A 57671-nucleotide genomic window follows, 5' to 3' on the forward strand; every position below is an offset into this window, starting at 1 on the left:
GCAAAAGAACCCGGCGGGCCGGGAGCCCTCCCATATAGCATCCCTGTCCTTTGTCCTTAAGCAGCGGGCATACCCAACCCCGAGGAAGATCCAAGAAATCAATTATTTTAACAGAGCCCTTTTGTGTACGAACTGCTCTTTTGAGTGGACTATTTTGAGAATTGCACCTGCCGGGTGCTTTTTTGTTCCGTGGGAAAGTGTCCGTACGGAATGAAAGGCTATGAGGGGAACGGATGGCAGCGGATAAGGGGGCGCTGCTTGTGCGGACTGACGCGGGTGGAGAGTTTGGTGAGGAAAAATTTTTATGCGCATTCGTGCAGTAACGGTGTTTCTTTTGCCGGAGTTTTGAGTTGAACGAAATAGAATGCGTAATAGAATTCATGTCCTGCTGTCTGTAATAATAAAATGAAGTAGACAAGGTATGGGGGATGGATCATTTTCCCCTACTATTGATATTTTATTGGTACTTTTCGAAAATAAAGGTTAAGTATAAAGTGTTTCACAATACGGAATGGGAAAATAAGAGGGGAGATATGGGGGAGATACTAGTATGCGTAAATTCTAAAATAAGAAATATATATAAAATTGATTAAAATCGGGCAAAAAAACCATTAGATATGAGGGAGCGTGTGGAAAAAGAATGTGATTATGGTGGTTTGGAAATAGTACATTTCATAATGCGAAATGGAATGGTGGAATGGACGGCGAAAACTATTGTATATATTTTACAAAAAATCAAGATAGGATAAACGAAAACAATATAAAAATATGTATAAAATGCCGTTTATTTTAAAAATTCTGAATATTATTGACAAAAGATGAAAAAAGGATAATAATTTAAACGTAATATCATTACGCATTATGAAATAGAAAAGGAGGAGACAAAGGAAATGATGCGGGAAAGTGAGTTAAAGAAGAAACTACGAAACGGAGAAGTTGTGAGTCTGGTATTTTTGGAATCCACGCATCCGGGTACGGCGGAAACGCTGGCGTTGGCGGGGTGTGACATCATTTGTATCGATAATGAACATGGATGCTTCAGCTCAGAACAGATCTCCAATACCGCCAGAGCGATTACGGCTCTTGGCAAAGCGGCTATTTTAAGAACTACCTGCTGTGATCCTAATGTGATTGCTCATTATATGGATTGCGGACTCAGCGGAATATTTGCCACTATGGTAAAAGACGCGAAGGCTTGTCAGGATGTGATTAACGGGGTAAAATTCGCGCCGGTCGGGAAACGGGGAGTTTGCTTTAACAGCCGGGCGGCCCATTTCGGAATGCATGGCATGAGCGTGGAGGATTATTTGAACTGGTGCAATGATAATACGGTGATCATGGTAGATGTGGAATGCGTATCGGCCATTGACGATCTGGATAATATTATTGCGTTGAAAGACATTGATGTGGTACATACCGGAATGTGGGATCTGGCCAGCGCTTATGGACACTACGGACACCCGGAACATCCGGAAGCGAAGAAAATCAATGATGATGCGGTTGCCAAAATTATTGAAAAAACAGGGATCTGCTGCGCCTACGCGCCGGACGCGGATGCGGTGCCGGATGTGATCGCCAGGGGATTCCGAATGATAAATCTGGGCGGGGAATATGACTTTATCGCAAATCACGTGAAAGCCTGCCAGGCCAAGATCGATGAGTACAATGCTGCCTTGAAACAAGCATAAACTTAAATGAGAAAGGGAGAATAGTATGGAATTTGTTATTGGGGTTCTTCTGCTTTTAACATTTGTGTGTCTCGTAGTATACGCCGTCAAGGGCGGCAATATGGCATTGGGCGTTCTGGTTATGGCGACCCTGTGGGCGATCTTTGCCACGGTGGGCCATTATTTTGCCAGCGACTCGTTTTTAAGCGCCAATGAAGGAATCGCGTCACTGTCCGTCATGTCGGTCATAGAAGAGGTGTTCCAGAATGCGTTTACGAATAACGGCGCGAATACAATCCTGTTCTTCTTCGGCGCGTTCTTCGGCCGGGTTCTGCTGGATACCGGTATCGCGGCGGCGCTGATCCGAAAAACCGTGGAACTGGGCGGTGACAAACCGGTCATCACCTCCGTACTTCTTTCCGTAGTCGTTGCCGGTATTTTCAGCAGCATGTTCGGAACCGGCGCGGTAATCGCCATCGGAGTCATCGTGCTGCCGATCCTTCTATCTCTTGGAATTAACAAGAGAGTGGCACTGACCTCCTTTATGCTGGCGATCGGCGCGGGCCTGTATATCAACGTCCTGCCCTTTAACCAATACCAGATCTACTACGGGGATGACAGCTATGTCTACAACGGACCGTTCCTGAAATTCGGGATTGCAGCGCTGATTGTTCAGCTGGTAGTCTGCATTGTTTACACCATTATCGCATCTAAGAAAAAGAAGGCCGTATCCCATGCGTGGGCGGCGCAGACAGTGGCTCCTCAGGAGAAGAAGGTGCCCGGAATCGCTCTTTTGATTCCATTCCTTCCGGTAGCTATGGTTATCATTTTAAAGATTCCGATCTGTTTCGCATTCCTGGTTTCGGCGTTTTTGGCGCTGTTAGCCTGCGGCCGGCTGACCAGCTTTTCGGAGACCGCGCGGGTGATTACCAAGAACTTTAACGACGGCGTTATTGATACCGCGCCTCTGCTCTGCTTTATGATGTTTATCCAGGCGTTCAACAAAGCGGCCAGCATCTGCGCTCCGTATTTCCACGCGGTACTGGGCGGCGTGATCCCGAAATCAGTCATCGGAATCTGTATCCTGTTTGCCGTATTCGCACCCCTTGGGCTGTTCCGGGGACCTCTGACTCTGGCGGGTTCCGGAGCTGCTATGCTGGGCATCTTAAAAGGGCTTGGTTTCAGCACGATCATTCTGTACCCGCTGTTCTACGCGCCGACCATGACCATGAACATTTCCTGCTGTATTACACAGTCCTGGATCGTGTGGGGGTTGAATTACACGAAAAATGAGAGTAAGGATTACTTAAAACACAGTATACCGTGCGGCTGGATCATCTGTATCATACTGGCCATCATTACTTATTTCATGTTTGGATCTATGGCATTCTGACGGATTCCATGATATCGCACCGGGGCATTCCGCTTTCCGGTTGAAAAAACGGCAAGCGGAAATGCCCGGTAACTGTGATCAAAAATTATGTGGCCGCGGTACATGCGGCACTGGAGGAACGCGTATAACGCATACCTGAATAAATTGCCGCAGTAAATGCGGCACTGGAGGAAACATGAGCGACAGACAAGTAAGAATAGGGATTGACGTGGGGGGGACGCATACGAAGGCGGTGGCGATCGACAATACCACCCACGAGATCATTGGAAAATCCTCGGTCAAGACGACCCATGACGATAAAGCCGGCGTGGCGGCCGGAGTTGTTCAGGCATTTCAAAATTGTCTGGCGGATAATGATATCAGGCCGGAGGAAGTTATCTTTGTAGCCCATTCTACCACACAGGCCACCAATGCACTGGTAGAAGGCGACGTAGCCAAAGTGGGAATCGTCGGTGTGGCCGGAGGCGGTCTGGAAGGCCTGCTGGCGAAAAAACAGCTGAAAATCGCCGACATCGATATTGCCGCCGGGAAAGTGATTCAGATATTTAATACATTTATTAAAAAGAAAGAACTGACCGATGAGAAGATCAAAGAAGAGCTGAACAGTCTGAAAGGACAGGGTGCCCAGGTAATGGTGGCTTCCATGGCCTTTGGGGTAGACGACAGTGAGCAGGAGAAGCGGATCAAGCATATAGCGAAAGAAATGGAACTGCCTTCCACGGCGGCGGCGGATATCACGAAGCTGTACGGGCTGACCAGAAGGACCAGGACGGCGGCTATCAATGCCAGCATTCTGCCGAAAATGCTCAACACGGCCACCAGTACCGAACAGAGCGTACGGCAGGCGGGGGTCCAGGTTCCGCTTATGATCATGCGCGGAGACGGCGGCGTAATGGAAATCAATGAGGTCAAAAAACGCCCCATCCTGACCATGCTGTCCGGTCCGGCGGCCTCCGTCATGGGTTCCCTGATTTATCTGAGAGCGTCCAACGGGATCTATTTTGAAGTGGGCGGCACCACGACCAATATCGGGGTGATCAAGAACGGGCGGCCCGCTATCGATTATTCTATCGTGGGCGGCCATAAGACCTATATCAGTTCCCTGGATGTGCGCGTGTTAGGGTGCGCGGGCGGCAGCATGGTGCGGCTGAACAAATCTGGTGTGATCGATGTGGGACCCAGAAGCGCCCATATCGCCGGACTGGACTATGCGGTTTATACCGACAGTAAGGAAATCGTAGAGCCGGAGCTTGAACTGTTTTCACCAAAACCCGGGGACCCGGCAGACTATGTGGCTGTCCGGTTAAAAAACGGGAAACGGATAACCATCACCAATTCCTGTGCGGCCAACGTGCTGGGCCTGGTAGATCCGGAATATTTTTCTTATGGAGACGCAGAAGCCGCCAGAAAAGCCATGGCGCCTGTGGCGGCATATCTTGGAGTCTCGGTGGAAGAACTGGCGGCCCAGATCATGGAACGTTCATACCGAAAGATCGAACCGATCATTTTGGAACTGGCGGAAAAATATAAAGTGGAAACCGAACAGATCTCCCTTGTGGGAGTGGGCGGAGGTGCCGCGGCGCTGATTGTCTATTTTGCGAAAAAGATGGGAGTCCAGTACAGTATACCGGAGAATGCGGAAGTAATCTCCTCGATCGGCGTGGCATTGGCCATGGTCAGAGACGTGGTGGAACGGATTATTCCGAACCCGTCTGCAAATGATATCCGCAACATTAAGCTGGAAGCTATTAACAAGGCCATCGAAAGCGGCGCTACCCCGGATAGCGTGGACGTCCATATCGAGATTGATTCCCAGACCTCCAAGGTGACCGCCATCGCCCTGGGCTCCACGGAAGTGAAAACCGGAGATCTGATGTCGGAGTGCTCGGAAAAGGAGGCCCGTGAGATCGCCGCAAAGGATTTTGGGGAACAGGTCAAAGATATAAAACTGCTGACCGCCAACGAGCATTTTTACGTTTACAGCGGAGTGAAGGAAAATAAGAATCCGATCAGGATACTGGACAAAAAAGGATTTATCAAAGTTCAGCGGACCGACGGGGATGCCGTGACGGTCAAGGTAAAGGAATACCAGGATGCGGTCAGGAATTACTACGAAAATATCGCCACTTATAATGCGGACAGCATACTAAGGCCGGACTATTATATATGCGTCGGGGGAAAAGTAGTGGATTTCAATGGAACCAACGATTTGGATCAAATTCTCATGCTGATGGATATCGAGGTTTCCATTTTGGATGAAGAGGATGAGATTCTGCTGGTGGGAGCGAGAAATCAATTATAATAGACAAAACCGCGCAAAAAGATTCATCCATACCTATATGTGCAGAAAATGCACGCATGGAGGGAAAGAATGGGAGAAGGATTATTTAAACAAATCGGGAATTTTTATATGAAAAGGTATCAGGAGATGGCAGTGCCGGAGCTGGCTATGGAGAGGCTTTCGCTGGAAGAAATGTGCCGGTATCTGCTGGCGGTTCCCGACAAGACCTGGGGAGCCTACGCTTTTGCCAGGGAGAAAATGCGGGGCCGCCTAAGCGGGGAACAAAGAGAAGCGCTGGCAGAACAGGCGGCTGCCTGCGGGGCCGGATATGCCAAACGTTTCTGCGAACAGTATCAGACGGCAGACCCGAAGACCCTGGCCAAAACCCTGGGCCTGCAGGTTACCTGCCCGGAAACGCCGGCGAAGGGAACGCAGGTGCTCTTTGCCCAATTTACGGAACCGGATCAGATCGAGGTTTATCAGGACTGCCTGACCAGGGCGGATAAAGTATTCCGGCAGGAAAAAATCGATGAGCTCATCGATATCGAAAAAATTCCCGATATTCTTCTGGCCCATGAGATATTTCACTGGATTGAGATGACGAATCAACAGGACATCATGACAAGAAATACTACCGTGGTGCTTTGGAAAATAAAAGCGCTGGAAAATAAAGCCCACGTCCGGTGCCTGAGTGAAATAGCCGCAATGAGTTTTGCAAAGGAGCTGCTGGGGCTTGAATTCTGGCCCTATGTTCTGGATGTGCTTTTGTCCTATCCGTATAATCCGGACGCGGCTCATGCACTGTTCTGGGAAATCAGAAAGAGAAACGAAGAGAAGGAATGAAAAACAGGCGCTTAATTCGGGGGAGCTCTCGTTGACAAGATATTACAGAAAAGTGTATAATCTGTATATTATAAGGGTTTATGCACTTATTGAAGGGAAATGCTATGTCATCGAATCCACCTATCCAATCGTTAAACAGAGCCATTGATATTATAGAGTTTTTATACCATTGCGGGCATGAAGCCAGCATCAGCGAGATCAGCGAGGGAACTGATCTGTTTGGCAGTACGGTTTACCGCATGCTATCCACATTGAGAGCCAGAGGATATGTATACCAGAATGAGAAAAATGCTAAGTACGGTCTTGGCCTGCGTTTGTATACCATCGGCAAGAGCGTCAAGGAAAATATCCCATTGGTAAATGTATTTCAGAATATGGCTGTCAAAATCGCGGAAAAGTATCAGGAGACGGTCTACGTGGCGATCCCGTCGTACCAGTCTCCGGCGATTCCCCAGCATGTAATCGCGCTGAAAGTATGCCGGAGTGAATATGTGCCGCGCAATGCGATCGAAGAAGGCGCGATTGTGCTCAGCCATACCAGTGCCCTTGGCAAATGCCTGATGGCTTACAGCGGGGAAACGGTTCTGCAGGAATACCGGAAACATCCGCTGGTCAAACTCAAACCGAATACGCTCACCGATTGGGAAGCCCTGGACGGGGAATTTAATACCATACAAAATAATGGATATGCGATCGAACTTGAGCAGGAAAGCGACGGACAGACTTGTATCGCAGTTCCCGCCCTGGATCATAACCGGCAGATATTGGCGTCCATCGGTCTGGCCGGGCCTATGAAAAATATATTCCAGTATACGATCAACAGTATCGTGGAGGATCTGTATCATATTGTGGGTCAGGCGAAAGAATTGATCTGACAGCAGAACCGGCGGCATGAGAATCGATCCGGCAAAACAGACGTCAGAACGTAAGAGATATCCGGCGGACCCTGCGGCAGTACACCGCAGGCGGTCCGGCAGCCTGACGGCAGACATCTGTTTCACAATAATTCCTTCCCGCAGCAGCGGCTGCGGATCTTCTTTTCGTTTATATCACTATTCTGAGATTCTGAGTTTTAATGGATAGCAATCCAATCTTTTTATTTTCCAGACGTTTAAAATGATCCGGTTTCCAATGCCAGATAGATTTTGGCTTGCCGGATGGAGAATGTTTAGCATTTTCCCAATACACTACAATTAAAACTTTTGTGAAAGGAAGAATTAGTTATGAAATGTTATGCGTCGGAGGGCGGAGGACGGGTTTTTGTAATCCGTCTGAACAAAGGCGATCTGTTAAGAGAGTCTATTGAACAGGTTATTCAGGAGCAGGGAATAAAAGATGGCACGCTTGTCTGCGGGTATGGTACGCTGGACAGATGTACCTTACATATGATCAATACGATCGACCGTTTCCCGGCCGAGGAAGATTTCCCGAGCTGGCAGGAGTATCCGCTTGAATTGGTATCCATGACCGGTATCATTGCTGACGGAGAAGCGCATATTCATGCCGTAGTCTCCGATAAAGAAAAAGCGGTGGGCGGACATTTGGAACCGGGGTGCCGTGTGATCTATCTGGCTGAGATCGTCATATATGAACATAGAGAAATGCATCTGATACGGCGGCCGACGGAATGGGGGCCGCTGGCGCTGGAGCCTAAGGAAGCAGAATAAGCACGCAAACCTGAATTAAGCCGCAGTAAATGCGATATTGGAGGAAATTATGATAACGGGAAGTGTTTTGCAGGAGAATGATTATGGATATCTGACCGATCGGCTGAATCAGGCGGTGCGATATCTAGAGGAACACGATTTGAGCGCCTTGGAAGACGGAACTTATGTAATAGACGGGGAAGATATCTATATGATGCTACAGAGCTTCCGTGTGGAAGCGCCGATCGATGCGGTATATGAAACGCACAGGAAATACATCGATATTCAATATGTGCTGGAAGGGGAATTGGAACTGCTGATTGGAAACCGTTCCCGGTTCATTCCGGCGGGAAAATATAATACAGAACAGGATGTACAGTTCTACGAGCCCCGGGAAAACGATGCCCATGTGATATTACAGGAGGGGGAGATGGCGATCCTGTTCCCGGAGGACGCCCATAAGATGATCTGCTTTCCAAAAACCGGCGAGACTGTCCGAATCAGGAAAGCGGTCGTGAAAGTCAGAGTCTAAATAAATGAATCAGGTGAGAATATGATAATTGAAAAACTGGAATCTGCCGGGACATACGGCTGGATAGCTCAGGAGCTTGCCAAAGCGTTGGACTATCTGAAAAATACGGATTTAAAAACACTGCCCTCGGGGAGAGCAGAAATAGACGGCGACCGAATGTTTGCGGTCGTTCAGGACTATATAACTTCCGGTGAGGAAGAATTAAAATTCGAAGCACACCGCGCATATCTGGACGTTCAGTACATAGTTGCGGGAAAGGAGAAAATTCTTGTCAGCAGTCTGCAGAATTTTCATCAGGAGGCTGTTCCGTACCGGCCGGATGAGGACATCGTGTTCTATGAGGAAACGCCAAAGTCTGTCGCTTTGATTTTGCAGGAGGGAGATTATGCGGTGTTTACTCCTGAAGACTGCCATAAGACCAGATGCGATGCGGATGGAAAACAGAAACAGAAAGTAAAAAAAGTGATCGTCAAAATTAAAATCCAAAAAGATCAGGAGGAAGAGAGAGTGGGACAAAAAATGGGAATCCATCATCTGGCTGTCCGGGTGAAGGACTTTGAAGCGGCAAAAGCGTTTTATACAGAAGGGCTGGGCGGAGAGTGTTACGCACAGTGGACCCATCAGAAAGGATTTCCGGCCTGTATGATCCGGCTGAACGGAGGCGGAATTCTGGAAGTTCTGGGAGACGGCGGGGAAGCACTGGCTGATAATTTCGAGGAGCGAAGCGGATGCTTCATTCACCTGGCGCTGATCGTGGAAGACGTGGAGGCTGCGGTGGAGCGTGCCCTGGAATATGGGGCCAGATTAAAGGGAGAAATCAAAGACGTGGATGTTCCTGAGCCTATGCATCTGGGAGCTGTTTATGGACCATCTGGAGAAATTGTGGAATTTTTGAAATACCGGGAGTGAACCTATGACTGAGAAGGCGCGTTAACCCAGAAAGGCGGGCAAAAGAGAAAACGTTACAGGAAACGTCCATGCTGTGCACAGCGGTATGGGCGTTTAATATTATACGTCTATATGAGGCAGAAGAAAGGAAATACAACAGCATTGAGTATTTCTATATTCCATTCTGAACAGGATATGTGGTCACTGTGTATACGGTGACCTGGATTTACAGCCGGTTTTCCGTGAATATGGATAGCGGGAGAGAAACACAGGTGATAAAAATATAAAAAAATTACAAAAAGCTCTTGACATCCGTAAATAACCATTTTATAATGTGATCATGAAAACCATTTCATAATAAAAAATAAATCAAACGGAAAATTTTATATTTTTTAATAATAAAATCCATTTCATAAATATACGTGAAAATAAAATGATAAATAATAAATTATAAAGCATATTTGGCTGTATAATTGAAAATATTTTATGAAATAGATTTCATAAAAGAAAGAATAATCCAGACATTTTTCGGGAAAAACATTTATTTTTTATTAATAAAAAGGATTTCATGAAATATGAAGGAGAGACACGATGAAAGCATTTGATTTGACTTGTAATGGACAAATGAATTCCATACAGATCGAAGACAGGGCGCCGGTATTCGGCTGGAAAATTCCAGCAAAGGATGCGGTTGCACAGTCTGCATACCAGATCCGGTTATATCAGGAAGACGCGGAAACGGATCAGTGGAGACTGATCTGGGATTCCGGCAAGATTAAGAGCAGCGATAGCATTCAGAATCCCTATCAGGGAGAAGAGGAATTTAAATGTCTCACTACATATCGATTTGAAGTGAAATTCTGGAATGAACAGGACGAGGAATCCGAATGGAGCGATGCTGCCCAGTTCGAAACCGGATTGATGGGGACAGGATGGAAAGCGGACTGGATCGGCTACGACGAAGAGAGCGGGAAACCCTATGATCCCAGCCAGTCATTTTACTGCGCGGATGATTTTGAAAAAGGCAGCAACCAATATTATCTTCCTCCGCTCCCATACATGCGGCGTGAATTCCGGGCCGGAAAAAAGATAAAGAAAGCCAGAATCTACATGGCTGCCCTGGGACTTCTGGAAGTGCAGGTGAACGGCCGGAAAGCGGGAGACGACCTTTTCGTACCGGGTTTGTCAGATTACAAACATACGGTATACTACAGGGCCTATGATGTTACCGGCCTGATCCGTGAAGGGGCAAACGCAGTCGGGGTGATCCTGGCGGATGGCTGGTACGCCGGCTATATGGGCTTAACTTCCAGAGAATGGTATGGAAGCAAGCCCCGGGCAATGGTACAATTGGAGTTGTATTTTGAAGACGGCACCAGGAAAACCATTGTAACCGACGGAAGCTGGAAAGCCTCCTACGGGCCGCTGCTGGAAAGCGACATTTTCCAGGGGGAAACCTACGACGCGAACCGGGAACTGGCCGGATTCTCAGAGGCGGGATTCGATGACCGCGGCTGGAAGGCTGTGGTTGCGGGAGACGAACGCCCGGTTGAAGAGGGAGCGGGAACGGACCGGCTGCCGGGATATGGCCGGACGCCGGAAGGATATCCGGTGGCGCATCCGGGTCCTCCGGTGGTGGAGCAGGAGAGAATCTCTCCGGCAGAAACGGCCGCTTTGTCGGAGCATAGCTTGATCCTGGATTTCGGCAAGATTTTAACCGGAGTGGCTGCGCTTAGAGTAAAAGGGCCGAAGGGCGGAAAAGTCACGGTCCGGTATGCCGAGATGCTGGATGAGAACCGGAAGCTCTATCTTAGGGGCAACCGTTCCGCCAGATGCCTGGACACCTATATTTTAAAAGGCGCCGGGGAAGAGCGTTATCAGCCCCGGTTCACATATCACGGGTTCCGGTATGCCGAGATTGATTTTACACCGGGGATCGAGATTACGGAAGTCCGGGCGGTCAGGATCAGCACGAAACTATTGCAGGACACACAGTTTCACTGCTCCAACGAGACGGTAAACCAGGTCTTTCAGGTTATAAAAAATACCCAGCTGTGCAATGAGTTCGAGGTGCCCACGGACTGCTGCGCCAGGGATGAGAGACTGGGCTGGGGGACCGAGGGGAATCATTTCACCTATGCCATGTGCTATTATAGCCATCAGGAAGCCTTTATCCGGAAGTGGACCACGGACATCTGGGATGGACAGCATGAGGACGGCGGCCTGGAAGCCATCGCTCCTTCGATGATGATGAAGGATATCGAGCAGTTTGTGGGAGACCTTCAGTCCAATCACGGCGTCCATATGCTGTACACGCTTTGGCGGATGTACGGGGACATCCGTACCTTCCGCAGATATCAGAAGCAGGCGGAAAAATATTTTGAGTTTCTGGAGAGAAACGCGGACCGGCACATCCGGTTTGCCACCGGCTGTGACTGGCTGGGAATACTGGAACAGACCGATCACTCGGATACCCTGCACGGATATGGGGACGGATCGCCCGGCATGATTGGAACCGCTCACTACGCGGTGGCGGCCTGTATGATGCAGAGGCTTTTAGCGGCCGCAGGCGAACCGGAACGGGCAAAGTATTATGGCAGGCTCTATGAGAAGATTCGAAAAGCGTTCTGTCTGAATTTTATCGCCCGGGACGGTTCTTTAAGAAGAGGCGGGCAGGGAGATTATGTGATGGCCCTGGCGGCCGGGCTGATCCCGCCGGAGTATGAAAATCAGGCGGTTGACCATCTGGTCGGGGAACTTACGAAAGACGGCTATGTCCGCTGGAAAGGCGGTACCTCTACCACTCCCTACTTCCTGTATGTGATGAGGAAGTATGGAAAAACAGGAATTGCCAATCAGTTTCTAAGCTCTACCCGCTACCCAAGCATTGGCTATATGATCGCCATGGGAGCCACCGCCGTGTGGGAGCGCTGGGATGCCCTGTTTGAGGACGGGACGATGCACCCGCAGCCTATGAATGCCTGGAGCCACATCGGTTTTACCACGGTGGGCGAGTACCTGATCAGCGGTTTGGCCGGTATCGACGCGGCAGAACCCGGATTCCGGAGAATCCGCATCCAGCCGGGACCATCCCGGGAAGTCACGCAGGCCAGGGCGGTTCTTTGGAGCAATTACGGCGAGATCGCCGTAGATTGGATATGGGATCAGGGACGGTTAAAGCTTACCTGTAAGATACCGGGTAATGCAAAGGCACAGATTCATCTGCCCTCTGATCAGGGAATCCGGACCTTTGAGGCGAAACCGGGTATACATGAATACAACACGGTGCTGACGGAAGTTATTTAAAACTTGTTTATTTATTTACAAATAAAAGACAATTGGTATTAATGCAGCGATGCATTCAATATAAAACAGAAAAACAAACAAAAAGTCCAAGGGAGGCAAAACAGATGAAGAAAAAACTATTAAGTGTATTGTTGTGCGCAGCTATGGCAGCTACCATGATGACGGGGTGCGGAACGAAAGAAGAACCGGCGGCGGCTCCGGCTGAAGAAACCAGCGCGCCGGAAGCGGATACCTCCGCGGCTCCGGCAGATACGACCGGAAGCGACGAAGGCTCCGCCGAAGGAAAAGCCTATAACATCGGCTACAGCAATATGCAGTTAAAAGAAGACTTCTTCATTACGGTAGAAGGCGGAATTCACAAAGCGGCGGAAGATGCCGGATATGTATACAATACAACGATTTCCGACCGTGACGCTACCAAGATGAAACAGAACATTGAAGCGCTGGTTACCAAAGGCGCGGACATCATCATCGACTTTAACGTAATGGCAGAAGCGGGTTCCGCTATCGCTTCCGACCTGGCCAAAGAAAACATCCCGATGCTGAGCGTGGACTGTATCTATGATGGAGCGTATTTCTTCGGCGTGAACAACCTGGAAGCCGGGGAGATCTTAGGACAGACGGCTGCGGAATACGTAGACTCCAAGTTTGGCGGAGAGCTGGAATATATCGTAAATGTATACGATGCGGCTTCCGGTGATGAGATCAAAAAGAGAAACGACGGTGTTGTAAATGTACTTCAGGAGAAATACGGCGTACCGGATGACAATGTGGTATGGCTGGATTCCAAACAGGATGATGTAAAATCCCAGACCATGACTAAAGACTGGCTGAACTCTCATCCCGACGCTACGAAGATCGTAATCGTGGGACAGAATGACGACAGAGGTTACGCGGCTAACGCGGCGGTAGAAGGCGAGAGCAGAAAAGATGACTGTATCGTGGTTTCCCACAACGCGGACCCGGCCCCCATTGAAAACCTTCAGAAACATGTAGAGGACAAAGATACCGCATGGGTAGCGACCGCGTCCTATAACTCCCATCTGTACGGCGAGCAGATCATGGACATGGCGACCAAGATCCTGAACGGAGAAGAAGTAGAACAGAACGGATACACCAAGGTGACAATCGTAACACTGGACAATGTAAATGAATACGTAAAAGACAGAGACGCTGCGATTGCCGCAATGCAATAAGCAAGAAGGACTGGAAAGGAGAGTCTCCGGAGGAAACTCTCCTTTCCCTATTCGGTGGAAGGTTCGGAATTAAAATGGAACGTTCTGTATTTCCAATGGTTCGAAGCAAAGAAGACAAGGCAGGTGAACGAGTGGTGGAAAAAGTACTGGAAATGAAGGGCATCTACAAAGCATTTCCCGGTGTCGTGGCGGTTGATAAGGTGGATCTGGATCTGTACGGCGGCGAGGTTCTGGCCCTGATGGGTGAAAACGGCGCGGGAAAATCGACACTGATCAAGATTTTGTCCGGTATGTATAAGGCTGATGAGGGAGAAATCATCGTCGGCGGAAAGTCTTACAAAGAATTTACCACGAAGGAAGCAATTGATTTAGGAATCGGGATTATTTATCAGGAATTGAATTATCTGAACGACCTGACGATCGCAGAGAATATTTTGCTGGGTCAGGTACCGACCTCCGGGCCCTTGAAGAAGATTGATTACAAGAATATGTTTGAAACGGCAAAAGGGATCATGGAGCGGGTCGGGTTAGGGTATCGGAAACCCACGGATATGGTATCGGAATTATCCGTTGCGGAAAAACAGCTCATTGAGATCGCGAGGGCATTTTCCAGAAACGTCAAAATATTGGTGATGGACGAACCGACCTCCGCCCTTAACGAGGTGGAGACCAAGAAGCTGTTCGAACTGATCCGGGATATCAAAAAGGACGGTGTGGGCGTCATCTATATCTCCCACCGCATGGAGGAGCTGTTCCAGATCGCGGACCGTGTGGAGATTATGCGGGACGGCAAATATATAACAACTCTGAATGTAAAAGAGACCAATACGGATGAAATCGTAGCCTACATGGTTGGACGGGAAGTAAACGACATGTACCCGTCCCGGGATTGTAAGATCGGCGAGGTGGCTTTTGAAGTAAAAGGGCTTTCTACTTCCTATTTAAAAGATATCAATTTACAGGTCCGGGCAGGAGAGGTAGTGGGCTTGTTCGGTCTGATGGGAGCAGGGAGATCCGAGGTGTGCCGCTGCGTGGTAGGTTCACAGAAAGCGGATAAGGGAACTTTGGTGATGAATGGGCAGGAGTTCATGAACGCGACACCGCTGGAAGCGCTGAAGCGCGGAATATCCTATGTGCCCGCGGAGCGGAAGACGGAAGGCGTCAACCTGGTGGCCCCGGTCCGGGATAACATTACCCTGTCCAATCTGGATAAGATTAAAAGAAAAGGAAAACTGGATCTTAAATACGAAACACAGCTGGCGGAAGAATGGGTGAAAAAATTATCCGTGAAAACCCCGTCGGTGATGACGGAAGCCGGGACACTGAGCGGCGGCAACCAGCAGAAGCTGGTCATAGCCAAAAGCCTGAATACGGATCCAAGCGTCATGATCCTGAACGAGCCAACCAGAGGGATCGACGTAGGCGCCAAGGTGGAGATCTATAATCTGATCAATGAGCTGTGTTCCCAGAATAAAGCCGTAATCATGATATCCTCCGAGCTTCCTGAGATTATGGCGCTGAGCGACCGCATTTACGTACTGTGTGAAGGAAAAATTACCGGAGAGGTCAGCAAGGGCGACTACTCGCAGGAAGGCCTCTTAAAATATGCGATAGGAGAGTGTTAATCATGTCGAAAGTAAAAAGTTTATTGAAAAACTCAAAGAGCGAACTCAGCACCGTTATTATGCTCGTTGTGTTGTGTATCATATTTGGAGTTCAGTCGGAGTATTTCTTTACTTTCCGAAATATCATGAACATCGGGACCTATGCTTCCATTATGGGTACCATGGCCGCCGGACTTACCGTAGCCATGCTGCTTGGAGGCCTGGATGTATCCCAGTATTCCCTGGCGGCTATGGCCGGTATGATTATGGGTATGATGATTGAGGCCGGATTTTCCGTGCCGGTGACCCTGGCCGTAACCATTCTGGTCGGTATCCTGGGCGGCTGCATCAACGCGTTTATTATCACGATCATGAGGGTCAATCCCATTATCGCCACCATGGGAACCCAGTTTATCTTCCGCGGCGCGGCGTTCCTGCTGACCGATGGCCGTTATATCCGCATCGACGATCCCGTTTATTATTTTATCGGCAACGGAAAGATCTTCGGAATCCCGTTCTGCCTGATGGTGATGTTAATCACTTACATTATCGTGTGGTATCTGCTTAAATATACAAAATACGGACGGCAGGTATTCGCAGTAGGCGGAAATATCCAGGTGGCGAAGCTGGCCGGTATCAACGCGAACCGGGTAAAATTTATTTCTCACATCATCGCCGGCGTGACTGCGGTCATGGGCGGGATCATCACCGTATGCCAGACATCCTCCGCTATGCCCAACCATGGCTACGGAAATGATATGGACGGCATCGCCGCTGTTATCTTAGGCGGTATCGGCCTGGCCGGCGGCAAAGGGAAAGTCGGCGGTACCCTGATCGGTATTCTGGTGCTGGCGGTTCTTGTAAACGGTATGACGCTGCTGAATGTGCAGGCATACTGGCAGCAGGTGGTAAAGGGCCTGGTTTTAATCTTCGCCGTATTTATCGATGCTCTGCGTTCATCCAAATCCAAAGCGTAAAATGAATTGATAAGGGAACGCAAACATGGAGGTAATTATGAATGAAAACAGTGTTGTTTTGAAGGTTAAGAAGGCAATGTTATGTATGACGAGGCAATGCTGGGAACAGGGAATCACGGGGCAGGCGCTGTTGGAGACCGGGGATTATGAGCGGTTAAGCCTTCTCGTTCGGGATATGGTACTAAGGCAGAGTGAGGACGGAAGAATCTGCAATGTGGAAAATACCCCCGCGGTTACAGACTCCACCTTCTGTGTGCTGCCGGTACTGGAGATCGGCAGCCGTGAAAAGCAGGACAGGTACATAGAAGCGGTGGAAAAAAATATGGAATATCTGCTGCATCACGCGCCCCGGACACCGGACGGTGTGATCTGCCATATGCTGGGGACACAGGAGATATGGGCGGATTCCGCGGCGTTTACACCGGCCGCGTTAGCGCGTACCGGACATTACCGGGAAGCCTATGATCAGATGAAGGGCTATCTGAAAAAATTATATAATAAGGAAAAAAAGCTCTATTATCACATCTGGTGCGAGGACACCGGCGAATACCGCAGGAAGGTGTTGTGGGGAATCGGCAACGGCTGGATACTCACCGGCCTGTACCGGCTTTATCGGGAGCTTCCCGACAGCTGCCGGGAGGAAAAACAGGAGATTTACCGGGATTTTAAGGAACTGTTGGATGAAATGCTGCGGTATGAAAATCAAAATCATCTGTTCCACGATATTCTGGACCGGCCTGACTCGTTTGAGGAAACCGAAGTTTCCGAAATGGTGGCTTATACGATCTACCGTGCGGTGCGGGAGGAGAATCTTCCTATAGAATACCTGGACCGGGCGGAGCAGATCCGGCAGGCGGTTCTTGATAAAGTATCTGAACAGGGGCTCTTGATGGACTGCGCCAGTTCCCCGGACTTTCTGCACCCGGGGACCTCGGTGGAAGGCCAGGCGCATTTCCTGATGATGGAACAGGCGCGCTCCCTGATTCTGGAGCAGACGCGTATTCTGGTAACGGAAAAGATCTGCCAGACTTAACCCGTATGGCGTGAACCCGGTAGGATATTTCTTCAGGCATTTGTCCGGTAAACTTTGAAAATTCGAAGAAATATGTTAGTATTAGGATAAATGAAAATGAGGAAATATGGAGTTGATATTGTGAGTGTAAATATGGATAAAACCGGGATAAAGAAGAAAAAAGCAACCATTCAGGATGTGGCGAATCTGGCGCAGGTAGTGCCGTCGACGGTATCCCATGTGATCAATGGGACGGCCCCCATATCAGCGGAGACGCAGGAGCGGGTGTGGGAGGCTATTGAGCGGCTGAACTATTCGCCCAATGCGCTGGCCAGGGCTTTGCGGCAGAAGAGGACCCGTCTGATCGGAGTGGTTCTGCAGGATATCTCCAGTGAATTTTACGCCCGGTGTGCGGCCAGTATACTGGAAGCGGCCAGGGAGGATAATTATGTGGTGCTCTTATGCGACGCATCCTTTAACAACGATAACGTAAGAGAAGGAGTCCATGCGCTGATCGAGAGGCGGGTGGATGGCCTGATCTTCATCGGGGGCGGCAATGACGACGATATCATCAAAGACTGTCTGGACGCCAATGTGCCGGTGGTCTTAGGAGACCGGCATCACGGGGAGCTTCCGTCGGTGGAATTTGACAACGAGCAGTCGGTGAAAAACCTGGTATGCGCGCTTTACGATGCCGGATACCGGCGTTTCGCATATGCCGGAGAGCCGGTTACGGTGCAGGATAACCTGGAAGCCAGATACCGGGGGTATCTGGAAGGCTTGAAGCTTTGCCAGGTCAATGAAAAGGATTCTACGGCGATTTTGGATAACACGCTGCATCATTTAAAGGTTCAGACTTCTTATACATTGCTGGAAAAATTCTTGCACTCCATACCCCGGGAGGAATGGCCCCAGGTGGTGCTTACATCCAACGATATGATCGCTCACGGCTTTATGAGCGCGGCCCGCAGAATGGGGATCAGCGTGCCGGAGGACATCGCGGTGGTGGGCTTCGATGATATCACCGTGTCGGAATATTTTAATCCGTCACTGACAACGGTATCCCAGGATGAGAAGCTTTTAGGGCGCAGCTGCTACCAGCTGTTCAAGAGTGTGATCAAGGGCAAAAAGCGGACGGCCCATGAGGTGCTGCCGCAAAAGATTGTAATCCGGGAATCGGCCTATATTCCAGAGGAAGTGATCCGGAATTATACGGAATAAGAAGAAAAAGAGTCAGACAGAAAGGGCTCAAAGAGCGTATGTGTCAGGCCGGAATGCGGTATTGGAGGTAATGGTTATGAAAGCATTAGCGGTAGAAGAAAACGGTGCGCTTCGCATCGTGGAGATAGAAAAACAGAAAATTAACGATTATCAGGTGTTAGTGCGGATGCTGGCCGGCGGAATCTGCAACGGGACCGATGCCAAAATCATTCATGGTAAATTCAAAGGATTCCATACATATCCGGCCATTTTGGGTCATGAGGGCGTTGGCGAAGTGGTAGAGATGGGGCGTTTCGTGGAGAACTTTAAGCTGGGGGACCATGTGCTCTGCCCGTTCCAGGAGGGAATGAACGGGCCCTACCATTCCGGTTGGGGCGCGTTTGCGGAATATGCGGTCTGCTGGGACTGGAAAGCCCTGGTAAAGAGCGGGGTATCTCAGGATTCCCCGGATTTTCCCGTATCCGCATACACCCAGAAGGTGATTCCAAAAGAAATGGACCCGGTACACGGTTCTATGATGATTACGTTCCGGGAAGTTTTGAGCGCTATGAAAACCTTTGCATTACAGGCGAATAAAAGCATCGTGATCTATGGATGCGGGCCGGTGGGGGCTTCCTTTACCAAGTTTGCCAAGATCCTGGGCCTGGGTCCGGTCATCGTCTGTGATCTGACCGAAGAACGGATGCAGAAAGCCAGAGATCTGGGTGCGGATGAGACATTTTGCAGCACGGACCCGGATTTGACAGGGAAGATCCGGGCAGTCTGTCCGCAGGGTGTGGATTATGTGGTGGATGCGGTAGGACGCAGCCAGATCATCAATCAGGCCATGAACCTGGTAACCTTCAACGGTAAGATCTGCGTCTACGGTATATCACCCAACAATTCGATGGAGCTGGACTGGACGAATTCCGAGTATAACTGGCAACTGCAGTTTATTCAATGGCCGACCAAGTGGGAAGAGGCGCAGGCGCATCAGCAGGTGATGAACTGGATCCGGTCCGGGATTCTGAAGCCGGAGGAATTTTATTCTCACGTGGTTCCCTTTGAAAAGATACTGGAGGGATTCGAGATGACGGCGAAACAAGAGGCGTTTAAAGTAATGGTTACTTTTTAAAAGGGCTGTACGGGGAAGAAATCGTTGCAGAAGGAGTGGTGAGGGATGCAAGAGTACATATTGGCCCATGATCTGGGAACCAGCGGAAATAAAGCTACGCTGTATAACCTTAAGGGGAAGCTGGCGGCCAGTTTAACGGTTCCTTATGAAACACAGACGCCCGCAAATGGGTTCGTGGAACAGGATCCCGAGGAATGGTGGACGGCGGTCTGCAGGTCAGCCAGGGAACTGATGGAGCGCGCGGGCATCCGGAAAGAACAGGTAGCCTGTGTGACATTTAGCGGGCAGATGATGGGATGTGTGCTGGTAGATGAGAAGGGCAGGCATCTGCATCCGGCTTTGATCTGGGCGGATACCCGGGCGGACGGCCTTATGGAAAAAGTGGAGGAACAGGTGGACGGCCGGGAGGCCTACCGGATTACGGGGCACCGGCTGAGCGCGTCTTATTCTGCGGCTAAGTGCCGTTGGATTAAGGATCATAGACCGGAAGTCTATGAGAAGGCGTTTAAGCTGCTCAATGCGAAAGATTACATGATCTGCAGGCTGACCGGGGAATTTGCCACGGATTATTCGGACGCGTCGGGAACGAACCTGCTGGATCTGGAGAAAAAAGAGTGGTCCCGGCGGATGGCGGATGCATATGGTTTGCGGATGGATCTGCTGCCGGAGCTTTATACATCCACGCACAGGATCGGCGGGATCACGAAGGAAGCAGCGGCGCAGACCGGGCTTCTGAGAGGCACTCCGGTGATCATGGGCGGCGGGGACGGCAGCTGCGCGGCGGCGGGAGCCGGCGCGGTGGAAGAGGGCCGGATGTATAATGTGCTGGGGTCTTCGTCCTGGATTTCCAATGCTTCGAAGGTTCCGGTCTTCGACCGGGAGATGCGGACTTTTAACTGGGTGGCGCTGGATGAGAAGCTGTATACGCCATGCGGGACGATGCAGGCGGCAGGATATTCGTTTCAGTGGACGATGCGGACCCTATGTGACTATGAAAAGGATTTCGCTGAGAAAAAAGGGCTAAAACTTCCGGAATATCTGAACGAGCGGGCGGCCGTCCGGCCGGCCGGGGCGAACCGGCTGCTGTTTCTTCCATATTTATTAGGGGAGAGAAGTCCCAGATGGAATCTGGACGCGAGAGGGACGTTTATCGGATTGGGTGCGATTCACACGAAAGATGATATGATCCGTTCCGTTATGGAAGGGGTGGGTTATAACCTGAAGGTGATTCTGGATATTCTGGAGAGAAAACTTCCGGCGGAAGAACTGACGCTGATCGGAGGCGGGGCTTCCAGCGCCGTGTGGGTGCAGATGCTGGCGGATATCTGGAGGAAGCGGATTCTGATTCCCAGGTATGTGGAGGAGGCTACTTCCATGGGAGCGGCCGTATGCGCGGGAGTAGGGATCGGCGCGTTTTCGGATTTTGGAGTGATCCATACATTGAATCCGGTGGAGCGTATCATAGAGCCGCAGCCGGAGAATTTCGGGATTTATGGGAAAATGTACCGTCTGTTCAATGAATCCTACGACGCACTGGAACAGGTTTATCATAAATTGAACAGGGTCTGATCCGGGGGGCGCAATTAAGAGCGGAGTAGAATCAAAGAAGACAACAGTATTTGAATAGGAGAAAATAGGATGAGTGACAAAAAATTAACCTGGCAGCAGCTGGCCAACATGATCGATCATACAAATCTGAAACAATATGTACCGAATGAGGCATTTGAAAAGCTGTGTGATGAGGCGAAGCAATATGGTTTCAAAACCGTAGCGATCAATTGTGCAACGACAGAGTTCTGTTACGGACAGTTAAAAGATACGCCGGTGCTGGTGGACAGCGCCGTAGGCTTCCCGCTGGGACAGTCTACCCTGGAAACGAAAGTGTTCGAGACGGAGGATGCGATCCGTAAAGGGGCCGGAGAGATTGACTACGTGGCCAATCTGGTGGAACTGAAGAATAAGAATTATGACTATATCCGAAAGGAAATGGACGGAATCGTCAAGATGTGCCGGAAATATCAGGTGACGTCGAAGGTGATCTTTGAAAATTGTTATCTGACCGAGGATGAGATCGTTAAGATGGCCGAGATCGCGCTGGAAATCGGGATCGATTTCATTAAAACTTCCACAGGCTTCGGTGAGTACGGGGCAAAAGCAGAGCATGTACGTCTGATGAAGTCCGTGGTGGGAGACAAGTTAAAGGTAAAAGCAGCCGGCGGTATCCGCGATGTACAGACAGCCCTGGCCATGATCGACGCGGGGGCTTCCAGAATTGGAACCAGTTCCGGCATCCGGATTGTGGAAGATTACAAGAAAATGACGGAGGAGTGAGGATAGATGATCGCCAATAACCGTTATGAGAATATGTCCTATGTAAAATGCGGTGACAGCGGCCTGTATCTGCCGAAACTCTGTCTGGGTATCTGGAATAATTTCGGGAAAGCCTACCCATACGAGAACAGCAGGGAAATGATTCTGACCGCTTTTAATCTGGGAATCAATCACATCGATGCGGCGAATAACTACGGGCCGCCTCCGGGAAGTGCGGAGGAGGTGCTGGGCGAGGTGCTGAAACGGGACCTCAAAGGCTACCGGGATGAACTGGTCATCACCACAAAGGCCGGATATGAGATGTGGGATGGCCCTTATGGAAACTGGGGCTCCAGAAAATCCCTGATGACCAGCCTGGATCAAAGCCTGAAGCGGATGCAGTTGGACTATGTGGATATTTTCTATCATCACAGGCGGGATGAGAATACGCCGTTAGAAGAGACGATGGGAGCGCTGGCCGATATGGTCCGGCAGGGGAAAGCGCTGTATGTGGGCGTCAGCAACTATAACGCGGAGGATACCAGGAAGGCTTCCCGTATGCTCAAAGATCTGGGAGTCAAACTGCTGATCCATCAGCCCAGGTACAATATGTTCTGCCGTATCCCGGAGCAGGGTCTCTTCGATGTGCTGAAGCAGGAAGGGATCGGTTCCGTGGCATTCTGCCCGTTAGAGCAGGGGCTGCTGACCACCAAGTACATCGCCGGGATTCCCAAAGGGTCCCGGGCCGACAATCAGAACTGCCCGTTCTTAAATGGAGAGGATATCACCGCGGAAGTCCTGGATAAGGTCATACAGCTAAACGAATTGGCGAAGGAGCGCGGACAGTCCCTACCGCAGATGGCTCTGGCCTGGGATGTCAGGGAGGGCGGAGTTACATCCGTATTATTGGGCGCCAGCCGCAAGGAACAGATTATCGAGAATGTGAAAATGCTGGAGAACCAGAAGTTTACCGCAGATGAGCTGGCCAGAATCGATGAGATACTGGGGTAAGGCACAGCAGGATTATTCTATAAAATAAAACTGGGGAAATAGAAGTTTCCTTACCTGGCCGGCGGAATATAGAACGCGGACCTGATTGGATAAAAGGAACTGCAGATAGAAAGAAGGGGCTTTATGAAATCAGTTAAAGTGAAACCATTGACATTAGACAGCTTCTATAAATTCGGGAGCTATGCAAAAGTACTGAATCCTGACACGCCGCACTTGGGAACCGGCGAAGATCCGGTTTGCTTTTACCGGGATATCATGCAGATAGAGGCCGGGGGACAGGTGTCGATCTCTGCGGGTGTGGCGCTTCCGGGAGAGAAAAAAGTTAAGATCATGGAGTACCATACCCATACCGGAGAGGCGTTTATGATGCTGGACGGCGATGTGGTCATGGCGTTCGCGCCGGCTTCCGCCGACGAACAGATCCCGCTGGAGGAACTGGAAGCGTTCTATATTCCTTGCGGCGTGATGATCTGGATCAGGGCAGGGGTCTGGCATTATGCACAGATGCCGGCAGGAGATAAACCGGTGACATCGATCGTGCTGCTGCCGGAACGGACGTATTTTAACGACTGTCATAAGGTGGAGATTCCGGAAGAAGAACATCGGATTCTCGAATTGTAAAAATAGTATGCAGGGATATATTTTTGACATCAAAGAATTTGCCGTATTTGACGGACCCGGGATACGCACCACGGTTTTCTTCAAAGGCTGCCCGCTCCACTGCATGTGGTGCCATAATCCGGAGGGCATGAGCTTCGCTCCGGAGCTGATGACCAGCCCCAACGGCTGTCTGCATTGCGGGCGCTGTGCACAGGTATGTCCTTCGCCTTCGAACTGCCGGGTCTGCGGCAAATGCATCGGAGTCTGTCCCATGCACCTGCGGAAAATCTGCGGGACGGCCGTCACTCCCCGGGAATTGGCCGGACGGATTTTAAAAGACCGGGATTTCCTTCTGAAAAATGAAGGCGGCGTGACCTTCTCAGGCGGGGAACCATTTGCGCAGCCGGAATTCCTGGAAGCGTGTATCCGGGAACTGAACGGCCTGCATGCATGTGTGGAAACCAGCGGATATTGCGACGGGGAATGGTTCAGAAGGATAGTCGGGCTGCTGCAGTTTGTAATCATGGATATCAAGCTGGCGGATGATGATAAGCACCGCTATTATACCGGTGCCGGCAACCGGAAGATCCTGGCTAACCTTAAGCAGCTAAAATCCGGAAATACACCGTATATGATACGGATTCCTTTGATCCCCGGAGTGAATGATACTAAGGAGAATATGGAACAGACAGCCGGGCTTCTTACAAACGCCGGTCCGCTGGTCCGAGTGGAACTGCTTCCCTATCATAAGACGGCAGGGGCCAAATACGGCATGGTGGGAAGAAGCTATCATCCTGAGTTTCGGACGGATCAGAAACCGCAATACCATTTGGACGCCTTTGAAAAAAGAGAAATACCCTATAAGATCATGTAACGGCCTATCGCAATGCATTTGCGTATACGGCGCCAGACAGTCAGAAGAGAGGAGGCACTTAATGACAGAAAATATCAGGAATCAGCTGGATTATTTTATACGGAACAAAGCGCATCACGCATTCCGCCAGGAGAAGGAAGACCCGTTCCGGCTGGCAGAAACATTCGAAAAGGCGGGATACTCCGATCTGGAGCGGGTCGTACGGCGTTTTTGCTATGTACTGGAGAAGGAACAGCCGGTGGTCTATCCCTGGGAACGCATAGCGATGATCCGTACGGCAGTGACACTTCCGGAAATACACACCCCCAAAGAGAAGGAAGCGCTTAGCGAAGCGCACTATATCCACGAGCAGGGGAAGGTGTGCAATATCAACCCTTGTTACGCGGAGGTGATCGGAACCGGACTATTAGGGAAACAGGAAGAAATCCGGGCACAGATGGAAAAAAGGAAGTCCGCAGACGATCCAAAGGCGCGGGAAGAGTATACCTATCTGGAGGCAATGCTTCGCATGACGGATGAGATGCTCGCCTTCGCCGGCCGTTATGGGGATGCGGCGGAAAAAGCGGGAAACCTAAGAGTTGCCGAAACCTTCCGCAGAATTCCGGCCCAAGCAGCCCAAACCTTTGAGGAAGCGCTGCAGTTCTTCCGGTTCCTTCACTACTGCCTGTGGTGTACCTTTAATTACCACAATACGGTCGGACGGTTTGACCAGTATATGTATCCGTATTTAAAGCGGGATTTGGAGAACGGGACGCTCACCAAAGAGGAGGCGTTTGAACTGCTGGAGGAATTTTTTATCAGCTTCAACAGGGACAGCGACCTGTACACCGGAATGCAGCAGGGGGACAATGGACAGAGTATGGTGCTGGGCGGCTGCGCCCAGGACGGGAGCGACTGCTATAACCTCCTGTCGGATCTGTGTATGGATGCCAGCCTGGAATTAAAGCTGATCGATCCGAAGATTAATCTGCGGGTACATAAGAATACGCCGCTGGCCTTATATGAAAAAGGAACCCGGATGACCAAGCAGGGGCTTGGATTTCCCCAGTATTCCAATGATGACGTGGTCATACCCGCCCTTCTGCGCTGGGGGTATGAACCGGAGGACGCTTACCAATATGTGGTAGCGGCCTGCTGGGAATTCATTATACCCGGCAAAGGCATGGACATTCCCAATATCGATGGCCTCTCTTTTGCGGATGTGGTGGTAAAATGCCTGCCCAAACTGACGGAATGTATGGAATTTGAAGACTTCATGAAGGTGGTTCACGAGAAAATACGCACACAGTGCGCGCAGATGGTCACAAAATATAAAAACCTGTATTTGGAGCCGTCTCCGGTGATGTCTCTCATGATGGATGGGTGTATATCCCGGGCGAAAGATATTTCCCTGGGAAATAAATATAACAACTTTGGGATCCATGGCAGCGGCTTGTCAACCGCGGTGGATTCCCTGGCGGCGGTCAAACGGTTCGTCTACGATGAGCAAAGCGTGGAAAAACAGGAGCTGCTGGACGCGTTGGCACAGGATTATAAGGGACACGAGCTGCTGTTGAACCGGCTTCGCTATGAGGGACCTAAGATGGGGAACGACGAGGAAGATCCCGATCAAATCGCGTCCCGCCTGCTGGCCTGGTTTGCCGGGGCCCTGGAGGGCTATACCAATGAGAGGGGCGGCATCTATCGGGCCGGAACCGGTTCCGCCATGTACTATATCTGGCAGTCGGAAGATCTTCCGGCCACACCGGACGGACGCCGGGCGGGAGAGGCCTTCGCCTGCAACTATTCTCCGAGCCTGTTCTGCAGGCTGAAGGGGCCTGTATCCCTAGTCAAATCCTTCAGCAAACCCGATCTGAAATTGACGGCCAACGGCGGCCCTCTGACCATCGAACTGCACGATACGGTATTCAAAAACGAGGAAAGCATCCGAAAGGTAGCCATGCTGGTCAAATCCTTCCTGGATATGGGCGGCCATCAGATGCAGATCAACGCGGTGAACAAGGATACCCTGCTGGATGCCAAAAAACACCCGAAGGATCACCAGAACCTGATCGTGCGGGTCTGGGGCTGGAGCGGATATTTTGTGGAGCTGGATGAAGTGTATCAGGATCACATTATAGAACGGATGGAATTGACATTATGAGACTGGGCGGAGCTATATTTAAACCATATACCAACGGATATGAGTGGGCGGAGAGGGTCCGGGAAAAAGGGTACCGGGCCGCGATCTGCCCGTTGGATGCAACCGCACCGGATGCTGTGATCGAAGAATATAAAAAAGCAGCGGCGGAGGCAGATATCGTGATCGGTGAAGTCGGCGTCTGGAACAATCCGATGCATCCGGACCCGCGCACCAGAAAAGAAGCGGTTGAATTTGCCAAACGGCAGTTATTACTGGCGGAGAAAATCGAAGCCAGATGCTGTGTAAATATTACGGGCACCTACAACCCGGACGTATGGTACGGGCCTCATCCCGAAAATTTTACCAGGAAGGCCTTTGACGAAATCGTGCAAACCACACGGGAAATTATAGACGCGGTAGGGCCGGTTAAGACATTCTATACCTTTGAACCCTCTGCCTGGCTGTATCCGGACAGCATCGAAACTTACCTGGAACTGCTGGATGCGGTGAACCGCCCGGCGCTGGCTGTGCACTGGGATCCGGTAAATATGATGTACAGCCCCAGAACTTACTATCAAAACGCTGTGTTCCTCACAGAATGCATACAGAGGCTGGGCCCTTATATGAAGAGCTGCCATCTAAAAGATCTGTATATGGATGAGAGGTTCACGCTCTATGTGCAGGAGCGGATGTCGGGGGACGGAATCCTGGACTATCCGGCGTTAATCCGGGAACTGGACCGTCTGGACCCGGATATGCCGGCTTTTGTGGAGCATATGGAGACAGAGGAAGAATATGACCGGGCCGGCGCGTATGTGAAATCCGTGATGGCGCAGGTGGCGGAGGAATCACAAATCGAAAAAATATGAATAGCCAAAGGGAGGTAATTTTAATATGAAGCAACCCAGATTATTTACAATCCTGCCGGACTACGTATGTACGCCCGACGGTATGGAGATCGATCAGGAGGGAAACTTAATCCTGTCCTGCCCCAATTACGCGGATGACAGCTTCAAAGGCTGTGTGGTAAAGATTGACAAAGACAAAAACATTACCAAATGGTTTGACGTGCCGGTTCATCCGGAGACCGGCATTGCCAGAAATATGGGAATCGCCTTTGACGCGGACTATAACCTGTATGTCTGTGATAACCAGGGATGGTCGGGAAAAGAGGAACTGGCCTTTAAAGGACGGGTATTAAAGCTGATTGTCGATCAGGACGGGATAAAAAGCTGGAAAGTGGTGGCGGACGGGATGGAGCATCCCAACGGCATCCGGATCCGCGGCGATTATATGTATGTCACCCAGAGCCTGTTAAGTAAGGTAGAAGATCCCAGCGGACATCTGGTCAGCTGCGTGTACCGCTTTGGCCTGGATGAAGAAAATATCCACATCACCAATACCCTGGAAGATGCGCATATATTCACTACCTTTGTGACGGACAATGAAGCCTGCCAGTACGGCGCGGACGGTATCGTATTCGGAAAAGACGGGAACCTGTATGTGGGTAACTTCGGCGACGGCGCCGTACACCGGATTACATTTGCCCCGGATGGATCCGCCGCTTCCAATGAAGTATTCGCAAAAGATCCGGAAAACCTGACCTCCACCGACGGAATGATCTGTGACGGGGAAGGAAACATATACATCGCCGATTTCTCCGCCAACGCCATCGCAAAAGTATATCCCGACGGCCGTGTGGAGCGCATCGCCCAGAGCCCGGACTGCGACGGGCTGGACGGCGGCCTGGATCAGCCGGGAGAACCGATTATCTGGGAAGGCCGCATCGTGGCATCCTGTTTTGATCTGGTAACCGATGAAGGAAAGGTAAACACCCGGCATGAAATGCCCGCGACCATGTCCGAGCTGGATTTGGACTGACGACAATATCAGAACTGACATCAGTCTCCGGACTTGTTCTTAACGAAACTGACTTGTGATAGGATGGATGACATGGACATAAAACAATCAGAGAAGATCAGTTATGGCCTGGGGGATTTTGCCAGCAATGGACTGTTTCTATTTGTTTCTTCCTATTTAATGTACTATCTTTCCGACGTCGCCTGCCTGGATCTGGCTGTGATCAGCCGGATCCTCATAGCGGGCCGTATCGTAGATGCACTGGCAAGTCTGCTGATGGGGTTCGTCGTAGACCGGACCCGGTCGCCGATGGGACGCTGCCGGCCATATCTCCTGTGTGGGATCTGGCCCGTCAGTGTTCTTTTCGTACTTCTATTCGGAATGCCGGAACTGTCCGCCAGCCTGAAAGGGTTCTACGGAGGAACGCTGTATGTGGCATTCTGCCTTGTATACGCGGTGATGAACGTCCCATTTTCAACCCTCATGTCCCTGATGACAGCGGATGCCAAAGAACGTGTGCAGTTCAACAAATACAAATGCCTGGGTTCCAACCTAGGCGGTGTATTTGTCACGGCCACCACAATGCTTTTTGTAACCCACCTGGCCCCAAACCAGCGCCAGGGTTTTTTGCGTACCGCGCTTCTGTTCGCCATCCTTTTTACTATATTTATGCTGATCTGTTTTATCAATACCAAAGAGCGGATACAGCCAGCCGTTACGGAAAACAAGCCGGACATCCGAAAAGCCCTGGGCTCGCTCAAACAGAACAGACCATGGATATTATATTGCGGAATCCAGTTCTGCCAGCTCACCTTCATGATGATGCGGCAGGAAGCGACCGTATACTATGCCAAATATTATCTGGGCCGTACCGAGCTAAGCGCCGTCCTTCTCACGTTCATGCCGGTCGCCGCCGTACTATCCGCGTTTCTCATGCCCCGCGCCAAAAGAAAATGGGGCGCCCGTACCTGTGTCCTGTTCGGCAACGGTCTGAGCCTCCTGTCAATCCTATGCACCGCCCTGTGCCGCCAAAACTGGCTTGGCAACCTGACCTTCTGCCTCCTGTCCGCCCTGGGCTTCTCCATCGGCACAGGTCTCGTATTCGTCATCCTGACCGACACCATAGACTACGGAGAACGTCTGACCGGACAGCGCCCCCAGGGCATCATGACCTCCATCCTCTCCTTCGTGCAAAAAATAGGAATAGCCGTCTCAGGCATCATCTGCACCCAAATCCTATCTTTTGCCGGGTACGTCCCCGACGCAGTCCCCACCAAACCAGTCCTAGCTGCAATCCAAATAATTTTCCTACTTATCCCGGGAATCCTCTCCCTGGCCGGAGTACTCTTAGCATGGGTCTACCCGCTGCGGGATTGAGAGGAAGGGCCTGGCAGGGGGACCAGGGGCCGGGTCTGAGGCGGACCGGGGCGCGGGGAACGAAGACGCCGGGCAGACAGGCAGACCAAGTTGGGCCGGGGCCGGGAAAAATCCGCCGGGTCTTGGGGCGGTGGGCTTGCGCCGGCTGCTGCTAAACAAAAGTGGAGCGGGGAATCCAGGAACCGGGCCTATTCATCAAGAACACATGATGTGTTCTCGATTCAGAGGCCCTTGCGCGTCGGCGGTGAACGCCGCCGCGCATCCTGGATTCCCCGCTCCACTTTTGTTAAGCAGCAGCACGGCCGCCCAATGCCCCAAGACCCGGCGGATTTTTCCCGGCCCCGGCCCAACTTGGTCTGCCTGTCTGTCCGGCGTCTTCGTTCCCCACGCCCCGGTCCGCCTCAGACCCTACTCTGGTACAGGCTGGATGATGCTCCAGATATAGAAGATAGTAGGTAAAGGTTGAGCCAAAGTAGGGAGGAAAAGCCGGGGCGGCAAAAGGACGGCGGGGGATTCGGGGGGCTGTCTGGAGGGGCGGACTTGTCCCGCGGTGGAAAATGCTGGGAAAATCACATTAGATGAACTTGCAAAGGGGTTCAAAAAGCCCCATTTTATATCGAATGTTTGAGCGAAGCGAGTTTTTCGATATAAAATGTAATACTGGCTTTTTGAACCCCTTTGCTAGTTCATCTTATGTGATTTGACCGCATTTTCCACCGCGGGACAAGTCCGCCCCTCCAGACAGCCCCCCGAATCCCCCGCCGTCCTTTTGCCGCCCCGGCTTTTCCTCCCGGCCCTATCGCTCCCTTCCACAAAATCAGTTGCTTTTACAGGAACGTTGGTATATAATGCTCTTGTTAAAAACAAAAGATTCTTTGAGAGGAAATGGTGGAAAGCGGAATGAAAAAAACGGATTTACTCTATGAGGGCAAGGCAAAAAAAGTGTACTGCACGGATGTTTCCGATGTGCTGATCGTGGATTATAAGGACGATGCAACTGCTTTTAACGGGGAAAAGAAGGGGACTATTGTCGGAAAAGGTGTGGTAAATAACCGGATGACAAACCATGTTTTTCAGATTCTGGAAAAAGAGGGAGTACCCACTCATTTTATTGAAGAATTAAGCGACCGGGAGACAGCGGTTAAAAAAGTGGAGATCGTGCCGCTGGAAGTTATTGTAAGAAATGTGGCGGCCGGCAGCTTTTCCAAAAAGCTGGGAATCGAAGAGGGCACCAGGCTTCTGGCTCCTACTCTGGAATTCAGCTATAAGAACGACGAGCTGGGCGATCCTATGATCAATGATTTTTATGCCATTGCGATCGGAGCGGCGACCAGGGAAGAGATTGACCGGATCACCGAGCTTGTATTCAAGGTAAATGAGGTTTTAAAGGATTTTTTTGCCAAAGCTGATATTGAGCTGATTGACTTCAAAGTAGAATTCGGCAGATATAAAGGAGAAATCATTCTTGCAGATGAAATTTCACCGGATACCTGTAGACTCTGGGATGCGACGACTCATGAGAAATTGGACAAGGACCGTTTCCGCCGGGATCTTGGAAATGTAGAAGAAGCTTATGAGGAAGTATTCCGCCGGTTAGGACTGTAAGGAGAATTTCAATCAATGGAAAGAAACGGTATATACGAACAGACAGATATTTCCGATAAATTAAGAGAGGAATGCGGTGTCTTCGGAATCTATGATTTCGATGGAAACGACATCGCTTCCACCATTTATTACGGGCTGTTCGCCCTGCAGCACCGGGGGCAGGAAAGCTGCGGCATCGCGGTCAGCGAGACCAGCGGCCCCAAGGGCAAGGTCAGCTCCTACAAAGGGATGGGACTGGTCAATGAAGTGTTCACCCATGAGGCCCTGGAGGGGATGAAGGGGGATATCGGCGTGGGACATGTCCGGTATTCTACCGCGGGAAGCAGTACCCGGGAAAATGCCCAGCCGCTGGTTTTGAATTATGTCAAGGGGACGCTGGCGCTTGCGCACAACGGAAACCTGATCAATGCGCCGGAACTTCGAAGAGAGTTGGAATACACCGGAGCGATCTTTCAGACAACCATCGATTCCGAGGTTATCGCCTATCATATCGCGCGGGAGCGTATTCACAGCGCGTCTGTCGAGGAAGCGGTTACCCGGGCCATGAAGAAGATTAAGGGAGCATATTCACTGATTGTGATGAGCCCCAGAAAGCTGATTGGCGCCAGGGACCCGTTCGGATTTAAACCACTTTGTATTGGAAAAAGGGATCATGCTTATATCATAGCTTCCGAGTCCTGCGCGCTTGAGACGGTCGGGGCTGAGTTCGTGCGGGATGTTCTGCCCGGCGAGGTGGTGACGATCACACCCGACGGCGGTATTGTCTCGGATGTAAGCCTGTGCCAGCCGAAAGTGAAGGAAGCACGCTGCATTTTTGAATATATTTATTTTGCCAGACCGGATACCCATTTTGACGGAATGAGCGTCTATGGTTCCAGAATGTTAGCCGGCAGATTTCTGGCCATGGATTCCGCTGTGGAAGCAGATCTGGTGGTCGGTGTGCCGGAATCCGGGAACGCGGCGGCCCTGGGGTATTCGTTGGAGTCCGGGATTCCTTTTGGTACGGCTTTTGTGAAAAACGGCTATGTGGGCCGTACCTTTATAAAGCCCAAACAGAGTAACCGGGAATCCAGCGTCCGGATCAAACTGAACGTGCTGTCGGAAGCGGTAAAGGGCAAGCGGGTCATCATGATTGACGATTCCATCGTCCGGGGGACTACCTGTGACCGGATCGTTGGGATGCTAAAAGAGGCGGGAGCCACGGAGGTGCATGTACGGGTCAGTTCACCGCCTTTCCTGTACGAGTGCTATTTTGGAACGGATATTCCTTCCAGAGAGCAGCTGATCGCCTATAACCGCACCATTGAGGAGATACGGGATCTGATCGGCGCGGACTCGCTGGATTATTTAAGGGTGGAGCGTCTGCCGGAGCTGGTGGAAAACCGCCCCATCTGTACCGGATGCTTTACCGGTCAATATCCGCTGGATCCTCCCACGGAGGACATCCGCGGCGAGTATGCGGAATAAAGCCGACGAAGGATCGCGATAGGAGGAAATCAAATGTCTACAGACAGATATCAAAGCCCTTTGTCTGAGCGCTATGCCAGCAAAGAGATGCAGTATATATTTTCACCGGATATGAAGTTCAGGACCTGGAGGAAGCTCTGGATCGCCCTGGCCGAGACGGAGCAGGAGCTTGGGTTAAATATTACGGATGAGCAGATAGAAGAGTTAAAGGCCCATCAGAACGACATTAACTACGAGGTGGCCAAGGAACGGGAAAAAGTGGTGCGCCACGATGTGATGTCCCATGTCTATGCCTACGGGGTGCAGTGTCCGAAAGCGAAGGGAATCATCCATCTGGGCGCGACCTCCTGCTATGTGGGAGACAACACGGATATTATTGTAATGAAAGAAGCGCTTCTGCTGGTGCGCACAAAGCTGGTAAATGTGATTGCTGAGCTGGCCAAATTTGCGGATGAGTATAAGGCGCTTCCGACGCTTGGTTTTACCCATTTCCAGCCGGCCCAGCCGACGACGGTGGGAAAACGGGCGACGCTCTGGATGCAGGAGTTCCTGTTAGATCTGGAAGACTTAAATCATGTGATCGATACCCTTAAGCTGCTGGGATCGAAAGGCACAACCGGCACGCAGGCCAGCTTTTTGGAGCTGTTTAACGGCGATCACAGCACCGTTGAAAAGCTGGACCCCATGATCGCGGCCAAATTAGGATTCCGGGACTGTTATCCGGTGTCCGGCCAGACTTATTCCAGAAAAGTGGATACCCGGGTGCTGAATGTGCTGGCGGGGATAGCGGCCAGCGCTCACAAGTTCTCCAATGACATCCGGCTGCTGCAGCATATGAAAGAAGTGGAAGAACCCTTTGAGAAAACCCAGATCGGTTCCTCCGCCATGGCTTATAAAAGGAATCCCATGCGAAGCGAGCGGATCGCCTCCCTGTCCCGGTATGTGATGGCCGACGCGCTGAATCCGGCGATGACGTCCTCGGTTCAGTGGTTTGAGAGGACGCTGGATGATTCCGCCAATAAGCGGCTGTCGGTGCCGGAAGGGTTCCTGGCTATTGATGGTATCCTGGATCTGTGCTTGAATGTGGTGGATGGCCTGGTGGTATATCCGAAGGTCATTGAAAAGCATCTGCTGGCGGAGCTGCCCTTCATGGCCACGGAAAATATCATGATGGATGCGGTGAAGGCCGGCGGGGACCGTCAGGAACTTCATGAGAAGATCCGTACCCTCTCCATGGAAGCCGGGCGGAATGTGAAGGAAAAAGGATTGGATAATAACCTGCTGGAGCTGATCGCGGCCGATCCGTCCTTTAACCTGTCGTTTGAAGAACTGCAAAAATCGATGGATCCGTCCAGATATACCGGATGCGCGAAAGAGCAGGTGGAAACGTTCTTAAGCCAGGTGGTACAGCCGTTACTGGAGCAGTATAAAGAACAGCTGGGATTGAAGGCTGAGATCAACGTGTAGATGCCGGGTGAAGGCAGAGGCGTTAAGTCATGCAGAGGCGCTAAGTTTTGTGGAGGCGTTAAGTCATACAGAGGTGCTAAGTCATGTAGAGGCGCTAAGTGATGCAGAGGTGCTAAGTTATGCGAAGGCGCTAAGTCGGTAAGAAGTACCGGTTAAGATAAGGCATATATGGTTGTAAAAAGAAGAGAATTACAGAGCAGCAGGAAACACATTGGTTATGCATAGGTTGCAGGCAACTATAAGGCAGAAACGTATATAACAACATAACGGTGGAGTATATAAAAATGGACTGTGAAGAATTAATCCGGGAACTGCGCGGGCTGAGTTCGGAGAAATATAAGGCAAATGTAGTGAAGATGGGGATTCCCGAGGAATACAGCCTGGGCGTTTCGACCGGTGATGTCAGAAAGCTGGCCAGGTTAGCGGGCAGATCCAATGAGCTGGCAGGGGAACTGTGGTCGGCCGGATATCATGAGGCTAGATTGCTGGCGGTTTTGGTGTTCGATCCGAAGACATTACCAATGCGTGAAGCTGAACGCCTGATGCAGGATGTGGTTTCCTGGGATCTGTGCGACCATTTGTGTAAGAATCTGCTGATTAAGATTAAAGGATATCAGAACCTGATAGAGAAATGGTGCAACAGCAGCAGAACTTATGAAAAGCGGGGGGCATTTACCCTGATCGCCTCCGCTGTCGTTCATGATAAGAAGATTACCGCACAAGAGCTGGATCATTATCTGGAGCTGGTGAAAGATTATTCCGATGATGACAGGGAGCATGTGAAAAAGGCGGTGTCCTGGGCGCTGCGGGAGATCGGTAAATCGGGCTTTGATTATCAGGAGAAGGCGCTTCTGACGGCCCACGAGCTGGCGGAGAGTGACAGCAGGCCCCGGAAGTGGATAGCCAGGGACGCTATTAAGGAACTGGAAAAACTGGTGCAGACAGAAGGACGCCGCAGACTGATATCCGGCGATTCCAAGATGGGACAGGAAGTTAACTAAAATCAGGATTTTGGGTGACTGAATCGAAGATGGGCAGAGTACACGGCATGCCAATGGCGGCAAGGTACTCTGCCTGTTTTGCCGTCTTGTATGAAAGGGTAGGAAAAGGTCATAATAGTATATTACAATTGGATATTACATTCTCATAACAGGTGGAAAATATAGTGTCCTGGCAAGAATTTATACGGATACTGATACAATTTCCACAAAGAATTCCGCCTGCAGCAGAGGAATTTAACGCTTTAATCAGATAAAATCCGGGAAAGGGCCGGACAGATAGAAAAATTATAATAATGAAAAGCAGAGTAAAACGGCAATTTTGACCAAATTCATGAGATTTCACGAGTTATTATTTTTTTCTTTACAGTAGAAAAAAGATGTAGTATAATATGGAGTCGGTAAAAACGTAACTTGTAGATGATTTTACAAATGTTAGGAGGAAGTCCTATGGTAAAGGCTGTTGTAGGAGCAAACTGGGGAGACGAAGGCAAGGGCAAGATCACGGATATGCTTGCCAAGGAATCCGATATCATTATCCGATTCCAGGGGGGAGCCAACGCGGGTCATACGATCGTAAACAATTACGGCAAATTCGCGCTGCATACCCTGCCGTCCGGAGTTTTCTATGATCATACCACCAGCATCATCGGTAATGGGGTGGCGCTGAATATTCCAATTCTGTTTAAAGAATTGAATGACGTTGTAAGCCGCGGTGTCCCGAAGCCTAAACTACTGATCTCGGACCGGGCCCAGATTGTGATGCCTTACCATATTCTTTTCGACCAGTATGAGGAGGAGCGTCTTGGCAGGAAGTCTTTTGGTTCCACGAAATCCGGAATTGCGCCGTTTTATTCGGACAAATATGCGAAAATCGGATTCCAGGTAAGTGAATTATTTGACGACGAGGCGGCTCTGAAGGAGAAACTGGAACGCGTCTGCGAAATGAAGAATGTGCTTTTGACGAATCTTTACCACAAGCCGGAACTAAACGCTTCTGAGTTATTTGACACGATGCTGGAATACCGGCAGATGGTAGAACCCTATGTCTGTGATGTTTCCGCCTACTTATGGCAGGCGATTCAGGATGGAAAAGAAATCTTGCTGGAAGGACAGCTTGGTTCTTTGAAGGACCCGGATCATGGAATCTATCCGATGGTCACCTCTTCTTCCACTCTGGCGGCATATGGGGCTATTGGCGCGGGAATTCCTCCCTATGAGATAAAAAAAGTGATCACGGTCTGCAAGGCTTATTCCAGCGCAGTAGGAGCGGGAGCCTTTGTCAGCGAGATCTTTGGCGAGGAAGCGGATGAACTCAGAAGGCGCGGTGGAGACGGAGGAGAGTACGGAGCCACCACAGGCCGGCCCAGAAGAATGGGATGGTTTGACGTTGTGGCCTCCAGATATGGATGCCGGATTCAGGGGACGACGGATGTGGCCTTTACCGTACTGGATGTGTTGGGTTATCTGGATGAGATTCCGGTGTGCACGGCATATGAGATCGACGGTAAGGTTACCATGGATTTCCCGACTACCGGACAGTTAAATAAGGCGAAGCCGGTAATCGAGACATTGCCGGGATGGAAGTCCGATATCCGGGGTATCAAAAAATACGAGGAACTGCCTGAAAATTGCCGGAAGTATATTGAATTCGTTGAGAAAAAACTGGGCTTCCCGATTACTATGATATCCAATGGACCTGGCCGGGATGACATCATATATAGAAAAGGTTGATATGGGAAGTATTGCGTAGAGCGGCGAATGGTTCCAAAAAGAGAACCGGCCGGATTTATAGAGGACAATTAAGAAGTAATAAGAACCGATCATGCGTTGGGCCCGGGACAGGTTAGGCATATAGCTTAGAACTGTCCCGGGTTCTGCTTATTTGTAATCGCTGTTTTAGAATACTGTTTATAGAACACTTTATAGAATACTGTTTTTCGGTACCGGTTTTTCAGTACGGAATTTTCAGTACCGGAATTTTCAGTACCCCTCAAAAGGATAGCGCCATATTCGTAAGCATGATATAATAAAAGATCAGAATAAGAGATACAAAGGAGAGAACTCTAAAATGATAGAAACCGTGATCTTTGATATTGGAAACGTGTTAGTGGATTTTTGCTGGAAAAACTGTCTTGACAGGATGCCTTTCGACGAGGACACAAAACAGGCGCTGGCGAAGGCTATGTTTTTATCCGCCACATGGGCGGACATGGACCGCAGTGAAAAGTCTGATGAGGAATTGCTGGATTTACTGATTGCCAATGCGCCCGAGTATGAAAGCGAGATCCGCACGGTGTTTGAGCATCTGGATTTGTCCGTAAAGCTGTATGATTTCACCATACCATGGATACGGAAATTAAAGGAGAGCGGGCGCAAGGTCTATTATCTTTCCAATTTTCCCAGGAAAACCTTTGAACTGCTGGGGAGCACGATGGACTTTATAAACGAGATGGATGGAGGAATCCTGTCCTTTTGTGTTAAGCTGATCAAGCCTGAAAAAGAGATCTATGAGGCGCTGCTGGAAGAGTATAATATTACGCCGCACACCGCGGTATTTCTGGATGACTGCGCAGCGAACGTGGAGGCGGCCGCGGCTCTTGGTTTACATACCATACTGGTGGAAGATCACGAACAGGCGGTAAAAGAATTGGAAAAACTGGGAGTTTATTCGGAATAAATTTCTTCGTAAGAAAGATATTAGATTCTTTATAAATATTTCAGAAGTTAGTCACGACCTATTCATATTTCCTGCATATAATAATAGTACCAGTAAGGACGAAACAAAGAGTGTGCAGAACAGGAGGTCTGGTTCATGAAATATACCACGTACTACGAAGATAGCTGCATGATCGGCTACAGCAGTTACGAGCAGATGAAGGCAATGGTTGAACGAGAAAACCCCAATGGTATACTGGAACATGTAAAGGTCAGAAAACTGAAATTTGAGAATACAGAGATTGAGAACCAGAGGCTGGCAGGAGACGAGGGAATACCGCTTTATAGTATTTGCCTTAAGAATCTGGATGAAAACCGGCTATATCTGGAGAAGAAGAGCTGGCAGAATCATGTGACATACAAAAGCTATACCAAACTGACCCGGGAAGAATGTGAGAAGATCTTAAATGGTGATTTAGAGTGGATGAAGACTCACAAAAAATCCCTGTGCCGGGACTTTTATTTACAATATACCATCAATAATCTGAGGCCAACCAGAGTACGTGAGTATGAGCGTGAAATAGGTAAATGCAAAGACAATAATTATATCACTTTTAACCTAAACATCCGTACGGCTCTTGACAAAAATGTCGATCTGTTCGCGGAAGAGATTGATATGATGGATTGTTTAAGCGAAGATAAAGTAGCGGTCAGCTACAAAAAAGAGACGAAGATTCCAAGAGTCATAGCCAATGTATTACATATCGGCAACGAGCAGCTGAACGAGCTGGCGACGGCATTATAATTTTATAATCGAATAAATCTGCCCGCAGAATCATTTGAAAAAGATTGATTCTGCGGCTTTTTTATTTGGGGACATGTCCATTTCAATTTGGGACATGTCCAGTTTGAAATGGACATGTCCCAAACCGGAATGGACATGTCCCCAATTCACTTGTCGTGATTTTTTTTGATGAGGCGGTATATGAGGATATAGCCGTACAGCAATACCGGCACCAGAATGGTCGCGCCAACTGCCGCCTTTAGACAGGTATCTGCCCAGGGGCTGTCGATCAGTGCAAATATCAAAGTGGATAGATAGAGTACAACCAGTATGATGACGCCTGCCAGCGCCAGAATTCGTTTTTTCTTTTCCATGAGAACCTCCCTAACCGGATATGACTCTTCCGGCGCATTTCTTCTGCCTATCATTATAAAGAAAGGCAGGAGAACTCGTCAACGAAAATTTAACATAAAAAGAGGCCACCGCAGGAAGAACGGGGATAAATTAAAACCTCCAAATGGTTTACTTTGGTAAAAATAGTTGCTATAATCGTAAACGTGTGAACAACGAGGAAAAAATGGAATGAATATTAGAAAATGTGCAGACGATAAAAGGGAGATATGAGGATTTATGCTTGAACGGGAGAAAAAGATCAGTATGGCAGCCAGTTTTGGGCTTTTATCCGCCGCAATTATCTGGGGATTTGCTTTTGTCATCGTGAAAAGTTCCCTGGATGTGATACCGCCGGTCTATATGCTGGCCTTTCGGTTTACCATCGCGTCGGCGGGTCTGGCCTTGATTTTTCATAAGAAATTCCGACTGCTGAATAAGAGTTTATGGGGGCACGGGGCGGTTTTGGGACTGTTCCTGTTTTTAAGCTATCTGTTTCAGACGATTGGCTGTCAGTACACTACAGCGGGGAAAAACGCATTTTTGACGACAATTTATGTAGTTCTGGTTCCCTTTCTGCACTGGATATTTAATAAGAAGAAACCGGACCGTTACTGTGTGATTGCGGCGTTCATGGCTGTGATTGGTATCGGGCTTTTGTCCCTACAAGGGGATTTGACGATGAATATAGGGGATGCTCTGACGCTGATCTGTGGATTCGGCTATGCGGTACACATTGTTTTTATCGACCGGTATACGGAAATCGAGGACCCGGTTTTGCTGACGGTTCTGCAGTTAGGGTTCGCCGCTTTGTTTTCCTGGATTCTTGCGCCGCTGTTTGACGGGAGCTTCCCGGCAGGGGCCCTGCGGCCGGACATGATCGCGGGAATGCTGTATCTGGGACTGTTGAGTACGATGGTGGCGTTTTTGCTGCAGAATGTGGGGCAGAAATATACAAAACCTTCTACGGCCGCCCTGCTGCTGTCTATGGAGTCCGTATTCGGAATCCTATTCTCCATGATTTTCCTGGGGGAAGTATTGACCATAAAAATGGCGGCCGGTTGTATCCTGATCTTTACCGCGGTGATCATGGCCGAGACTAAATTTGAATTTTTGAAAAGAAAGAAAACAGCGGGGGGTAATGAATATGTTTAAGCAGTTTTATCCCGGAGAATATATCGATTCTACCTACCATATTGATTTTGACCGGCTTTACCGGGAGGGATACCGGGGCGTGATATTTGATATTGACAATACGCTGGTTCCTCACGGGGCTCCGGCCGATGAGCGCGCCGCAGCGCTGTTTGCCCACTTAAAAGAGCTGGGATTTTCCTGCTGCCTGCTCTCCAATAATGATGAGCCGCGGGTTAAAATGTTTAACGACGCGGTGCATGTCAACTATATCTTTGATGCCCATAAGCCATCCAGGCGGAATTATCAGAAGGCGATGGAGATTATGCATACAGAGCTTAAAAATACGCTGTTCGTGGGGGATCAGATATTCACGGATGTCTACGGGGCTAACCGAACCGGGCTTCGTACGATTCTGGTTCGGCCGATTCATCCGAAAGAAGAAATTCAAATCGTTTTGAAGCGTTATTTGGAGAAAATCGTGTTATACTTTTACCAGAGACAATTGAGAAAGTCTGAAAAAGTATGAACAAAGAGTCAGGTGCGGGAAACCACCCGTATGGAGGAATAAATGATATGAAACAAAAACGGATTACCGATCTGCGCAGAGAAAAAGGGCTGGATGCGGTCCTGGTGACAAATCCCTTGAATGTGCGTTATATCAGCGGCTGTACGGCGGATACCGGATGCCTGTATCTGTCGGATACGTCCTGCGTCTTTTTGACGGATTCCAGATACACCACACAGGCGCAGGAAGAGTGCGGCGGCAGATTTACCGTATGCGAGATCAAAGGAAGAAACGGATACACGGATGCCCTGGAGCTGTATATGAAACAGGACGCTGTGTGTAATATCGGTTTTGAGGATGAGGTAATGACCTGGGCTGAGGCCAGGCGGTATCAGCAGAAATTGCCGGAGAAGGAATGGATTCCCCTTCAGGACGCTCTGGATCAGTTAAGGGTAATCAAATCGGAAGAGGAGCTGGAACGGATCGCCAGGGCCGAGAGCATTGGTGATGCGGCATTTTCTCACATCCTGGAGGTGCTGCGGCCGGGAATGACCGAACTGCAGGTGGCGGCAGAGCTGGAATATTTTATGAAAAACGCAGGAGCGACGAAATTAAGCTTTGATACCATAGCTGCTTCCGGCCTCCATTCGGCGATGCCCCACGCGGTCCCTCAGGATAAGGAATTGGCGGAGGGAGACTTTCTGACCATGGATTTTGGCTGCGTCTATCAGGGGTACTGCTCGGATATGACCAGAACGGTGGTGATTGGAAAAGCTTCCGCGAAACAAAAAGAAATTTACCAGGTCGTTCTTACTGCGCAGCAGGCGGCGCTGGATTCCATTCGGGCCGGACGCACCGGCAGCGAGATTGACCGGATTGCGAGAAATATAATAAAAGACGCCGGATACGGAGACTATTTCGGACACGGATTAGGACACAGTCTCGGGCTGTTTATCCATGAGGAACCCCGGTTATCCGCGCTGGATGACACGGTACTTTGCGAAAATATGGTGGAAACCGTGGAACCCGGAATCTATCTGCCGGGATTTGGCGGAGTAAGAATCGAGGATGTGGTCGTGGTCACAAAAAGCGGCTGCAGAAATCTGACCCGCTCGCCAAAAGAATTGATCGAGATTGGTTGAATGGATAGGTAAATGCGTTCAAAAGAAAAAAGAGTTGAAAAATCGGATATTTTATTATAAACTAAATGAGAACATGGGGATGGGCGTTCCCCAATGTATTTGAAGGAGGAATAATCAAAGATGATTTCAGCAGGTGATTTTAGAAACGGTATTACGGTGGAAATTGAAGGAAATATATTTCAGATCATCGAATTTCAGCATGTAAAACCTGGAAAAGGTGCAGCTTTTGTTCGTACAAAATTAAAAAACATCATTAATGGTGGTGTTGTAGAAAAAACCTTCCGTCCTACCGAGAAATTCCCGCAGGCCAGAATCGACAGAAAGGACATGCAGTATCTGTACTCCGATGGAGATCTGTTCCACTTCATGGATGTGGAAAATTATGAGCAGATCGCCCTGAACGAAGAGTCTGTAGGCGATTCCTTGAAGTTTGTGAAAGAAAATGAAATGGTAAAAGTATGTTCCCACAATGGAAACGTATTTGCCATCGAGCCTCCGCTGTTCGTAGAACTGGAGATTGTCGATACGGAGCCCGGATTCAAAGGTGATACGGCTACCGGAGCGACGAAGCCCGCGGTAGTGGAAACGGGAGCTACGGTCTATGTGCCTCTGTTCGTAGACCAGAATGAAAAAATTAAAATCGATACCAGAACCGGAGAATATCTCTCCAGAGTCTAATTGGTATGTACACGGAACTGTGGTTGCTGTTATGGCTGCCGCAGTTTTTTTATTCCATAGGAAAGTGCGCCTATGGAATAAAAATGCCCTCCGGGAGATCGCACTGCGGCGGAAAGGAAGATGCCGCTTATGCGGCCCGCCGCAGGCGGAGAGTTTCGCAAGCGAAACTCTTTTTATAGAAATTTCAGATTTGTTTAGTCTTTGTTAATTGTTTTTTGGTTGGGAATCCGGTATGATAGATAGGAATTCAGCTATTCTAGCTTTATTTGTCTTTGCACAGATCGTGCATTTTTTCCTGTATTTCTTATTAAAATCAGAAAGGATGGTAGGATGAATTACGAACAATTTATGGAGTGTGTGCGCACACGGGTGGAAGAGGTCCTGGGCGGGGAGGCCAGAGTGACCGTTTATTCAGTTGTGAAAAATAACTCGGTCAAGCTGGACGGGTTGACGATTATGGAGAGGGAGAATAATATTTCTCCTACCATTTATCTGAATCCGTATTTCGAAGCGTTCGAACATGGAATGGATATGGATAAGATTGTCCGGGAAATTCTGAAAGTGTATACGCAGTGCCGGCCAAAACAGAAGTTTGATACGAATTATTTGAAGAACTATGAAAAAGTGAAAGATCGGATTGTGTACAGACTTGTCAATTATGAGAAGAACCGGGAGCTGCTCGAACAGATGCCCTGTATCCGCTTCCTGGATCTGGCCGTGATCTTTTACTGCATGATTGCCATAGGGGAGGAGGGAGCCGCGTCAGTGGCCGTGAAGTCGGAGTATATGAAGGTTTGGAATATTACGCTGCCGCAGATCTATGAGCAGGCCAAGAGAAATACTCCGAAGCTGCTGCCTTATGTGCTGCAGACGATGCTTGAGGTCTTGGGTGAGTTCTGTGATGCACTTGATACGACCGGCGCCCTGCCTATGTATGTGTTGACAAATCAGCTGAAAATGAACGGAGCCGCCTGCATCCTTTATCCGGATGCGCTTCGGGAGTGCAGCCAAAAGATGGGGAGCGATCTGCTGATCCTGCCCAGCAGTATTCATGAGGTGATTCTCCTGCCGGATGATGGGAGCAGCAATAGGGAAGAGCTGCGGGAAATGGTGGATGAGATCAATCGGACACAGCTGGAAGTGGAGGAGGTGCTCTCCGCACAGGTGTACCGATATGAAAGAAAGACAAACAGGATAATTATGTAAAAAAAGCGAAAAAAGTGTGTTTTTTATACATTCCAATTGCGTATTCTCCAAATATGTTGTAAAATAGTTAACGATTGAAGTTATTTCCCAAAAATATGAGTGGATGCAGATTGAAGTTTAGGAGGTACCAATGGAAGATTTTAAACGTTTTGTAAAAAACAATTCGAGATATATTATACTTGCGGTAATTCTTATTGTTTTGGTAGTTGTTCTCGTGAAGTGTATCGGCGGTAAGGACAAGGATAAGGATGCCAAAGGGGATAAGAATACGGAAAATGTACAGCCATCCGCTGACCCCAGCGCAACACCGGCAGTAACGCCGGAGGACAATGCCCTGCTGCAGGATGCGGTGCCAGAGGTCAATGATCTGATGAACCGGTACTATGCGGCGCTGGCAGCCGGAGACATGGAGTCTGTGACGGGTATGGTCGATACTCTGACGGATAATGATGCGGGATTACCGGCCAGATCGGAATGGATTGACAGCTATAACAATATATCCTGTTATACGAAAAAAGGACTGACCGATAATTCTTATGTCGTATACACATATTTCGAAATTAAATTTGTCGGGGACAAAACGGCTTCCATGGCTCCGGGTCTGTCTTCTTTCTATGTGGCTCAGAATGATCAGGGGGCGTATTACATTCTTCAAAGCAGCAACCCTGACGTGGAGAACTATATGGCGAATATCACCAAAGGGGATGATGTTCAGGCATTGGTTGCGAGCGTAAATCAGAAGTGGGAAGAGATCAAAGCCGGAGACCCCACAGTGGCGGAAGTGGCGACATTGATGATTAATGCCGGCGAGACCGCTGATGGCGGTGAAGCTGACGGCGAAGCCGGAGCGGAACAACCGGAAGAACAGCAGCCGGAAGAAGAAGCGCCTGCGGAACAACCGGCGGAAGAGCCTGCGGCAGGGGTGCAGGATGTGGATGAAACCGTATATGCGACGGATTCTGTCAATATCCGGAGCGACGCGAATGAAACAGCCGAAAGAGTGGGACAGGTCTACAAAGGAGAAACGCTGCATCGGACAGGCATTTTAGACAGCGGATGGAGCCGTGTGGACTATAATGGCCAGACTGCTTACGTGAAGAGTGAATATGTGACAACAGACGCGAATTCAGCCAACGGCGGCGGGGAAGATAATAGCCAGGCTTCCGTAACACCTGCAGGCGGAACTGCGACGGCGAAAGAATCCGTTAGTTTCCGGGAGGGTATGAGCGAAACCTCCGCTAAGCAGGGAGTCATTTACCAGGGAGAAAAGGTTAAGAAGATCATGGATTACGCGGAAGGCTGGTCGAAAGTGGAATACAACGGTAAGACCGGATATGTAAAAACCGAGTATCTCAATTAAGTTTCAGAATAAAAAATAATACGTTATTAGAATACGCTCCTCTGACAGCAGACGGATAGAATCATAGATCCGCGGCTGCCGGGGGAGTTTGTTTTGTACAGGACAGCGTATAATCCTATCCTTTTCTCCATACCCTATAACAAAACAGAAGGTTATCAGTTGCCTTTTTATATAAGACTTTGCAAAGAAGGGAGAACGGGTTTATGTTGACAAATGCGGATTTAGCAGTATTGAAAGAAACTTACCGGAGTTCCAAAGCAGTCGTTACGAATATCAATCATGTGTTGAGTAAGGTGTACGATGAGGATCTGGCCCTGGACCTGAACAGGCAGCTGGCAGAGTATCAGCGGATGGAAGAGAAAGCTGCGGGAGTGCTGAACCGAAACGGGGTCCGGCCCGAGAAGGATAACGCTCTGGAGAAAGCGAGAACCTGGTCATCCGTGCAGGCCAGTACTTTGCTGAATACCAGCACAGGACATATCGCGGATATGATGATTCAGGAAAATGCCCAGGGTATGACTAATATGATGAAGGTGCTAAAACACAACGGGCCGGTGAAAGGCGAGTGCGATTCCATAGCCAATGAGCTGATGGATCTGGAGGAGCTGAATATACAGAAATTGAAATCCTATTTATAATTAGGCCGGATCTTTGTGTAAATTTAACAAAGTTAACGGAATTTTGTAAATTTATAAGAAATTGCTTGCGTTAAAGGCCTAAAGCGTACTATAATAAAAGACGGACAAAGGCGTCAGAAAATATGAGTGGAAAATGTCCACTCATATTATTTTTTGGACGCTATTTTTTATTTAAGGAGGATTCATATGTCTTACATTGACGAGGTAATGGAGAGAGTCGTAGCGAAAAATCCCGGAGAAGCAGAATTTCATCAGGCGGTAAAGGAAGTATTAGATTCTTTAAGATTGGTGGTAGAGGCCAATGAAGAAGAATACAGAAAAAATGGACTGCTGGAACGTCTGGTGGAGCCGGAGAGAGTGATTTCCTTCCGGGTTCCCTGGGTGGACGATCAGGGGAGAGTCCAGGTAAACAGAGGATTCCGCGTACAGTTTAACAGTGCAATCGGACCGTATAAGGGAGGACTTAGGTTCCATCCTTCCGTAAACCAGGGTATCATTAAATTCCTTGGATTTGAGCAGTGCTTTAAGAATTCCCTGACCGGTCTGCCCATCGGCGGAGGAAAAGGCGGGGCGGATTTTGACCCGAAGGGAAAATCAGACAGGGAAGTGATGGCATTCTGCCAGAGTTTCATGACTGAGCTTAATAAATATATCGGGGCGGATACCGATGTTCCGGCCGGGGATATCGGAGTAGGGGCCAGAGAGATCGGTTTCCTCTTCGGACAGTATAAAAGGATCAGAGGAGTCTACGAAGGCGTCCTGACCGGAAAAGGTTTGACTTATGGCGGATCTCTGGCCAGAACCGAAGCGACCGGTTATGGACTGATCTACCTGCTGGATGAGATGTTAAAGCAGAACGGAAAAGAACTGGCTGGTAAGACCGTCGTAGTATCCGGTTCCGGAAATGTGGCTATCTATGCTACACAGAAAGCTACACAGCTTGGGGCGAAGGTAGTGGCTCTCAGCGATTCCAACGGCTGGATCTACGATGCCAACGGCATCAATCTGGATGTGGTCAGAGAGATCAAAGAAGTGCGCAGAGGCAGAATCAAAGAGTATGCGGACGCGGTTCCCAGTTCCGAATATCATGAGGGAAAAGGAATCTGGAGTGTGAAATGTGATATCGCTCTTCCGTGCGCGACTCAGAATGAGTTGAACCTGGACGATGTCAAAACTCTGGTAGCCAACGGATGCTTTGCGGTAGCGGAAGGCGCGAATATGCCTACCACCAGAGAAGCTACGGAATATCTGCTGGAGAATAAGATCATGTTCGCTCCCGGAAAGGCCGCCAATGCCGGCGGTGTCGCCACCTCAGCGCTTGAGATGACACAGAACAGCATGCGCCTGTCCTGGACGTTTGAAGAGGTAGACAAAAAATTGCAGGAGATCATGGTGGGGATCTTCTCAAAAATGGCGGATGCGGCAAAACGCTACGGAGTAGAAGGAAATTACGTGGCTGGAGCCAACATTGCAGGATTTGAGAAGGTTGTTATGGCCATGAATGCACAGGGGATTGTATAAGCGGTTTTATTGGTAAACATACAGAAAAACAAGTAAATGATGAAATGCCGGATTGGGTGAAAAAGCAGCTTGAATCCGGCATTTTTTTATTTGATTTGATGATAACAAGTATAATATTACAGGATTGCCCGATAAGGGGAATTATGTTATGATTTTTTGAGAGTAATCGTGTACAGAGTGGCAGCCTCCCAAACTAGAAATAGAGGGGAGGTGATGCGAATGGATATATACGAAGTTATTAGCCTGTTATTTTTAGGCGGTTTGTTCCTGGTCGCATTGCTTGCCTACATAGATAGGAATAACAAGCGAAAATAAATAAGCCACTCTTGTCTTAGCCGGACGAGTGACTTATTTGATCATTTTATAAGGCTAACCACTTTGTGGGCGGTTGCTCTCTTTTATGCTTTTATTATAATGCAGCTATAAGGGAAATACAAGGGTTTTGCAAAAAAGTCGATGGCAGATTATGTTAGATTGATGATGGTAATATGCTTATAATAGGTAAAATTCTTTAGAATGTTGTAAACGGTCTGAAATGGGCTGTTTGCAGCATATTTAATGGTCTGGGGGCCGGTATGGCCCTTGGAAATACACTGGCCCAGAATCTGAGCGCAGTACAGCCACAGGCCCAGCCTCAGCAGGCGGCTGCACAGAATGCACAGAATGCGGGAGAGCAGAAGGAAAAGAGTAATATAGAACAGATCCGGGAGTTTAAACAACTGCTGGATGAAGGAATTATCACCCAGGAGGAATTTAATCTGAAGAAAAAGCAGCTTCTCGGGCTATAAACGTTGAGAAAGGTCTGAAGAAAGATAGTATACATTATTGAGCAGCGAATGTTGTGCATCCGCCCGATGAGCACGTATGAATAGGATACTATTAAGTATAAGATCTGCATCAATTGTGAATGTGATAAATAGAAACGGCCGTTGCAAAAGTATGAATCAGCTTTTGCAGCGGCCCTTATTTTTTATCCTTCTAACGCGTTAGACACGCACAGTATATCAGGATTTTTTATTGTCATCTTCTGACTACCCGGAAAAATTCTGTACACGCTGCCTGGCAGTAATATCATAGGGTGATATCATAGGGCAGCACTTTATTTTAACATACTGTAATATCCCTGGATGAAGATAAACAAAACGATCACCGGCAGCACAAAGGTAAAGTAGTACCTGAGTTTTCGGGGAAAACGAATGCCGGCGCCGGAATCCGCTTCCTTGATAAAGTTATCCCATCCCCACCCATAGCGGGTCACGCAGAACAACAGATATACCAAAGAACCCAGCGGCAGCAGATTATTGCTGACCAGGAAATCCTCGAATCCCTGGATATCAAAACCGAGGATGGAAATATTTTTCCAGACGGTCATTCCCAGAATACAGGGTAAGGATAAGACCGAGATCAGAACCGCGTTGACAATGGCTGCTTTCCTAAGGCTCCAGTCCCACAGATCCATAAAGCAGGACATGATGTTCTGAAATACGGCGATGACGGTGGAGAGCGCGGCAAAGGACATAAATAAAAAGAACAAAGAGCCCCAGAGTCTGCCGCCCGGCATGGAATTAAACACATTGGGCAGGGTTACGAATATCAGTCCCGGCCCCTCTCCCGGATTGACCCCGAAAGCGAAGCAGGAGGGAAAAATAATCAGGCCTGCGATCAGTGCCACCGAAGTGTCCAGGACAGCCACATTGACCGCTTCCCCGGTCAGACGATGTTCTTTTCCGATATAACTGCCAAAGATGGCCAGAGATCCAATTCCGATGCTTAGCGTAAAAAATGCCTGTCCCATAGCGGCAAAAATAACATTGGCGATTCCGGCCTCCCTGATTTTGTCAAAATCGGGAAGCAGATAAAAGGACAAACCTTTCGCCGCATTTGGAAGCGTAAAGGCGCGGACGGCCAACACCAGCATGATAAGAAACAGACTGGCCATCATCAATTTGGTAATTCTCTCCACCCCGCGCTGAAGGCCGAAAGAACAGACCAGGAAACCCAATAACACAATGATGAGCATCCACAGGATCATTTCCTGGGTGTTGTTGGTCAAAGCGCTGAACTGATTGCTGATGGCATCAGGCGCCAGCCCCTGAAATTCTCCCGCCGCCATTTTGAAGAAATAAGCCAGCATCCAGCCTCCGACGGTGGTATAAAACATCATCAGCAGGATATTGCCGGCCAGGCCGAAATATCCGTGAATGTGCCATTTGCTTCCCTTTGGTTCCAAAACATGAAAGGAACGGCCGATACTCTTCTGACTGGCCCGACCCACGGAAAATTCCATAACCATAATCGGCAGGCCCAGGATAATTAGGAAAAACAAATAGATAAGGACAAAAGCTCCGCCGCCGTATTTTCCTGTGATATATGGGAAACGCCAGACGTTCCCAAGGCCGATCGCGCATCCCGCGGATAAAAATATAAAACCCAGTCGGGATGAAAACTTCTCTCTCTGCTGCATAAAATCCCCTTCCTCGTAGTTACTTGATTGCTATTTTATTCAGGTCTTGTTATTCTATAAGTACCGGTAAAATTACGGTTGCCTATAGTGATAATATTGTTATTATAAATAGTACCGTACCTATGTGTCAAATACAAATATAAGGTTGTCACGACGGCGGTATGGAATCGTAGTGTAGATGTAATTTCGTACAGGAGCGGATGCAAATGAAAACAATCAACTGGAAACGAAGAGGAATAGTATTAGGGACACTCATGGCACTCGGTTTGTTGATGCAGGTGCTGTCCAGGCAGACGGCCTGGTTCGGCGAATGGTATGCGGTACATATCTATCCATTGTGGGTAAATACGGTGGGACGGCTGTTCTCCGCGCTGCCTTTTTCCGTGGGAGAATTTCTGATCTACGGAGGGATTCTGCTGGTAGTGGTATGGCTGGCTGTGAGTGTTATACGGATTCGCAAGGGGACTTACCGTTTGCGGAAAATGGTAAAGGGTGCAGGCGTATTTGTTTTGCATGCGGGCGTCATACTCTTTTTGATATTCAATCTGAACTGCGGGATCAATTATTACCGCTATCCGTTCTCCCAGGAAGCAGGGTTTGAGATAAAGAAGTATACGAAGGAGGAGCTAACGGATCTGTGTGAATGGCTTACGGAGGAAATTAACCGGGAAGCCCAACTGATCGAAACGGATGCGGATGGCTTATGCGCGCTGCCGGAAGGCGTAAAAAAGGAGGCCGGTGCTTCTATGAGGAAACTGGGAGGACAGTATGAAAGCCTGAGCGGGTATTATCCGCTGCCGAAGCCAATTCTGTCCAGCTTCGTAATGTCTTATGAAAAATTACAGGGAGTGTATTTCCTGACGGTGGAGGCCAATTATAACAGGGATATGCCGGCTTACAGCATACCTTCCACGATGTGTCATGAGCTGTCCCACCTGAAAGGGTTTATGCGGGAGGATGAGGCGAATTTTATCGCATATCTGGCCTGCCAGGAGTCGGACAGCCCGGAATTCCGCTACAGCGGGGATCTGTTGGCTTATATCTACAGCACGAATGCGCTGGCGAAGGAGGACCCGGAGACTTATTCAAGGATCCGGGCAAAGCTGTGTGATACGGCGAATCGTGAGCTGGTGCATCATAATGAGTGGTGGAGCAAATATGACGGCGTGGTGGCGAAGACTTATGATAAGTTTAATGATACTTATCTGAAGGCGAATTCCCAGAGCGACGGGGTGAAGAGTTATGGCCGGATGGTGGATCTGCTGCTGAGTTATCGGGCGGATTTGGGAGATTAATCTGGAAAAAGATAAAAGGAGAATTGTGTATTTGTACGCTGATTGATGGTACAATGATTTTTGGGATATTGTACAAAGCAGTTGCGAAAAGACACTATAAAATGGTAAAATGATATAAATTGGTTAGCGTCACTAGTATACAAAAGAGGGAGATTGGGATGAAAGATACCACTTATAAAGTGATCCTTTGCGGTCTTTTTCATGATGTTGGACGGATCGTGTGTAAGGCTTATCCAGAAGTGTATGGACAATCTTATGAAACGGCTGTTGTTCAATGGCTGATGGAAAACAAAGTAATGGAGGATATTGAAGTGTTGCAGTCTTTGCCTGGTTCCGGGCTGGTGGTTAAGGGGAATGAGCAGGCGGGAAAAGGTAGCGGCCTGCCTGCTTATATAATTTCTATCGCAAATTACATACTGACAGAAATGAAACGACAGGAACTGACGGGGCAGATAACGAATCGGAATGATTTGAGACGGCTGGAGTCAGTTTTTAATTATTTAAATGGAAGATCGGATACGATATTTTACGAACCTAAGTATTCTGACCCGTTATTCTATCCTGTCGAAAAGGGTCAATTTAAAGCGTGGTCAAAAGAAGACTTTGAAGATTGTCTGCGGCAGTTTGCAGGTGACGTGCAGGAGCATGGTATAGGACCTGATAAATTAAACTCTTTGATAGAAAGTGAAAAGAAATGGTTCTCGGCGGTTGGAAGTGCGGGTTATGATGGACTGGATGACGATATTTCTCTATTTGACAGGAATAATATGTTAGCGGCATTGGGGAGTTGTATCAGCGAATTTCTTGATTGGAATAAGAGAACAGGGGAAGCGGACGAAATCGTACTCGACAAAGAGGCGTTTACAGAGAGGAAGGCATTCTTACTATATACAAGCGATATATCAGGTGTGCAACAATTTATATATATGATAAAAAGTGACAATGTCCTTAAAACTTTACGCAGCCGTTCCTTTTTTCTGGAAATATTTATGGAGCATTATATAGATGAACTGCTCTCGGTCCTTGGATTATCCCGGGCCAACCTGATTTATTCCGGAGGCGCACACTGTTATCTGCTGCTCCCGAACACGGAAGCGGTTAGTGATAGTCTGAAATTGTGGAATTCTACGGTAAATAAATGGTTTCGGGATAATTTTGATACTCATTTATATATGGCTTCCGCCTGGGTGCCTTGCAGTGCGAAAGAAATGATGAATATCCCGGCGGAAGAAAAGACCTATCAACGCATTTTCCGATCGCTGTCAAATCAGATCAGTAAGTGTAAAATGCAAAGGTATACACCGGATGAGCTTCGGGAACTCAATGGGAACAATGAAGCAGGCGGCGGCAGGGAATGTAAAGTATGCGGAAGTACGGATAAACTTTTACAGGAAGAAGATATATGCGCCTGGTGCCATGGATTTGCGGAATTTTCGAAGAGAATACTGCAGCCCGATGGAGTGTTGGTAATATATGAAAGCAAGATCAGCGGTCAGGCAGGGCTATCTGTGCCGGTTATTGATGGTGGTAACGCTGGAGAAGCTTTTTTATATGTTTTTAGGCCAATGGAATTGCAGCAAGGATTAAAGGCGGATGGAATACGAAGAATTTATGTGAAAAATAACAGTCCTATACCTGAGAGTGGAGCGAACCGCATATATATGGGAGATTACTACTATAGTGATTTGCTGTCTGTTATGGCGGAGAAAGCAAAAGGAATCGGTAAAATCGGAGTTTTAAGACTGGATGTCGATAATCTCGGAGCTACTTTTATCAGTGGATTTCAGATGGATGGGGAAGTGATTCCTTCCAGGAAAGAGAAGTATGTAACATTGACCAGAACTGCGGTTCTTTCACGTAAGTTGTCCTTGTTTTTTAAAAATTATATGAATCAAATTCTACAAGGAGATGAAAGCAACCCTTCACTGAAGGTCGATGTGGTTTATTCGGGAGGGGACGATGTGTTTTTGATTGGGGCCTGGAGTGATATTGTAGATGCTTCTATTAGAATACAGGAGAGCTTTCAGCGCTATACAGCCGGAAAGCTGTCGTTATCCGGCGGAATCGGTATCTTTGATCTCAAATATCCGGTTCATCGGTCGGCGGAAAGAACGGCAGAACTGGAAGTTATGGCGAAAGCGCTTCCAGGTAAAAACGCAGTGGTTTTATTTGATGACAGCCATGTGTATCCATGGTCCGAATTTCGAAATGGGGTAATAAACGAGAAATTATCAGTACTCAAAAGGTTTTTTCATTCCGATTACCAGGAGCGGGGAAACGCTTTTTTATATCGAATTCTGGAGTTCCTGCGGGGAACCGATGAAAAAATCAATATTGCGCGTTATGCTTATTTGCTAGCTACTATGAAACCGGATGAGGCTGATGAGGAAAAGTCACAGATATATACTGAGTTTTCGCGATTTATGTATCAGTGGATTCTGGAGGAGATGGACAGAGAGGAACTGATTACCGCGATTTACGTTTTTTTGTATCTTAATAGAATAAAAGATAAGGAGGAGACTGTATGAATAGATATCAGGGACAAACGGGAAATGGCTATCAGAGACAGAGAAGCAATGGTTCAAAACAGGCGGCGATATTGGAAGCCGAAGAGATACCGGCAGATTATGTGGAAAGTGCAGAAAGAGTAATGAGAGGGCTGGGAACCGAGGGGGATAACGGGACATTAAGGTTTAAGCTTACCACATCAAAAATACGGAACATCTTTTCTATGGTAACAGATATCTATAATGTGGAGAGCAGAAGACGAGAGCCGGAATTAAAACAGGAGAGTATATCTGCCCTGCAGAAGATGAGGGTGCGCATTTTATATGATGCAGGCAGGGAAAAAGATGCGGTGAAGAGTTTTGTTGAAGCGGCTCATCTTCTACAGTATATTAAAGGAATCGGTACCAATCGTGAGAAATTCATAAATTTCGCTAATTACATGGAAGCACTGGTGGCTTATCACCGGTATCTGGGCGGAGATGACTAGGGAGGGAAAACAATGAGTGATAAAGTCATAATAAAAGCAGATCTGAGGGTGTTGACTGGTTTACATATAGGCGGATTGGAGGAATATGCCGCAATTGGCGCAGTAAAAAGTCCGGTTATCCGGGACAAAAGAACGAATTATCCAATCATCCCGGGTAGCAGCTTGAAAGGGAAAATCAGGGCTTTGCTGGCCAGAAGTATGGAAACAACGGGTGTAGTATACAGCTCTCCCAACAAAGATCCTGAGATACTGCTTCGCATGTTCGGGACATCGGAGAAACCCATCAGAAGAAGCAGACTGCAATTCGCGGACGCTTTCTTAAAAAATAGAGAGGAATTTTTACACCTGAGCGATGTAACGGAAGTAAAGGCAGAAAATAGAATAGACAGGGTGACTGCGAAAGCGACACCGAGATCCATCGAGAGGGTGGTCAGCGGAGCCCTGTTCGAGGTTTGCATCGTTTATAATGACGAGGATGACGGGCATCGGGATGAGGAGCTTGAGTTGCTGGCAAAGGGGATGAAGCTGTTGCAGATTGATTATCTGGGAGGTCATGGGACCAGAGGAAGCGGCCGTGTAAGCTTTGAGAATATCCGCATTGATACGCTGAATTTGGAAACTGACCTGTCTAAGATCAAAAAACTGTTTATGGAAGTGGAAAAATATGAACTATTATCTATATAAAATACACTTTACTGGACCTGTTCATTTTGGAGATGGAGCTGACGCTAAGGCCCTGGAACATACGACGATCAGCCTATGTGCGGATACTCTTTTTTCCGCGCTGTGCCATAGTGCCAGCCAAATGGATGGAGAGAATAAAATACCGGCATTGGTTCAACCAATCATAAAGGGGCGGCTGGCTTTTTCAGATCTGTTTCCTTATAAAAAAGATACGCTTTATATACCGAAACCTATTCTCCCGGCGAAGTTAACCGGGGATATGGTGGATGCTTCCAGAAGGAAACAGATGAAAGGGCTTAAGTTTATACCTGTTACGAGACTGGAAGAATTTTGGAGAGGGCTGCAAGGAGAGCGGGAATTACATGTGGAAGAACTGGCTGCTGATTTCGGGACTCCGTGGGACATCATCAAGGCGGCGGTCCGGAATGACAAAGATGCATTGCCATATACGGTAAGCGGATTTCTGTTTTACGAGGATTGTGGTTTGTACGGTTTGGTCAAATACGAAAATCAAGATGACCTGAATCTGGTCCGCAGGCTTCTAAAAAATCTGGAAATGGATGGATTAGGCGGGAAAATAAGTTCCGGTTATGGGAAATTCCGTTTGCAAGAAGAAAAAATTCTGGATGACAGTGAGAAGTATCAGGATGGGCAGAGTTCATTTCTTAAGAACAGCCTGACGGCAAAAACGAAAGGATTGAGTCTGCTGCTTACGACGTCTCTTCCAAGGGATGATGAACTGGACAATTCGATGCAGGGAGCTTATTACACCCTTACCAGAAGAGGAGGTTATGTGCTGTCGGCAAAATATAGCGACCGTTTTTATAAGAAAAAAACGCAGTATTTTTTCGCTGCTGGTTCTGTATTTACAAATCGCTTTTTAGGAGACATTTATCATGTATCCCAAGAGAAAGAGCATCCGGTCTATCGTTATTCCTGCCCGATATTTATGGAGGTAAGACAATGATACGTGAAGGTTATCTGGAGAGTTATCAGATGATTTTGGAAACCCGATCGCCTGTGTTTGTAGGAAGCGGACAATCCTGCAATAAGGTAGAATATTATATGGACGCAAACAAGCGGAAGGTTTCCATATTAGATGATGAGAAGTTTTTTTCTTTCTTAATTGATAAGGGGTTAATTGAAAAGTATGAATCTTTTATCTTAAATCCAAATATTGGCTATCTATATGAATTTTTGTCGGAAAATTCTGTAACAGAGCAGGAGGTAGACTCATTTACCCGATACCATATCCGCTGCGGGCAAGGGTTAGAGAATGGAAGAAGCCTGAAAGAAATTTGGATGTTTTGCAGAGATCATTACGGCAGGCCTTATATTCCCGGGAGCTCTCTGAAAGGGGCATTAAGGACTGCTATATTGACGGGACTACTTTTGCAGAAGAATTATCTTCAGGTAAATGATAAGAATGCTAAGAAACTGGAACAGGCTTATTTGAATACACTGAAAGTAACGGAAGATCCCAAAGACGAACAAAATAGTATTTTAAGAGGCTTATCGGTGTCGGACAGCGAAATTATTTCATCCGATGATATGGTCTTATGCGGAAAATGGGACCTGACTCCCAGTGGGAAAAGGAAACAGCTATCTTTGGTACGTGAATGTGTCCGCGCGGGAGTTAAAATCAGAAGCCGGATAACGATTGACAGAAGTATTTGGAAAGATCGGGATCTTAAATTTTTAGAACAATGTATTCAGGCTTTTGGAAAGCATTATAAAGCTACATATTTACCTTATTATTCAAATTACAAAGGCTGTGAAATCCCCGCGGATAATCAGATGCTGGTGATTGGAGGAGGCAGCGGATATTTTTCCAAAAATATTGTATACGCAGCCTTAGGTAAGGACAAACATGCACAGGCGGTGAAACTGGTATCCTCTGTAATGAAGAAGCAATTTCCAAGGCATTATCACGACAAGGACGAGCAGGTGGGTATCTCACCCCAAAATTTGAAGTGTACTTATTATAATCAAAATTTTTATCATTATGGTGTATGTTCGGTAGGATTTAAATAGAAGGAAAGCAGGGAAACGGTATTGGCAAAAAAATTTACAGTTGAATGGGAATATAAAGGCGAAGTAGATGTGAATCCCGGATATGCTTTCTATGGGTTTCTGAGTAACAAGCTGAACTCGGAGATGTCGGAATTATTGCATCAGCAGAAACGGGTAATGATGAGCCAATATGTGAAGTATGATAATCGGATGCATCGGGCGGTTTGGATGCTTTCCTGTTTTGATGATAAGCTGGAGCAGCAGATAGACGATATGCTAAATGGCGGGAAGGCAGATATCCGTGGTAAGGAATTTCATATGGTACAGAAGAAGGAAGAAATAATTCCGGGCCAGCGTGAGATCTTTTTCGAAGCAGGGATGCGTTATGGGGAGGCCAGGCAATATCGGATCTATTTTAACAGCCCGACGACATTTAAACAAAACGGAGAGTATGTGCTGTTTCCAACGGCAGAATTAATTATGCAGAGTCTAATCATGCATTGGAATCATATATTTCCGAATGTGCCGGTTAATGATGAGGATGCGGTTCGGCAGATTTTAGGCGGTACGAAGATCACGGCCTATAAATTGGAGAGCAGTTATTATCCTATGAAAAATATGTTCACAAAAGGCTTTCGGGGATATGTAATGATTAAACTGTATTTGCCCGAGCCATTGAGAATTTTAGCTCAAGCGTTGTTATACTTCGGTAATTGGTGTGGAGTCGGGGCAAAGACTGCGTTGGGGATGGGAGGGGTTTGTGTCGAGCGGATTAGAGGGAAAGATTGAAGTGCGAAATGGTAGTGAACATGAAAAGTATGGGAGATTCGCAC

General features: G+C 48.5%; 50 protein-coding genes. 48 read left to right on the forward strand and 2 right to left on the reverse strand.

Annotated elements, in window-relative coordinates; genetic code table 11:
- Positions 1 to 890 precede the first annotated feature (890 nt).
- The 31 genes from KTH89_RS02495 to KTH89_RS02645 all read left to right on the forward strand — a co-directional run bounded on the left by KTH89_RS02495 (position 891) and on the right by KTH89_RS02645 (position 38834).
- A complete protein-coding gene (locus tag KTH89_RS02495) occupies positions 891 to 1688 on the forward strand; it encodes an HpcH/HpaI aldolase family protein (protein WP_158345108.1) in 798 nt (265 codons plus the stop codon).
- 25 nt (positions 1689 to 1713) lie between these two features.
- Entirely contained in the window at positions 1714 to 3060 is a 1347-nt protein-coding gene (locus KTH89_RS02500) for a citrate transporter (RefSeq protein ID WP_158345110.1), read from the forward strand.
- Positions 3061 to 3235: 175 nt separating this feature from the next.
- Positions 3236 to 5362 (forward strand): hydantoinase/oxoprolinase family protein, encoded by a 2127-nt coding sequence (locus KTH89_RS02505; protein ID WP_238720498.1) that lies wholly within the window; start codon positions 3236 to 3238, stop codon positions 5360 to 5362.
- Between the two features lie 69 nt (positions 5363 to 5431).
- The gene (locus tag KTH89_RS02510) at positions 5432 to 6184 is read left to right on the forward strand and encodes a hypothetical protein (RefSeq protein ID WP_158345114.1); all 753 of its coding nucleotides are present in this window, start codon (positions 5432 to 5434) and stop codon (positions 6182 to 6184) included.
- A 104-nt stretch (positions 6185 to 6288) separates the two neighbouring features.
- Entirely contained in the window at positions 6289 to 7059 is a 771-nt protein-coding gene (locus KTH89_RS02515) for an IclR family transcriptional regulator (protein ID WP_238720499.1), read from the forward strand.
- Between the two features lie 348 nt (positions 7060 to 7407).
- Entirely contained in the window at positions 7408 to 7851 is a 444-nt protein-coding gene (locus tag KTH89_RS02520; protein WP_158345118.1) for a PPC domain-containing DNA-binding protein, read from the forward strand.
- 49 nt (positions 7852 to 7900) lie between these two features.
- Positions 7901 to 8362, forward strand: coding sequence for a YhcH/YjgK/YiaL family protein (locus KTH89_RS02525; RefSeq protein WP_238720500.1), 462 nt, complete (start codon positions 7901 to 7903; stop codon positions 8360 to 8362).
- A 21-nt stretch (positions 8363 to 8383) separates the two neighbouring features.
- Positions 8384 to 9271 carry a YhcH/YjgK/YiaL family protein gene (locus tag KTH89_RS02530; protein ID WP_238720501.1) on the forward strand — a complete coding sequence of 296 codons (888 nt, stop codon included), beginning with the start codon at positions 8384 to 8386 and terminating at the stop codon, positions 9269 to 9271.
- Between the two features lie 570 nt (positions 9272 to 9841).
- Complete coding sequence (locus tag KTH89_RS02535; protein WP_238720502.1) at positions 9842 to 12556, forward strand: family 78 glycoside hydrolase catalytic domain; 2715 nt, start codon at positions 9842 to 9844, stop codon at positions 12554 to 12556.
- 104 nt (positions 12557 to 12660) lie between these two features.
- Positions 12661 to 13752, forward strand: coding sequence for a sugar ABC transporter substrate-binding protein (locus KTH89_RS02540; RefSeq protein WP_238720503.1), 1092 nt, complete (start codon positions 12661 to 12663; stop codon positions 13750 to 13752).
- A gap of 74 nt (positions 13753 to 13826) precedes the next feature.
- Positions 13827 to 15377 (forward strand): sugar ABC transporter ATP-binding protein, encoded by a 1551-nt coding sequence (locus KTH89_RS02545; RefSeq protein WP_238720504.1) that lies wholly within the window; start codon positions 13827 to 13829, stop codon positions 15375 to 15377.
- Positions 15378 to 15379: 2 nt separating this feature from the next.
- A complete protein-coding gene (locus KTH89_RS02550) occupies positions 15380 to 16333 on the forward strand; it encodes an ABC transporter permease (protein WP_158345154.1) in 954 nt (317 codons plus the stop codon).
- A gap of 37 nt (positions 16334 to 16370) precedes the next feature.
- Complete coding sequence (locus KTH89_RS02555; RefSeq protein WP_238720505.1) at positions 16371 to 17366, forward strand: glycoside hydrolase family 88 protein; 996 nt, start codon at positions 16371 to 16373, stop codon at positions 17364 to 17366.
- A gap of 96 nt (positions 17367 to 17462) precedes the next feature.
- The gene (locus KTH89_RS02560; RefSeq protein WP_238720506.1) at positions 17463 to 18566 is read left to right on the forward strand and encodes a LacI family DNA-binding transcriptional regulator; all 1104 of its coding nucleotides are present in this window, start codon (positions 17463 to 17465) and stop codon (positions 18564 to 18566) included.
- Between the two features lie 76 nt (positions 18567 to 18642).
- Positions 18643 to 19680, forward strand: coding sequence for a zinc-dependent alcohol dehydrogenase (locus KTH89_RS02565; protein WP_238720507.1), 1038 nt, complete (start codon positions 18643 to 18645; stop codon positions 19678 to 19680).
- Between the two features lie 45 nt (positions 19681 to 19725).
- Positions 19726 to 21249, forward strand: coding sequence for a xylulokinase (locus KTH89_RS02570; protein WP_238720508.1), 1524 nt, complete (start codon positions 19726 to 19728; stop codon positions 21247 to 21249).
- Between the two features lie 69 nt (positions 21250 to 21318).
- The gene (gene deoC, locus KTH89_RS02575) at positions 21319 to 22011 is read left to right on the forward strand and encodes a deoxyribose-phosphate aldolase (RefSeq protein WP_238720509.1); all 693 of its coding nucleotides are present in this window, start codon (positions 21319 to 21321) and stop codon (positions 22009 to 22011) included.
- Between the two features lie 6 nt (positions 22012 to 22017).
- A complete protein-coding gene (locus tag KTH89_RS02580) occupies positions 22018 to 23001 on the forward strand; it encodes an aldo/keto reductase (RefSeq protein ID WP_238720510.1) in 984 nt (327 codons plus the stop codon).
- A 123-nt stretch (positions 23002 to 23124) separates the two neighbouring features.
- Positions 23125 to 23622, forward strand: coding sequence for an ureidoglycolate lyase (locus tag KTH89_RS02585; protein ID WP_158345168.1), 498 nt, complete (start codon positions 23125 to 23127; stop codon positions 23620 to 23622).
- 7 nt (positions 23623 to 23629) lie between these two features.
- The gene (locus KTH89_RS02590; RefSeq protein WP_238720511.1) at positions 23630 to 24475 is read left to right on the forward strand and encodes a glycyl-radical enzyme activating protein; all 846 of its coding nucleotides are present in this window, start codon (positions 23630 to 23632) and stop codon (positions 24473 to 24475) included.
- 61 nt (positions 24476 to 24536) lie between these two features.
- Positions 24537 to 26618: a pyruvate formate lyase family protein gene (locus KTH89_RS02595; RefSeq protein WP_238720512.1), complete on the forward strand. Its 2082-nt coding sequence runs from the start codon at positions 24537 to 24539 to the stop codon at positions 26616 to 26618.
- Positions 26615 to 27466, forward strand: coding sequence for a sugar phosphate isomerase/epimerase family protein (locus KTH89_RS02600; protein ID WP_238720513.1), 852 nt, complete (start codon positions 26615 to 26617; stop codon positions 27464 to 27466). Before KTH89_RS02595 ends, KTH89_RS02600 begins: the two co-directional genes overlap by 4 nt.
- A 25-nt stretch (positions 27467 to 27491) precedes the next feature.
- Positions 27492 to 28478 (forward strand): SMP-30/gluconolactonase/LRE family protein, encoded by a 987-nt coding sequence (locus KTH89_RS02605; protein ID WP_238720514.1) that lies wholly within the window; start codon positions 27492 to 27494, stop codon positions 28476 to 28478.
- A gap of 72 nt (positions 28479 to 28550) precedes the next feature.
- On the forward strand, positions 28551 to 29834 hold the full coding sequence (locus KTH89_RS02610; protein WP_238720515.1) for an MFS transporter: 1284 nt from the start codon (positions 28551 to 28553) through the stop codon (positions 29832 to 29834).
- A 900-nt stretch (positions 29835 to 30734) separates the two neighbouring features.
- A complete protein-coding gene (gene purC / locus KTH89_RS02615) occupies positions 30735 to 31439 on the forward strand; it encodes a phosphoribosylaminoimidazolesuccinocarboxamide synthase (protein ID WP_158342846.1) in 705 nt (234 codons plus the stop codon).
- A gap of 15 nt (positions 31440 to 31454) precedes the next feature.
- Positions 31455 to 32906 (forward strand): amidophosphoribosyltransferase, encoded by a 1452-nt coding sequence (gene purF, locus KTH89_RS02620; RefSeq protein ID WP_238720516.1) that lies wholly within the window; start codon positions 31455 to 31457, stop codon positions 32904 to 32906.
- 33 nt (positions 32907 to 32939) lie between these two features.
- A complete protein-coding gene (gene purB, locus KTH89_RS02625; RefSeq protein WP_158342848.1) occupies positions 32940 to 34373 on the forward strand; it encodes an adenylosuccinate lyase in 1434 nt (477 codons plus the stop codon).
- A gap of 284 nt (positions 34374 to 34657) precedes the next feature.
- Positions 34658 to 35374 (forward strand): DNA alkylation repair protein, encoded by a 717-nt coding sequence (locus KTH89_RS02630; protein WP_238720517.1) that lies wholly within the window; start codon positions 34658 to 34660, stop codon positions 35372 to 35374.
- A gap of 447 nt (positions 35375 to 35821) precedes the next feature.
- Positions 35822 to 37105, forward strand: coding sequence for an adenylosuccinate synthase (locus tag KTH89_RS02635; protein WP_238720518.1), 1284 nt, complete (start codon positions 35822 to 35824; stop codon positions 37103 to 37105).
- Between the two features lie 337 nt (positions 37106 to 37442).
- The gene (locus KTH89_RS02640; RefSeq protein ID WP_158342851.1) at positions 37443 to 38051 is read left to right on the forward strand and encodes an HAD-IA family hydrolase; all 609 of its coding nucleotides are present in this window, start codon (positions 37443 to 37445) and stop codon (positions 38049 to 38051) included.
- A 135-nt stretch (positions 38052 to 38186) separates the two neighbouring features.
- Positions 38187 to 38834: a VTC domain-containing protein gene (locus tag KTH89_RS02645; RefSeq protein WP_158342852.1), complete on the forward strand. Its 648-nt coding sequence runs from the start codon at positions 38187 to 38189 to the stop codon at positions 38832 to 38834.
- 146 nt (positions 38835 to 38980) lie between these two features.
- Here the strand turns inward: KTH89_RS02645 and KTH89_RS02650 are convergent, their stop codons facing one another.
- On the reverse strand, positions 38981 to 39187 hold the full coding sequence (locus KTH89_RS02650; RefSeq protein WP_238720519.1) for a hypothetical protein: 207 nt from the start codon (positions 39185 to 39187) through the stop codon (positions 38981 to 38983).
- Positions 39188 to 39443: 256 nt separating this feature from the next.
- Between KTH89_RS02650 and KTH89_RS02655 the strand changes: the two genes are divergently transcribed.
- From KTH89_RS02655 to KTH89_RS02700, 10 genes are all read left to right on the forward strand, one after another.
- Entirely contained in the window at positions 39444 to 40358 is a 915-nt protein-coding gene (locus KTH89_RS02655; protein ID WP_238720520.1) for a DMT family transporter, read from the forward strand.
- Positions 40351 to 40863, forward strand: a complete 513-nt coding sequence (locus KTH89_RS02660; RefSeq protein WP_238720521.1) for a YqeG family HAD IIIA-type phosphatase — start codon at positions 40351 to 40353, stop codon at positions 40861 to 40863. The genes KTH89_RS02655 and KTH89_RS02660 overlap by 8 nt, the downstream gene beginning before the upstream one ends.
- A 47-nt stretch (positions 40864 to 40910) precedes the next feature.
- Positions 40911 to 41984 (forward strand): M24 family metallopeptidase, encoded by a 1074-nt coding sequence (locus KTH89_RS02665; RefSeq protein ID WP_238720522.1) that lies wholly within the window; start codon positions 40911 to 40913, stop codon positions 41982 to 41984.
- A gap of 120 nt (positions 41985 to 42104) precedes the next feature.
- On the forward strand, positions 42105 to 42662 hold the full coding sequence (efp, locus tag KTH89_RS02670; RefSeq protein ID WP_158342857.1) for an elongation factor P: 558 nt from the start codon (positions 42105 to 42107) through the stop codon (positions 42660 to 42662).
- A 330-nt stretch (positions 42663 to 42992) separates the two neighbouring features.
- Positions 42993 to 43868 carry a DUF5688 family protein gene (locus KTH89_RS02675; protein WP_238720523.1) on the forward strand — a complete coding sequence of 292 codons (876 nt, stop codon included), beginning with the start codon at positions 42993 to 42995 and terminating at the stop codon, positions 43866 to 43868.
- A 130-nt stretch (positions 43869 to 43998) separates the two neighbouring features.
- Complete coding sequence (locus KTH89_RS02680) at positions 43999 to 45228, forward strand: SH3 domain-containing protein (RefSeq protein ID WP_238720524.1); 1230 nt, start codon at positions 43999 to 44001, stop codon at positions 45226 to 45228.
- Between the two features lie 203 nt (positions 45229 to 45431).
- Positions 45432 to 45866 carry a hypothetical protein gene (locus KTH89_RS02685; protein WP_238720525.1) on the forward strand — a complete coding sequence of 145 codons (435 nt, stop codon included), beginning with the start codon at positions 45432 to 45434 and terminating at the stop codon, positions 45864 to 45866.
- A 186-nt stretch (positions 45867 to 46052) separates the two neighbouring features.
- A complete protein-coding gene (gene gdhA, locus KTH89_RS02690) occupies positions 46053 to 47387 on the forward strand; it encodes an NADP-specific glutamate dehydrogenase (protein ID WP_238720526.1) in 1335 nt (444 codons plus the stop codon).
- A 219-nt stretch (positions 47388 to 47606) separates the two neighbouring features.
- Complete coding sequence (locus KTH89_RS02695; RefSeq protein ID WP_238720527.1) at positions 47607 to 47702, forward strand: putative holin-like toxin; 96 nt, start codon at positions 47607 to 47609, stop codon at positions 47700 to 47702.
- 260 nt (positions 47703 to 47962) lie between these two features.
- On the forward strand, positions 47963 to 48175 hold the full coding sequence (locus tag KTH89_RS02700) for an SHOCT domain-containing protein (RefSeq protein WP_238720528.1): 213 nt from the start codon (positions 47963 to 47965) through the stop codon (positions 48173 to 48175).
- Between the two features lie 311 nt (positions 48176 to 48486).
- On the opposite strand, the gene KTH89_RS02705 is transcribed toward KTH89_RS02700, so the two are convergent.
- Complete coding sequence (locus tag KTH89_RS02705) at positions 48487 to 49851, reverse strand: sodium-dependent transporter (protein WP_238720529.1); 1365 nt, start codon at positions 49849 to 49851, stop codon at positions 48487 to 48489.
- A 206-nt stretch (positions 49852 to 50057) separates the two neighbouring features.
- Between KTH89_RS02705 and KTH89_RS02710 the strand changes: the two genes are divergently transcribed.
- The 7 genes from KTH89_RS02710 (at position 50058) to cas6 (ending at position 57627) form a co-directional block, all read left to right on the forward strand.
- Entirely contained in the window at positions 50058 to 51146 is a 1089-nt protein-coding gene (locus tag KTH89_RS02710; RefSeq protein WP_238720530.1) for a DUF3810 domain-containing protein, read from the forward strand.
- A gap of 158 nt (positions 51147 to 51304) precedes the next feature.
- On the forward strand, positions 51305 to 53674 hold the full coding sequence (gene cas10 / locus KTH89_RS02715; RefSeq protein WP_238720531.1) for a type III-A CRISPR-associated protein Cas10/Csm1: 2370 nt from the start codon (positions 51305 to 51307) through the stop codon (positions 53672 to 53674).
- On the forward strand, positions 53671 to 54141 hold the full coding sequence (csm2, locus tag KTH89_RS02720) for a type III-A CRISPR-associated protein Csm2 (protein WP_158342866.1): 471 nt from the start codon (positions 53671 to 53673) through the stop codon (positions 54139 to 54141). Before cas10 ends, csm2 begins: the two co-directional genes overlap by 4 nt.
- 12 nt (positions 54142 to 54153) lie before the next feature.
- On the forward strand, positions 54154 to 54825 hold the full coding sequence (csm3, locus tag KTH89_RS02725; protein ID WP_238720532.1) for a type III-A CRISPR-associated RAMP protein Csm3: 672 nt from the start codon (positions 54154 to 54156) through the stop codon (positions 54823 to 54825).
- Positions 54806 to 55792: a type III-A CRISPR-associated RAMP protein Csm4 gene (csm4, locus tag KTH89_RS02730; protein ID WP_238720533.1), complete on the forward strand. Its 987-nt coding sequence runs from the start codon at positions 54806 to 54808 to the stop codon at positions 55790 to 55792. Before csm3 ends, csm4 begins: the two co-directional genes overlap by 20 nt.
- Positions 55789 to 56859, forward strand: coding sequence for a type III-A CRISPR-associated RAMP protein Csm5 (csm5, locus tag KTH89_RS02735; RefSeq protein WP_238720534.1), 1071 nt, complete (start codon positions 55789 to 55791; stop codon positions 56857 to 56859). The genes csm4 and csm5 overlap by 4 nt, the downstream gene beginning before the upstream one ends.
- Positions 56860 to 56880: 21 nt before the next feature.
- The gene (gene cas6 / locus KTH89_RS02740; RefSeq protein ID WP_158342870.1) at positions 56881 to 57627 is read left to right on the forward strand and encodes a CRISPR system precrRNA processing endoribonuclease RAMP protein Cas6; all 747 of its coding nucleotides are present in this window, start codon (positions 56881 to 56883) and stop codon (positions 57625 to 57627) included.
- Positions 57628 to 57671 lie beyond the last annotated feature (44 nt).

The organism is Diplocloster agilis (assembly GCF_019042275.1).
Taxonomy (GTDB): domain Bacteria; phylum Bacillota; class Clostridia; order Lachnospirales; family Lachnospiraceae; genus Diplocloster; species Diplocloster agilis.

What these genes read in the sequence shown, in the direction of transcription:
- KTH89_RS02495 (WP_158345108.1), top strand. Translation starts at nt 891, where the DNA reads ATGATGCGGGAAAGTGAGTTAAAGAAGAAACTACGAAACGGAGAAGTT.
- KTH89_RS02500 (WP_158345110.1), top strand. Translation starts at nt 1,714, where the DNA reads ATGGAATTTGTTATTGGGGTTCTTCTGCTTTTAACATTTGTGTGTCTC.
- KTH89_RS02505 (WP_238720498.1), top strand. Translation starts at nt 3,236, where the DNA reads ATGAGCGACAGACAAGTAAGAATAGGGATTGACGTGGGGGGGACGCAT.
- KTH89_RS02510 (WP_158345114.1), top strand. Translation starts at nt 5,432, where the DNA reads ATGGGAGAAGGATTATTTAAACAAATCGGGAATTTTTATATGAAAAGG.
- KTH89_RS02515 (WP_238720499.1), top strand. Translation starts at nt 6,289, where the DNA reads ATGTCATCGAATCCACCTATCCAATCGTTAAACAGAGCCATTGATATT.
- KTH89_RS02520 (WP_158345118.1), top strand. Translation starts at nt 7,408, where the DNA reads ATGAAATGTTATGCGTCGGAGGGCGGAGGACGGGTTTTTGTAATCCGT.
- KTH89_RS02525 (WP_238720500.1), top strand. Translation starts at nt 7,901, where the DNA reads ATGATAACGGGAAGTGTTTTGCAGGAGAATGATTATGGATATCTGACC.
- KTH89_RS02530 (WP_238720501.1), top strand. Translation starts at nt 8,384, where the DNA reads ATGATAATTGAAAAACTGGAATCTGCCGGGACATACGGCTGGATAGCT.
- KTH89_RS02535 (WP_238720502.1), top strand. Translation starts at nt 9,842, where the DNA reads ATGAAAGCATTTGATTTGACTTGTAATGGACAAATGAATTCCATACAG.
- KTH89_RS02540 (WP_238720503.1), top strand. Translation starts at nt 12,661, where the DNA reads ATGAAGAAAAAACTATTAAGTGTATTGTTGTGCGCAGCTATGGCAGCT.
- KTH89_RS02545 (WP_238720504.1), top strand. Translation starts at nt 13,827, where the DNA reads ATGGAACGTTCTGTATTTCCAATGGTTCGAAGCAAAGAAGACAAGGCA.
- KTH89_RS02550 (WP_158345154.1), top strand. Translation starts at nt 15,380, where the DNA reads ATGTCGAAAGTAAAAAGTTTATTGAAAAACTCAAAGAGCGAACTCAGC.
- KTH89_RS02555 (WP_238720505.1), top strand. Translation starts at nt 16,371, where the DNA reads ATGAATGAAAACAGTGTTGTTTTGAAGGTTAAGAAGGCAATGTTATGT.
- KTH89_RS02560 (WP_238720506.1), top strand. Translation starts at nt 17,463, where the DNA reads ATGAGGAAATATGGAGTTGATATTGTGAGTGTAAATATGGATAAAACC.
- KTH89_RS02565 (WP_238720507.1), top strand. Translation starts at nt 18,643, where the DNA reads ATGAAAGCATTAGCGGTAGAAGAAAACGGTGCGCTTCGCATCGTGGAG.
- KTH89_RS02570 (WP_238720508.1), top strand. Translation starts at nt 19,726, where the DNA reads ATGCAAGAGTACATATTGGCCCATGATCTGGGAACCAGCGGAAATAAA.
- deoC (WP_238720509.1), top strand. Translation starts at nt 21,319, where the DNA reads ATGAGTGACAAAAAATTAACCTGGCAGCAGCTGGCCAACATGATCGAT.
- KTH89_RS02580 (WP_238720510.1), top strand. Translation starts at nt 22,018, where the DNA reads ATGATCGCCAATAACCGTTATGAGAATATGTCCTATGTAAAATGCGGT.
- KTH89_RS02585 (WP_158345168.1), top strand. Translation starts at nt 23,125, where the DNA reads ATGAAATCAGTTAAAGTGAAACCATTGACATTAGACAGCTTCTATAAA.
- KTH89_RS02590 (WP_238720511.1), top strand. Translation starts at nt 23,630, where the DNA reads ATGCAGGGATATATTTTTGACATCAAAGAATTTGCCGTATTTGACGGA.
- KTH89_RS02595 (WP_238720512.1), top strand. Translation starts at nt 24,537, where the DNA reads ATGACAGAAAATATCAGGAATCAGCTGGATTATTTTATACGGAACAAA.
- KTH89_RS02600 (WP_238720513.1), top strand. Translation starts at nt 26,615, where the DNA reads ATGAGACTGGGCGGAGCTATATTTAAACCATATACCAACGGATATGAG.
- KTH89_RS02605 (WP_238720514.1), top strand. Translation starts at nt 27,492, where the DNA reads ATGAAGCAACCCAGATTATTTACAATCCTGCCGGACTACGTATGTACG.
- KTH89_RS02610 (WP_238720515.1), top strand. Translation starts at nt 28,551, where the DNA reads ATGGACATAAAACAATCAGAGAAGATCAGTTATGGCCTGGGGGATTTT.
- purC (WP_158342846.1), top strand. Translation starts at nt 30,735, where the DNA reads ATGAAAAAAACGGATTTACTCTATGAGGGCAAGGCAAAAAAAGTGTAC.
- purF (WP_238720516.1), top strand. Translation starts at nt 31,455, where the DNA reads ATGGAAAGAAACGGTATATACGAACAGACAGATATTTCCGATAAATTA.
- purB (WP_158342848.1), top strand. Translation starts at nt 32,940, where the DNA reads ATGTCTACAGACAGATATCAAAGCCCTTTGTCTGAGCGCTATGCCAGC.
- KTH89_RS02630 (WP_238720517.1), top strand. Translation starts at nt 34,658, where the DNA reads ATGGACTGTGAAGAATTAATCCGGGAACTGCGCGGGCTGAGTTCGGAG.
- KTH89_RS02635 (WP_238720518.1), top strand. Translation starts at nt 35,822, where the DNA reads ATGGTAAAGGCTGTTGTAGGAGCAAACTGGGGAGACGAAGGCAAGGGC.
- KTH89_RS02640 (WP_158342851.1), top strand. Translation starts at nt 37,443, where the DNA reads ATGATAGAAACCGTGATCTTTGATATTGGAAACGTGTTAGTGGATTTT.
- KTH89_RS02645 (WP_158342852.1), top strand. Translation starts at nt 38,187, where the DNA reads ATGAAATATACCACGTACTACGAAGATAGCTGCATGATCGGCTACAGC.
- KTH89_RS02650 (WP_238720519.1), bottom strand. Translation starts at nt 39,187, where the DNA reads ATGGAAAAGAAAAAACGAATTCTGGCGCTGGCAGGCGTCATCATACTG.
- KTH89_RS02655 (WP_238720520.1), top strand. Translation starts at nt 39,444, where the DNA reads ATGCTTGAACGGGAGAAAAAGATCAGTATGGCAGCCAGTTTTGGGCTT.
- KTH89_RS02660 (WP_238720521.1), top strand. Translation starts at nt 40,351, where the DNA reads ATGTTTAAGCAGTTTTATCCCGGAGAATATATCGATTCTACCTACCAT.
- KTH89_RS02665 (WP_238720522.1), top strand. Translation starts at nt 40,911, where the DNA reads ATGAAACAAAAACGGATTACCGATCTGCGCAGAGAAAAAGGGCTGGAT.
- efp (WP_158342857.1), top strand. Translation starts at nt 42,105, where the DNA reads ATGATTTCAGCAGGTGATTTTAGAAACGGTATTACGGTGGAAATTGAA.
- KTH89_RS02675 (WP_238720523.1), top strand. Translation starts at nt 42,993, where the DNA reads ATGAATTACGAACAATTTATGGAGTGTGTGCGCACACGGGTGGAAGAG.
- KTH89_RS02680 (WP_238720524.1), top strand. Translation starts at nt 43,999, where the DNA reads ATGGAAGATTTTAAACGTTTTGTAAAAAACAATTCGAGATATATTATA.
- KTH89_RS02685 (WP_238720525.1), top strand. Translation starts at nt 45,432, where the DNA reads ATGTTGACAAATGCGGATTTAGCAGTATTGAAAGAAACTTACCGGAGT.
- gdhA (WP_238720526.1), top strand. Translation starts at nt 46,053, where the DNA reads ATGTCTTACATTGACGAGGTAATGGAGAGAGTCGTAGCGAAAAATCCC.
- KTH89_RS02695 (WP_238720527.1), top strand. Translation starts at nt 47,607, where the DNA reads ATGGATATATACGAAGTTATTAGCCTGTTATTTTTAGGCGGTTTGTTC.
- KTH89_RS02700 (WP_238720528.1), top strand. Translation starts at nt 47,963, where the DNA reads ATGGCCCTTGGAAATACACTGGCCCAGAATCTGAGCGCAGTACAGCCA.
- KTH89_RS02705 (WP_238720529.1), bottom strand. Translation starts at nt 49,851, where the DNA reads ATGCAGCAGAGAGAGAAGTTTTCATCCCGACTGGGTTTTATATTTTTA.
- KTH89_RS02710 (WP_238720530.1), top strand. Translation starts at nt 50,058, where the DNA reads ATGAAAACAATCAACTGGAAACGAAGAGGAATAGTATTAGGGACACTC.
- cas10 (WP_238720531.1), top strand. Translation starts at nt 51,305, where the DNA reads ATGAAAGATACCACTTATAAAGTGATCCTTTGCGGTCTTTTTCATGAT.
- csm2 (WP_158342866.1), top strand. Translation starts at nt 53,671, where the DNA reads ATGAATAGATATCAGGGACAAACGGGAAATGGCTATCAGAGACAGAGA.
- csm3 (WP_238720532.1), top strand. Translation starts at nt 54,154, where the DNA reads ATGAGTGATAAAGTCATAATAAAAGCAGATCTGAGGGTGTTGACTGGT.
- csm4 (WP_238720533.1), top strand. Translation starts at nt 54,806, where the DNA reads ATGAACTATTATCTATATAAAATACACTTTACTGGACCTGTTCATTTT.
- csm5 (WP_238720534.1), top strand. Translation starts at nt 55,789, where the DNA reads ATGATACGTGAAGGTTATCTGGAGAGTTATCAGATGATTTTGGAAACC.